This is a genomic window from Variovorax sp. GW821-FHT09D04 (assembly GCF_059416405.1).
In genome coordinates this window covers 113,563-167,726 of the sequence record NZ_JBWKPA010000008.1, presented here as the reverse complement: position 1 = coordinate 167,726, position 54,164 = coordinate 113,563, and the positions used below count along the sequence as shown (strand labels likewise).

Here is a 54,164-nt window from a genome sequence, read left to right as displayed (position 1 = left end):
CCCGCAAGCACGGCCGCGAGGCGCTCGTCGCGGCGCTGGTGGCGCGCGGCGCCCGCGCACCCCGTCCGCCGTTCTGGCGCCGCTGGCTGCCCTTCTGACATATCGATGCGCATCGCGCACCGCCCAGCAAAAAGCCCGCCGAAGCGGGCTTTTTCTTTGGAGCGATCAGCCGCAGGGCGGTGATCGCATCGGTGATCGCATCAGGCCGTGGCCAGCGCCGCCGGGCGCGCCAAGCGCAGTGCATGCATCCAGGCGCGGCGCAACACGGCGGGCGAACGCGATTCCTCGGGAATCAGCAGGAAGCCGCGGTCGCGCAGCGTGGTGCCCAGCGCGATCTGGCTGGTCAGCACGGTCAGCGGAATCGCCAGCAGCAGCGGCAGGCCGACGGGCATGAGCCAGATCAGCGCGCTCGGGTCGATCATGGCGACGCCGACGGCCAGCATGGCGATCACCAGCGTCATGGGGGCCAGCTGCGAGGCAGCGACCTTCCACGGCACGGCGTTGGCTTCACGCGGGGGCGACTTCCAGTCGAGCTTGATGCCGGTGAGGGCGACGAGCACGAACAGCGAGTGGGCCAGCATGCGCACCGGAGCCTGCACGATGGCCAGACCGGCTTCGAGCACCGAGCTCTTCACCAGGCCCCACACGCCGCCGTACTGGCGTTGTTCGCCGCGCATCAGCACGGCGGCGATGCCCAGCACGCGCGGCAGGAACAGCAGGCACAGGGTCCAGACCCACAGGCCGGCCAGCTCGGCGGGCAGCACGTTCCAGCTCGACACGAGGCTCGAGCCGCTCAGCCACAGGGCGGTGCCCAGCGTCAGGAAGGCGAGCCACAGCGGGGCCGAGACATACGCCATGGTGCCGGTCACGAACATCGCGCGGTGCACCGGGTGGATGCCGGGCTCGGCCATCAGGCGGGCGTTCTGCAGGTTGCCCTGGCACCAGCGGCGGTCGCGTTGCAGCTCGGCCAGCAGGTCCGGCGGTTGCTGTTCGTAGCTGCCGACCAGGTCGGAAACGAGCCACACGTGGTAGCCGGCGCGGCGCATCAGCGCGGCTTCGACGAAGTCGTGCGACATGATGCCGCCCGACATGCCGCCGGTGCCCTTGATCGGGGCCAGCGCGCAGTGCTTCATGAAGGCTTCGACGCGGATGATCGCGTTGTGGCCCCAGTAGTGCGACTCGCCGAGCTGCCAGAACTGCATGCCCAGCGTGAACAGGCGACCCGTCACGCGCGAAGCGAACTGCTGGGCGCGGGCGTGCAGCGTGACGTGGCCGATGGCCTGCGTCGCGGTCTGGATGATGCCGGCGGTGGGGTTGGCTTCCATCAGCTTGACCATCGAGGCCAGGCAGTCGCCGCTCATCACGGAGTCGGCGTCGAGCACGACCATGTAGCGGTAGTCCTTGCCCCAGCGGCGGCAGAAGTCGGCCACGTTGCCGGCCTTGCGGTGCGTGCGGCGGGTGCGCAGGCGGTAGTACACCTCGACCTGCGGCTGGTTCGGGCTCTCGGCCAGCGCGGCGCGCAGGTCTTCCCAGGCGGCGCGCTCGGCGGCGGCGGTCTCGGGGTTGTAGCTGTCGGACAGCACGAACACGTCGAACTGCTTGGCGTGGCCCGTGGAGGCAACCGATTCGCAGGTGGCGCGCAGGCCGGCGAACACGGTGGCCACGTCCTCGTTGCAGATCGGCATGATGATCGCGGTGCGTGCCTCGGGGTTCATCGGGTGGTGGGCCACCTGTTTCGCCGAGAGGGCGTGCTTGTCACCGCGCACGGAAACGTAGAAGCCCATGAGCGCGGTCACGAAACCGGTCACGACCCAGCCCGAGAGCAGGCCGTACAGGCCGATCTGGCCGTATTCGAGCCAGACGTTGTCGTAGTCGGGTTGCACGCTGGCGAACAGCGACGACGCGATCACGGTGCTCAGCAGCGTGAGCAGCATGAAGGCGAGGCGGCGCTGGCCGGCGGCGCGTTCCCAGGCCTGCGGGGCCGGGGCGGCCTGCTTGGCGGCGGGGGCGCTGTCGGCATTGCGGCCGGCGCCCAGGCGCACGAGCAGCGCGGTGCCGATGCTGTTCCAGAAACCACGCCAGGGGCGCGGGGCCATGGAACCGCGGTTGACCGGCGGTGCGGTCACGGCGTTGGGGTGGCGTTCCTCGCGCAGCGCGCTGCGGCGTGCGAAATCGGATTCGGCGAGGACGTTGAGGTGGGAGAAGTCGTTCGGCTTCATCGGTTCATTCACCAACGTTGCTTGTCGAGGGGGGTGTCGCCAATGGCCGGAAGGCGCTTGAAGACGCAGTCCGTGGCGGCGCCGCCGACGCCGGAGAGCGCGGTCAGCGAATGGCCCGCGGCACGGGGCCGCGAGGAGGAAAACTGCTTTTGACGCAGGCCGTCGCGCTGCGGACGCAGTGCGAAAGATGGGCTGGTAAGTGCTGTCATGCCAGTACAGGGGCAAACCCTGTGCCAGCCTGGAAAAACGCTTTCAAATCAACGACTTGGCGCGACTCGGAACCGTTTTCCGTGGGGGAGGGGCCCGCCGGGCCCCCGAAACCCCCGTTTTTGTCGCCGAATCCCGACAAGCCGGGGAGGCCCTCGGGAAACAGCCTTTCAAATCAACGACTTAGGCCTGTCGCTACTCGGCGACAGGGTCACCACCGGGAGCGACAACGTCGGCCTTGAAGTTGCCTGGCGTGAGCTCGTGCTTCTGCAGCAGGCGGTAGAACTCGGTGCGGTTGCGGTCGGCCAGGCGGGCCGCGTCGGCCACGTTGCCGTCGGTCAGCTTGAGCAGGCCGACGAGGTAGTCGCGCTCGAAACGCTGCTTGGCCTCGGCGTAGGTGAGCACCTCCACGCTCGGCACGCGCAGCGCGCGCTGTACCAGCGCCAGCGGGATCAGCGGCGAGCCTGACAGCGCGCAGACCTGCTCCACCACGTTGTAGAGCTGGCGCACGTTGCCCGGCCACGCGGCGGTGGTCAGCGCCTTCAGCGCCTCGGGCGCGAAGCCCGACAGCCGCTTGCCGTACTTGGTCGACAGCTTCTGCAGGAAGTGGTTGGCCAACAGCGGAATGTCCTCGCGCCGCGCTGACAGCGGCGGCAGCGTGAGCGTCACCACGTTCAGGCGGTAATAAAGGTCTTCGCGGAACTGGCCGGCTTCCATCGCGGCGTCGAGGTCGCGGTGGGTGGCCGAGACGATGCGCACGTCGACCTCGATCGACTGGCTCGCGCCCAACGGGCGCACCGCGCGCTCCTGCAGCACGCGCAGCAGCTTGACCTGCAGCGCGGGCGGCATGTCCCCGATTTCGTCGAGCAGCAGCGTGCCGCCGTCGGCCTGCTGGAACAGGCCCTTGTGGTTCGCGTGGGCGTCGGTGAAGGCGCCCTTCATGTGGCCGAACAGCTCGGACTCGAGCAGCGCCTCGGGAATGGCGCCGCAGTTGACCGCCACGAAGGGCTTGTCTGCGCGCGCGCTGGCCTTGTGGATGGCGCGCGCCAGCAGCTCCTTGCCGGCGCCGGAGTCACCGCGCAGCAGCACGGAGGCGTCCGACTTGGCGACCATGCGCGCCTCGGCCAGCAGCTCGGCCATGCGATTGCTGCGGCTCACGATTTCCGAACGCCAGCTGTCGTCGCCGGTCTTGCTCGGCGTGGTGGTCGGGGCACCGAGCGCCAGCGCCTGCGCGATCTTCTCGAGCAGTTCGCGCGCGTCGTAGGGCTTGGTGAGGTAGGTGAACACGCCGCGCGCCGTGGCCTCAACCGCGTCGGGAATGGTGCCGTGCGCGGTCAGCAGGATCACCGGCAGCGTCGGGTGGCGCTTGCGGATCTCGTCGAACAGCTGCAGGCCGTCGCGCCCGGGCAGGCGCACGTCGCTGAGCACCAGCTGCGGGTGCTCGATCTCGAGCTGGGTGAGCGCGGTCTCGGCCGAGGTGACGGCCGTGACCTGGTAGCCCGCCGACACCAGCCGCATCGAGAGCAGCCGCAGCATGTCCGGGTCGTCGTCGACCACGAGGAGGCGGGCACCAGCTGTACTCATGGGTTGGATCTGCTTCCGTTGGAGGGCGTGGGTGCCGGCGTGTTCGGCCGGGCGAAGCTGCGCTCGATGGCGCGCAGCGCCTCGATGCGCTCGTTGAGCTGGTCGATGCGGCGCTGGCTGTCGCGCAGCTGCTGCACCTGCTTGTCGCGGTCGTCCTCGACGCGGCGCTGCTCGACATAGCGCGCCGCCAGCGCCCGCGCGAGCGGATGCAGCGGTTGCGCCTCGGGCGCCGGGTTGGCGATCACGCGCTGCAGTAGGCCCAGCGCACGCGCCAGGTCGGCCGGCACGCGGGTCTGTGCGAGCAGGATCGCTAGCTGCATCTGCGCCGCGGGCGTCTCGCCCTGTTCGCCGACGCGGGCGATTTCCGCGCTCAGGTCGGCGCCGCCCAGCGGGCGCACCTTGTCGGCGTAGGCCAGCATGGTTGCGACGGGGCCTTGGGTGAGCTGCGTGAAGAGCGAGGCCGGCTGCGTGGCCGGCGCGCGGGGCTCAGCCTCGACCGGCACGACGCGCGGCGCGGCCACGGGCGGCGGCAGCGCGTCGGCTTCGGCCGGCGGCTTGGGCTGGGAGGCGCAGGCCGCCAGCAGCAGGGCACATGGCACGGCCATGGCCCCGGCGAAGGTGGATCTGCGGACGAACGAAAGGAACATGGGTCGAAAAAGGCGCGGGGCGGTGTGGGTGGGGTGTCCGGGGTCAGGTCGTGCGCGGCAGTTCGATGCGAAAGCGTGCACCGGGGCCGTCCGGCAGCAGGGCGATGCGGCCCCCATGGGCTGCAATGTACTCCTGCACGATGGAAAGTCCGATGCCGGTGCCTTTCACCGTGTGCTCTGGCTGGCGCTCGCCGCGGAAGAAGGGTTCGAAGATGCGGTCGCGGTCGCCCACGGCAATGCCGGGGCCGGCGTCGCACACGTCGATGTGCACCGCCTCGGGCGTGCCCGACACGGCCAGCGTGATCACGCCGCCCGCGGCCGAGAACCGGATCGCGTTCGACAGCAGGTTGGCGATGGCGGTGCCGAGCTTGGTGCGGTCGACCGTGAGGGCGATCGGCTCGCCCTCGGCGCGCACGCGCAGGCCGTGCGCCTGCCACTGCAGGCGCTGGGCCTCGATCTGCTCCTCGATCAGCGGCAGCAGCTCGGTGCGCTCGCGGCGCAGCTCGCGCGCCTCGAAGGCGGCGGCGTTGAAGCGCAGCAGCGCCTCGATCTGGTTCTGCAGCGACACGGTGTTCTGCTGCAGGATCTGCGCGACCTCGAGCTGGGCCGGGTTCAGCGGGCCGGTCACGCCGTCCTCGAGCAGCGACACGCCTTCGCGCAGCGCCGCCAGCGGCGTCTTCAGCTCGTGCGACACGTGGCGCAGAAAGCGCGCCTTGTCGGCGTCGAGTTCGGTCAGGCGCAAGCGCAGCCATTCGAGCTGCTGCGACACGCGCCGCACGTCGGCCGGGCCGCGGATGTCGATGGGTTCGTCGAGCCGGTTCTGGCCCAGGCCGACGATGGCGTTCTCGAGCCGCTTGAAGGGGCGCGCCAGCCAGATGCCGAAGGCCAGCGCCAGCGATACGGCCAGCACGCTGGCGGCGACCACTTCGCGCATCAGCCGGCGGCGCGCGTTCTCGATGCGCTTGGCCAGCGCGTCGTTCTGCGTTTCGATCAGGAACTGCGCCTGCTGGGCGATGTTGGTGTTCAGGGCGTCGAGTTCGCGGAACTGCATCGCCATCGTGCTCTCGCGCGCCAGGGCGCTGTCAGGGCTGCCGCCGAGCAGCCCTTCGATCACGCCGAGCTGGCTGCGCCACATGTCGATGCCGGCGGCCGGCAGGCCGTTGCGCTCCAGGCGCTCCAGCACCTGGTGGGCTTCGCGCGCCGCCTCGTCGAAGCGGCGGCGCAGCACGGCGTCGTTGAGCACCAGCGACTGGCGTCCCGCGCGTTCCATGGCCGCGCTGCGCTCGGCCAGCGACTGCGAGGCGCCCGACAGGCGCAGCGCGCGCGCGGCGGCGTCGCGGCTTTGCGTGACAAGCGCGTCGTACTGCAGCACCGAGCGCAGCGCCACGCCCACCAGCAGCGCGGTGATCAGCAGGAAGGCGAACAGCAGGAGCTGCTGGAACGAGCCCCGGACGGACGGACGTTTCGCCATCAGTGGGCGAGCGCCGTGCCGGCAGCAGCCAGGGCCGATTCGCGCGTGACCACCTCGCCGCGCAGCGTGTAGGCCAGCGAGCGGGTGATGCGCAGGTCGGCCATCTGGCCCACGAGGCGGGCGTCGCCTTCGAAGTTGACGACGCGGTTGCAGGCGGTGCGGCCCATGAGTTCGTTCGCGTCCTTGCGCGACGCGCCCTCGACCAGCACGCGCTGCGTGCTGCCCACCAGCGCATCGCCGAAGCGGCGCACGTTGCCGTCGATCACGCGCTGCAGCGTCTGCAGGCGCGCCAGCTTCACCTCGTGCGGCGTGTCGTCCTGCAGCGCGGCGGCGGGCGTGCCGGGGCGCGGGCTGAAGATGAAGCTGAAGCTGTTGTCGAACTGGCAGTCGTCGATGAGCTTCATCATCTTGTCGAAGTCGGCATCGGTCTCGCCGGGGAAGCCGACGATGAAGTCGCTGGAAAGCGCGAGCTCGGGGCGGATGGCGCGCAGCTTGCGCACCGTGCTCTTGTATTCCATGGCCGTGTAGCCGCGCTTCATGGCCATGAGGATGCGATCGCTGCCGTGCTGCACCGGCAGGTGCAAATGCGAGACGAGCTGCGGCACCTTGGCGTAGGCCTCGATGAGCCGGGGCGTGAACTCGTTCGGGTGGCTGGTGGTGTAGCGGATGCGCTCGATGCCGGGGATCTCGGCGACGTACTCGATGAGCAGCGCAAAGTCGGCGATCTCGGCCGTGTCGCCCATCTTGCCGCGGTAGGCGTTCACGTTCTGGCCCAGCAGCGTGATCTCGCGCACGCCCTGGTCGGCCAGGCCGGCAATTTCGACCAGCACGTCGTCGAGCGGGCGGTTCACTTCCTCGCCGCGGGTGTAGGGCACCACGCAGTAGCTGCAGTACTTGGAGCAGCCTTCCATGATCGACACGAAGGCCGTGGCGCCTTCGACGCGCGCGGGCGGCAGGTGGTCGAACTTCTCGATCTCGGGGAAGCTGATGTCCACCTGCGGGCGGTCCAGGCGCTCGCGGTCGTTCAGCATCTCGGGCAGGCGGTGCAGCGTCTGCGGGCCGAACACGATGTCGACGTAGGGTGCGCGCGCGATGATGGCCTGGCCTTCCTGGCTCGCCACGCAGCCGCCCACGCCGATCTTCACGCCCTTGGCCTTCAGGTGCTTCACGCGGCCGAGGTCGGAGAACACCTTCTCCTGCGCCTTCTCGCGCACCGAGCAGGTGTTGAACAGGATGAGATCGGCCTCGTCCACGTTCTGCGTGGGCTCGTAGCCCTGGGCGGCGTGGAGCACGTCGGCCATCTTGTCCGAGTCGTACTCGTTCATCTGGCAGCCGAAGGTCTTGATGAATACTTTTTTCATGGGGAGCTCTCTGTGCCCTTCGAAAGGAGGAAGGGCTGCGAGGCGCGCGTGGCGCCCGCGGATTTTTGCTTGCTTGCGGCCCGGCCGCGTTACTGCGTGTTCAGCGTGTCGTTCGAGACGAACGGCCAGATGTTCAGGAACGGCTTGTTCAGCGATTCGCGGCTGGCCAGGGCCTCGTCGGGCGTCAGGATCCAGACCTCGCGCAGCAGCCCGGCGGCGTCGCGCGTGTAGTTCACGAGGTACTTCTGGCCGATGATCGCGCCGGGCATCACCAGCATGTTCTGCGGGCTGCGGATGCGCGCGCCGGCGCCCAGTCGGTCGGCCCGGCCGTCGAGTTCGACGTCGGGGGCGCTGGTCACCATGAACTTGCCGCGCAGCGTGCCGATGGGGAAGTTGCGCCCGCCGTTGAGCGACTCGTTCTGCGTCTGCGGACGGGGCACCTCGTCCTGGGCGCTGGCCTGGAGGGAGAAAAGACCGGCGGCGCCGGCAAGGGCGGCGCAGAAGGCAAGGGAAGTGAGCGTTTTCGTGGGTGTCTTGCAGCGGTTCATGGGGTATATCCAGAGGCTGTGGACCGGCGATTTTAGCGAGGGGGTGTTTTCCCTCATACCGGGTGCAGCGGGTGGTGCGGAGGCTTTGCGTCGGCCTGCTTTACATTTCTTTACGGCGCCCGTGAACACCGTGCGTCGGCCACTGCTCCAATAGCTGCTGTCAGCCCAAAGTGCACAAGAACCCATGAAGAAATCTGCCGCCTTCGCCCTCGCGGGCGTGTTGATCGTAGCCGTCGCAGGCGGCTGGTGGCGCATGTCGGGCGATCGGCCGGCCGTGAAGGATGCCAAGTCCGCGAACGCCGGGCCTCCCGCCGCGCTGGTCACGCTGGCCACGGCCGAGAAGCAGGACGTGCCGGTGACGGTGCAGGTCAACGGCAGCGTGGTTTCGCTCAACAGCGTCGACCTGCGTCCGCAGGTCACCAACACCGTGAGCGCGGTGCACGTCAAGGAAGGCCAGTTCGTGAAAGCAGGGCAGCTGCTCTTCACGCTGGACGACCGCAACGACCAGGCCAACCTGGCCCGCGCCCGGGCCCAGCAGCAGAAGGACGAGGCCACCATGGCCGACCTGGAGCGCCAGTACAAGCGCAGCCAGGACCTGGTGGCACAGAACTTCATTGCCAAGAGCGCGGCCGATGCCACGCTGTCGCAGCTCCAGGCGCAGCGCGCCGCCGTGGCGGCCGACCGCGCGGCCGTGCAGTCGGCGCAGGTGGCGCTGGGCTACGCCACGCTGCGCGCGCCCATCGCGGGGCGCATTGGCGCCGTCAACATCTACCCGGGCACGCTGGTGCAGCCCACGCTGTCGCTGGTCACGATCACCCAGCTCGACCCCATCGCCGTGAGCTTCCCGGTGCCCGAGGGCAACCTGCAGGACCTGCTGGCCGCGGCGCGCACGCGCGCCAAGGTCGAGGCGCTGGTCACGGGCCGCCGCGAGCCGCTGTTCGGCACGCTCGACTTCGTCGACAACACGGTCGACCCGCAGATCGGCACCGTGCGCGCCAAGGCCGTGTTCGCCAACGCCGACCAGAGCCTGTGGCCCGGCCAGTTCGTCAACACGCGCATCACGGTGCGCATGCTCGACGGCGTCACCGTGGTGCCGGCCGCGGCGCTCATGATGCTGTCCGACGGCGCCACGCTGTACGTGGTCGATGCCGAGCGCAACGCGGCACGTCGCCAGGTCAAGGTGCTCCACACCTTCGGCACCAAGGTGGCCGTGAGCGGCGTGACGCCTGGCGAGCAGGTCGTGATCGAAGGCAGCCAGAACGTGCGCCCGGGCGGCAAGGTGCGCATCGACGTGAAGGCGCCGGCCGGACCGGGCGGTGCGCCCGCGAACGGCACCACGGGCGTCACGCCTGGTAGCGCCGCGTCGTCGGATGTTCAGCCGGCACGAGAACGCGCATGAACATTTCAGAGCTCTGCATCCGCCGTCCGGCGATGACGGTGCTGCTGTCGGCGGCCGTCGTGGTCATCGGCATCTTTGCGTACTTCAGCATTCCGGTCGCGGCGCTGCCGAGTTACAACACGCCCGTCATCAACGTCAACGCGCAGCTGCCGGGCGCCAGCCCCGACACCATGGCGAGTTCGGTCGCGCTGCCGCTCGAAAAGCAGTTCTCGACCATCCCCGGCCTGCAGACCATCAGCTCGGTGAACACCCAGGGCGTGACCTCGCTCACGCTCGAATTCGTCAGCAGCCGCGACATCGACGCCGCTGCGGTCGACGTGCAGGCCGCGCTGCTGCGCGCCCAGCGCCAGCTGCCGCAAGAACTCACGCAGCTGCCCTCGTACCGCAAGGTGAACCCGGCCGACGCGCCGGTGCTGTTCATTGCGCTTATCTCGCCGTCGATGAACCCGTCGGAGCTCAACGACTATGCCGAGAACCTCATTTCGCCCACGCTCTCGACCATCGACGGCGTGGCGCAGGTTGGCGTGTACGGGCGCAAGGCCTTCGCGGTGCGCATCAAGGCCAACGCCGACCTGCTCAACGCACGCAACATCACGCTCGACGAGCTGGCCAAGGCCGTGAACTCGGCCAACGCCAACACGCCGGTCGGCACGCTCGACGGCCCGCGCCAGACGCTCACCATCCAGGCCAACCGCCAGCTCATGAAGGCGGCCGACTTCGCCAAGCTGATCATCGCGCAGCGCACCGGCGCGCCGGTGCGGCTGGACGAAGTGGCCACGCTCGAAGACAGCTTCGAGTCGGTCAAGACCGCCAGCAGCTTCAACGGGCAAGACTCCATCTCGCTGGCCGTGCAGCGCCAGCCCAATGCCAACACCGTGCAGGTGGTGGACGCGGTGCGTGCGCTCATCCCGCGCTTCAAGGCCGAGCTGCCGCAGTCGGTCGAGATCCACATGGTCAACGACCGCTCGCTCTCGATCCGCGAGGCGGTGCACGACGTGCAGCTCACGCTGCTGGGCACCATCGCGCTGGTGGTGCTGGTGATCTTCCTGTTCCTGCACCGGCTGGTGGCCACGCTGATTCCGGCGGCCACCATCCCGATCTCGCTGATCGGCGCCGTGGCGCTGCTGTATGCCTTCGGCTACAGCCTGGACAACGTCTCGCTGCTGGGCATCACGCTGGCCGTGGGCCTGGTGGTGGACGACGCCATCGTGGTGCTCGAAAACATCATGCGCTACGTCGAGAAGGGCATGGAGCCGATGGCCGCCGCCCTGCGCGGCGCGCGCGAGGTGGGCTTCACCATCGTGTCGATCTCGATCTCGCTGGTGGCCGTGTTCATCCCGATCTTCTTCATGCCCGGCGTGATCGGCCTCTTGTTCCACGAGTTCGCCGTGGTGGTGGCGCTGGCGGTGCTGGTGTCGGCCGTGGTGTCGCTCACGCTCGTGCCCATGCTCGCGAGCCGGCTGCTCAAGCACGTGCCGCGCAAGGCCGGCGCGCTCGACCACGAGGAAGAGCACCCCGAGCCCGGCACGGCGATCGGCCGTGCCTTCGAGCGCGGCTACCGCGCCGTGCACGGCGGCTACATGCGCACGCTCGACTGGACGCTCGGGCACCGCGCGCTGATGCTGGTCATGGCGGGGCTGACCTTCGTGGTCACGGCCTGGCTCTTCGTCAGCATTCCCAAGGGCTTCTTCCCCGAGGAAGACATCGGCCAGATCCAGATCACCACCGAGGCGGCCGAAGACATTTCGTTCACCGCCATGAAGGCGCTGCAGGACCGCGTGGCCGCCGCGCTCAAGGCCGATCCGAGCGTGGACTACGTGAGTTCCTTCGTCGGCGTGGGCGGCCCGACGGCCACGCAGAACTCGGGCCGGTTGTTCGCGGTGCTCAAGCCGCGCAGCGAACGCCCCAAGATGGCCAAGGTGCTCGAATCGCTGCGCCAGCGCTTCCGCGAGATTCCGGGCATTGCCGTGTACATGCAGCCGGTGCAGAACCTGCGCCTGGGCGGGCGCCAGAGCAAGGCGCGCTTCCAGTACACGCTGCAGAGCGTCAATGCCGGCGAGATGGTGCCGTGGTCGACCAGGCTCATGGAGCGCATGCGCGCCGACCCCGACTTCCGCGACGTGACCAGCGACTCGCAGAACCGTGGCCTGCAGGCCACGCTGGAGATCGACCGCGACAAGGCCGGCGTGCTCGGCGTGGCCGTGGGCGACCTGCGCACCGCGCTGTACAACGCGTACGGCGATCGCCAGATCGGCAGCATCTACGGCGCCAGCAACACCTACCAGGTGATCCTGTCGGCGGCCGACAGCGACCGCCAGTTCGAGGAAGACGTGGCGCGCCTGTCGGTGCGCAGCACCACCGGCAAGCTGGTGCCGCTGTCGGCCTTCTCGACCGTCAAGCGCACCGTGGGGCCGACCTCGGTCAACCACCAGGGCCAGCTGCAGGCGGTGACGGTGTCGTTCAACCTCGGCCCCGACGTGCCGCTGGGCAACGCCACCGCGAAGATCGACCGCTTCAAGGACGAGCTGAAGATGCCGCAGTCGATCATCACGACCTACGGCGGCGACGCGGCGGTGTTCCAGAGCTCGCAGGGCAGCCAGGCCGTGCTGCTGGTGCTCGCGGTGCTGGTCATCTACGTGCTGCTGGGCGTGCTGTACGAGAGCTACATCCACCCTCTCACCATCCTGGCGGGCCTGCCCTCGGCGGCGGTGGGGGCGCTCATCTCGCTGAAGCTCTTCGGCTTCGACCTCACGCTGATCGCGACCATCGGCATCCTGCTGCTGATCGGCATCGTGAAGAAGAACGCGATCATGATGATCGACTTCGCCCTCGACGCGCAGCGCACCGAAGGCATGAAGCCGGTCGATGCGATCCGCGAGGCCTGCCGGCTGCGCTTCCGCCCGATCCTCATGACCACGCTGGCCGCGCTGATGGGTGCGCTGCCGCTCGCATTGGGCCTGGGCGCCGGCGCCGAGCTGCGCCAGCCGCTGGGCGTGGCGGTGGTGGGCGGGCTGATCTTCTCGCAGGTGATCACGCTGTACATCACGCCCGCGATCTACCTGGCGCTCGACCGCTACAGCGGCAGCGGGCCGATGGTCGAGCTGCCGGGCGAAGCGAAGGCCGAGGCTGCGGCGGGGCATGCGGCCTCGCACGCCTGACGGCGATTCAAGTCACACGCCTGACGGCGATTCAAAAGATGCCGGATGGCCATGAGCGTGAGCCACCCGGCCAGGAAGGACTTGTGCAGTCCCGCGTGACGCCACACCCGGACCATCGCCCATTGAAGGCGCTCCGGCCTCTCTCCTCAACGGCTCTCTCCATTCCCTCCGCCGCTGCTCTTCCCATGTGTGTGACGGGATGAATGATCGCGAGAGGGTGAGGGTGTCGACGGTATCCAGCGATACAGGAAGCGGGCTTTTTCCTTACGGTGTCGCGTCGCGGAAACGATGCAGGGCCGGCGCATTCGGGATGCTGACCTGCCGGGCCCGCGTTTCAATGAGCCCTTCTCTTGCCAGCGCATTCAACGTGCGCGTGACGGTGACACGGCTCAAGGCCGTCATGGCGCCGATCTGCTCGTGCGTCAGGTCCACGGTGAGTTGTTTCGGTGCCTGCGCCGATGGCGGGCGTGCCACCCGCAGCAGCAAGTCGATGACCCGCTCCTTCGGTGCCGCCGAGGCCACCCCGGCCAGCTTGGCGACGATCATGTGGTTCTTGAAGCCGAGCAGCTGGATCAACGAGGTCGCGAGCTCGGGCAACGCTGAAAACTGTTGCGCGACATCCGCGGGGCGGTAGCGGCTGAGAACGGCCGGCGCGACCGCCCGGGTCGTCGTCGGCCGGGGGCTGTCGGCAAACGCCGGGCCTTCGCCGAAGATCGCACCCGGCCCGAAGATCTCGAGCAGGAACTCCGAGCCGTTGCTTCGGTGGATCGTGGAATGCACGAAGCCCGATCGCAAGAGATAGAAGTAATCGTGCCGTTCGCCTTCGCGCGCAATGGTGTCGCCGGCCTCCAGGGTGACGAAGCTTCCCAGGTGCGTGGCGTCGATCCACGGCGCGGACAGCGACTGGGAGGCGTCCCAGCTGGCGTACGCCGAGGGCGTGGGGTTCGTTCTTTTCATGGGAGCGTCTTGCCCGGGGCGAAGAAAGGCAAGCGGCTCACCCCACTAGGTCGTGGTCTCGTCCAGCGGCGCGTCCGTCGCCAGGTGCGCGATGTCGCTCCAGCCGACGAGGCTGAAGCCCTCGGGCGTCCACAGCATGCGGTTGATGGCCGCGTTGCCGAGCTGCCAGGTACGCGGCGCCTGCAGCTCCTGGCGCGTGGCGGCGCGGTAGAGCACGTCCATCACGCCGCCGTGGGCCACCAGCACCACCAGCTGGCCCGGGTGGCGCGCGGCGATGGCCGAGGCGGTGCCGGTCACGCGGTCGCGAAAGGTCAGCAGACTTTCGCCGCCGCCTTCGGGCTCGAACTCGGGGTCGCGCTCGCGCCAGCGGCGCGCGTCCTCGGGCAGCGTGGCCTCGATTTCGGCGAAGCTCATGCCCTCGAAGCGGCCGAAGGCGCGCTCGCGCAGGCCCAGGTCGGGCTGCACCTCGAGGCCGTGGGGCTCGGCGATGGCCTGGGCGGTCTGCCAGGCACGCGAGAGGTCGCTGGCATAGACCGCCGCGATCGGCTCGTCGGCCAGCGCCTGTCCGGCGCGCTGCGCCTGCCAGAGGCCGGTGGCATTGAGGCCGATGTCGAGGTGGCCCTGGATGCGGGTGTCGACGTTCCAGGCGGTCTCGCCGTGGCGCACGGCGATCAGGCGGGTGAGATTGGCTTCCATCCGTCCGAATTCTAGAAGTGCGTCATTTCCTGGCGGCCGGTGTGAGCTCGATGTTCACGCGGCGCTCGCCCGGCGGCGGGTTCGGAAAGCCCTGCAGCGCGGCCTCGAACATCACCGGCAGGATCGCCGCGCTCGAGCTGTAGGGTCCGTCGTTGCGCGCGCGGGTCTCGTACACCACGCGGTGGCTGCCGCCCGCCTCGCGCAGCACGAGGCTGACCTCGCGCTGGTACCAGGGGTTGGCCGGCGGCGTGAACATCGGGCCGCCGTACCAGCCGCTGCCATACCAGCGGTGGCCGTAGTAGCCGCCGTAGCCGTAGCCCCAGGGGCCGGGCCCGTACAGCCACGGATCGGCCCAGGGCGACAGCGCCGCCGTGACGCGCGCGCCGATCTGCGCCGTGTACTGCGGCCTTGTGTCGTCGCGGCGCAGGCCGACCTTGTCGAGCGCGGCCGCGGCCATGGCCTCCAGGCCTTCCTGGCGCGCCGTGTCGGCCTGCTGCGAAGGCAGGCGCTCGAAGCGGTAGGTGGCGCCGGGTGGCACGGTCGTGCCCGGCGTGGCAAAGCTCTTGACGTTGCTGTCGACCACCCAGGAGGTGGCGCAGCCGCTCAGGGTTGCTACCAAAAATAGAGCTGAAAATGCACGATACATAAGGGTCTCCGGGCCAAGTGCCCTAAATTCCCCTGGGTTGCCCGAGTCAGCCCTGGACGATGCGCAGGGCGGAGGGTGCCTGGGAGAGCAGGTCGAAAGCGGGCGTGTCGAAGGCCTTGTCGCCGTTCTCGTCGGCCACGCCCGTCGCTTTCAGACCCTGGAAGTCGTGCAGCGTTCCGTCCAGCAGGTGCGAAGGCACGACGTTCTGCAGCGCGGTGAACATGTTTTCCACGCGGCCGGGGTACTTCTTGTCCCACTCGCGCAGCATCTCGCCGACCTGCTTGCGCTGCAGGTTTTCCTGGCTGCCGCACAGCGTGCAGGGAATGATCGGGAACTCGCGGTGCTGCGCCCAGCGCACCGTGTCTTTCTCGGCCACGTAGGCCAGCGGACGGATCACGATGTGCTTGCCGTCGTCGCTCACCAGCTTGGGCGGCATGCTCTTGAGCTTGCCGCCGAAGAACATGTTGAGGAAGAAGGTCTGCAGCATGTCGTCGCGGTGGTGGCCCAGCGCGACCTTGGTGGCGCCCAGCTCGTCGGCCACGCGGTACAGGATGCCGCGGCGCAGCCGGCTGCACAGGCCGCAGGTGGTCTTGCCCTCGGGGATCACGCGCTTGACGATGCTGTAGGTGTCCTGGTTCTCGATGTGGAAGGCCACGCCGAGCTCGCTCAGGTACTTGGGCAGCACCTCTTCGGGGAAGCCGGGCTGCTTCTGGTCGAGGTTGACCGCGACGATGTCGAAGTGGATGGGCGCGCGCGCCTTCATCTTGAGCAGGATGTCGAGCAGCGCGTAGCTGTCCTTGCCGCCCGAGACGCACACCATGACCTTGTCGCCCTCTTCGATCATGTTGTAGTCGACGATGGCCTGGCCGACCTGGCGGCACAGGCGCTTCTCGAGCTTGTGCGTCTCGCGTTCGATCTTCAGCGAGTTGGAGGGCGCACCGGCTTCGGGCGTATCGTCGATCCAGACGGCGTTCATTGGGGGGCTACTTCGGGCAAATCAGGGGAAAGACCCCCGATTTTGCCTTGGATCACCATTCCCCGGCTTCGATGCGGATGGCGACTTCGCAGTCGTCGAAGATTTCGAGCTTGGCGATCTTCACGCGCACGCCCCGCACGCCGGGCAGTTGCAGCAGGCGCTGCGCGAGCTTGCCGATCAGGCTTTCGAGCAGGTTGACGTGCTCGGCGGTGCACTCGTCGATGATGATGCGGCGCACCTTGCGGTAGTCCAGCACGTGGAAGATGTCGTCGTCCTGCGGCAGCAGCGGCTGCGGGCCGAGGTTGAGCTCGGCGTCCACCAGGATCGGCTGCGGCGCGGTCTTTTCCTGCTCGAGGATGCCCAGGTTGGCGTCGAAGCGCAGGCCCTGGAGGGTGAGTGTCTGGTGGCCGTGCGGTGTGTTCGTGGACATGGTGGTGGTGCTCGTCACATGAGCGAGAAGTCGCGCTCGAATTTCATGAGGTGCTGGCCGCCGTCGACGAGCAGCGTGGTGCCGGTGATCGAGCTGTTTTCCAGCGCGAACTTCACGGTGGCGGCCACGTCTTCCGATGTGGACGAGCGGCCCAGCGGCGACAGCTTGTGCAGCTGCGCGAACTTGTCGTCATCGAGCATGTGGCTCGCCAGCGTGAGGCCGGGCGCCACGCCCACCACGCGCACGCGCGGCGCCAGCGCCAGCGCGAGCATGGGGGTGGCGGCTTCGAGCGCGGCCTTGGAGAGCGTGTAGCTCAGGAAGTCGGGGTTCGGGTTCCACAGCTTCTGGTCGAGCAGGTGCACCACGGCGCCGCCGTGCGCGTCGCGCCGGGCCAGGTGGTCGTGCAGCGCTTGCGCCAGCAGGATGGCCGCGCCGGTGTTGCTGCGCGCGTGGCGCTCCATGAGCGCGTAGCTGAAGCTGGCGGCGTCGTCGTGTTCGAAGAGGGCGGCGCTGTGCACCACGGCATCCACGGCACGAAAGCGTGCCGCCACGCGCGGCAGCAGGGCGCGCGTGGCCTGCTCGTCGGCCAGGTCGGCCTCGAACAGCGCCGAGTCGCCCGAGCGCGCGGCGCAGTCGGCCACGGTCTGCTCGGCCTCGGCGCGCGAGCTGCGGTAGTGCACCGCCACCTGCCAGCCGCCCGCGGCGAGCGCCAGCGCGATCTCGCGACCCAGCCGGCGGCCCGCGCCCGTGACGAGGACGGTGCGGCGGCGATCGGGGGAGGAGGGTGGGATGGCGCTCATTCGGAGGAGGAGGACAGAAGACAGGAAGAGGACAATGGCGCCGTGACGACGCCAACGACAAACAGTTTACCCATCGCCCTCGACCATCTGATTGCCCGCTCCGTCGAGCGCGCGGGCGGATGGATCGGCTTCGACCGCTTCATGGCCCTGGCCCTGTATGCGCCGGGGCTCGGCTATTACGCCAACACCTCGGCCAAGTTCGGCCACATGCCCTCGTCCGGCAGCGACTTCGTGACCGCGCCCGAGCTGACGCCGATGTTCGGCCACACGCTCGCGGTGCAGGTGCTCGAGGCGCTGGAGAAGACCGGCACCGACACGGTGTGGGAGTTCGGCGCGGGCTCGGGGGCGCTGGCGGTGCAGCTGCTGCATGCGCTGGGCGAGATGGGGCGTAGCGACGTGCGCTACCGCATCGTCGATCTGTCGGGCACCTTGCGCGAGCGGCAGCAGCAGGCGCTGGCGGGGTATGCGGGGCGGGTCGAGTGGCTCGGGGAGCTGCCTGAGTCCATGGCGGGCGTGGTGGTCGGTAATGAGGTGCTCGACGCGATGCCGGTGCAGTTGCTGGCGCGGGTGAAGGGGGCCTGGTTCGAGCGGGGGGTGGTGCGGAATTTGGCGGGGGATGGGTGGACGTGGGCGGACCGGGCTACCGAGTTGCGGCCGCCGGTCGAGGTGCCTGGAGTGCACGACTACCTCACGGAGGTGCATCCGCAGGCGCAGGCGTTCATTGCGACGCTGGCGGATCGGCTCGGGAAGGGGGCGGCTTTTCTCATCGACTACGGGTTTCCCGAGGGCGAGTACTACCACCCGCAGCGGCACATGGGGACGGTGATGTGCCATCGGGGGCATCAGGCGGATGGCGATCCTCTGTCGGAGGTGGGGTACAAGGACATCACGGCGCATGTGGACTTCACGGGGATTGCTGTGGCGGGGCAGGAGGCGGGGCTTTCTGTGCTCGGCTACACGAGCCAGGCGCGGTTTCTTTTGAACTGCGGGATGTTGGGGTTGATGGAGCGAGGGACTGTGGCGCAGCGGGGGATGGCGGCTCGGTTGATTCATGAGCATGAGATGGGGGAGTTGTTCAAGGTGGTGGGGTTTGCTGTCGGTGAACCTTGGGACGCTGTCGGGTTCGCTGAGGGGGATCGGAGTCACACCCTCTGAGGGGTTGCTTCCCGGGGCCGGGAGTTCCGCCCGGCGGCGGACTCACTTTCTTTTGCTTCGCCAAAAGAAAGTAAGCAAAGAAAAGGCGACCCCACTGTCTGCGTCCCTCCGCTTCGCTGCGGGCAACCTGCGGTGCTCGCGTTTCGCGGGGTCTCGCCCAAACTCGCTTCGCTCAAACAAGGGCGAGCCCTGATCCGCGAAACGCTGCGCTCCTCGGCGCAGCCAGAGGGGCTTGGATGCCGGGCGGGCCGTCGCTGCGCTCGGCCACCACGGCGCCAAAGGCGCTGCGCGCTTTGGGCGCCTTGTGCTTGTGCTTTCAACGGGAAGAGTTGGTCATAAGCAAGCAACAAAGACTTCGTTGGGGAATGGAGGGCGCGCTTCTACATTCGCGGCATGACTGCCGTTCTTTCCCGCGCTACCCCCGCCGCAGAGGCGCCCGCGCAGCACTTCGAGGTGCGGCCTTTCGATGCGCCTGTCGGTGCGGAGATCGTCGGGCTCGACATCGCTGAGCCGATCAACGCCGCCGACTTCCAACGCATCCACCGCGCGCACCTGGACCACCACGTGCTGGTCTTTCGCGACCAGCGCATCACGCCCGCACAGCACATCGACTTCAGCCGCCGCTTCGGGCCGCTCGAGATCCACGTGCTGCACCAGTTCCAGCTGAAGAACCACCCCGAGATCCTGATCGTTTCGAACATCAAGGAGAACGGCGAGCCGATCGGTCTTGGCGACGCGGGGGTGTACTGGCACTCCGACATTTCGTACAAGCCCCATCCCAGCCTGGGTTCGCTGCTGCACGCGCAGGAGCTGCCGAGCGAAGGCGGCGACACGCTGTTCGCCGACCAGCACCTGGCATGGGAGGCGCTGCCTGCCGAGCTGCAACAGCGCATCCTGCCGCTGAAGGCGGAGCACAGCTACCTCGCGAAATACGAGGAGCTGCGTGCGAAGAATCCGTGGCGACCCAAGTTGTCTCAAGCGCAGATCGATCAGGTCGCACCCGCCGTGCAACCCGTGGTGCGCACGCACCCGGAGACGGGGCGCAAGGCGCTGTTCGTCAGCGAGCACTTCACGACGCGCATCGTCGGCCTGCCGCAAGGCGAGAGCGATGCACTGCTGGCCGAGCTGTTCGCGCACAGCGTGAAGCCCGAGTTCGTGTACCGCCACACGTGGGCACCGCACGACCTGGTGTTCTGGGACAACCGTTCGCTGATGCACCTCGCGGCAGGCACGCCCGACCACCTGCGCCGCCGGCTCAACCGCACCACCATCGTGGGCGACACGCCGTTCTGATTTCTTCTTTTCTCCTTCTCTTCCGGACTTTCCAATGAACCGCTTCACCCGCCGCGCCGCCGCGCTCGTCACCGGCCTCGGCCTTCTCGCTGGCAGCCTGGCCGCGCACGCCGAAGGGCAGATCCGCATCGCCGAGCAGTTCGGCATCGTCTACCTGCTGCTCAACGTGGCGCAGGAACAGAAGCTGATCGAGAAGCACGCGAAGGCCGCGGGGGTCGATGCGAAGGTGGAGTGGGTCAAGCTCTCGGGCGGCTCGGCGGTGAACGACGCGCTGCTGTCGGGCAACATCGAGATCGCGGGCGCCGGCGTGGGGCCGCTGCTCACGCTGTGGGACCGCACCAAGGGCAAGCAGAACGTGAAGGGCGTGGCCTCGTTGGGCAACTTTCCGTACTACCTGGTGAGCAACAACCCGAACGTGAAGTCGATCGCCGACTTCACGGACAAGGACCGCATCGCGCTGCCCGCCGTGGGCGTGTCGGTGCAGTCGCGGGTGCTGCAGATCGCGTCGGCCAAGCTGTGGGGCGACAAGGAGTTCAACAAGCTCGACAAGATCAGCGTGGCGCTGCCGCACCCCGATGCAGCCGCGGCGATCATCAAGGGCGGCACGGAGATCACGGGGCACTTCGGCAACCCGCCGTTCCAGGAGCAGGAGCTCGCGGGCAACCCGAACGCGCGCATCGTGCTGAACTCATACCAGGTGCTGGGCGGGCCGTCGTCGGCCACGGTGCTGTACGCGACCGAGAAATTTCGCAACGAGAACCCCAAGACCTACAAGGCGTTCGTCGACGCGCTCGACGAGGCGGCGAAGTTCGTCACGGCCAACCCCGAGAAGGCGGCCGACATCTACCTGAAGGTGAGCAACGCCAAGCTCGACCGCGAGCTGCTGCTCAAGATCATCAAGAACCCCGAGGTGCAGTTCAAGACCGCGCCGCAGAACACCTACGTGTTCGCGGAGTTCATGCACCGCGTGGGCGCGATCAAGAACAAGCCGGCGTCGGTGAAGGACTATTTCTTCGACGACGCGCACACGGCCTCGGGGAACTGACGCGATGCTGTCCCGGCTCGAGCGCCTGGCAGGGCCGCCCGCCGCGGCCTTCCTTGGCGGCACGGCGGCACCGCAGCGGTCGGCCCGACGGCGCGGCGTGGTGGCCACGGGCGACGCGGCACCGCCGTACGTGCACGAGGCGCTGCTGCAGGTCGAGGGCGTCAGCCTCGAGTACCGCACGCCCGAGCGCGTGGTGCGCGCCACGCACCGCGTGAGCTTCGACGTGCATGCCGCCGACCGCTTCGTGCTGCTCGGGCCCTCGGGTTGCGGCAAGTCCACGCTGCTCAAGGCCGTGGCCGGGTTCATCCCGCCGGTCGAGGGCGAGATCCGGCTCGAGGGCCGGCGCGTGTCGCAGCCGGGCCCCGACCGCATCGTCGTGTTCCAGGAGTTCGACCAGCTGCCGCCGTGGAAGACGGTCAAGCAGAACGTGATGTTCCCGCTGCTCGCCTCGCGCACGCTGGGGCGCAAGGAAGCGGCCGAGCGCGCGCGGCACTACCTGGACAAGGTGGGCCTTTCGAAATTCGCCGACGTGCACCCGCACCAGCTCTCGGGCGGCATGAAGCAGCGCGTGGCGATCGCGCGGGCGCTGGCGATGCAGCCGCGCGTGTTGCTGATGGACGAGCCCTTTGCCGCGCTCGACGCACTCACGCGCCGCCGCATGCAGCAGGAGCTGCTCGAGCTGTGGGACGAGGTGCGCTTCACGCTGCTGTTCGTCACGCACTCGATCGAGGAGGCGCTGGTGGTGGGCAACCGCGTGGCGCTGCTGTCGCCGCACCCGGGGCGCATGCGGGCCGAACTCAACAGCCACGGTTACTCGCTGGACAGCCTGGGCGGTGCGGACTTCCAGGCGACTGCGCGGCGCATCCACGACATGTTGTTCGAGGAAGAACCGCAACCTGCGGAAGGTGCGGAGGCATGAGCGCCGTTGTCCCACCCATCCGCCCCGAATACGAGCGCACGCTCGAGCCCTTCACCGAGCTGCCGATCGAACGCGCATTGCCGCTGGCCACGCGACTCGCCTCGCAGACCTGGTTGCGCAAGGGCCTGATCCTCACCGTCATCGCCGTGCTCTGGGAACTGGCGGCGCGCTGGCAGGACAACGACCTGCTGCTGCCCACCTTCACCGCCACCGCCCGTGCGCTCGTCGAAGGGCTGGCCAGCGGCGAGCTGGTCGAGAAGGTGCGCATCTCGCTGGCCGTGCTGCTGCAGGGCTACCTGGCGGGCGTGCTGCTGGCCTTCGGGCTCACGACGCTGGCGGTGTCCACGCGCATCGGGCGCGACCTGCTGGACACGCTGACCTCGATGTTCAACCCGCTGCCCGCGATCGCGCTGCTGCCGCTGGCGCTGCTGTGGTTCGGGCTGGGCCGCGGCAGCCTGGTGTTCGTGCTGATCCATTCGGTGCTGTGGCCGCTGGCACTCAACACCTACGCGGGCTTCCAGGGCGTGCCCGAGACGCTGCGCATGGCAGGGCGCAACTACGGGCTGAAGGGGCTGCGCTACGTGCTGCAGATCCTGGTGCCGGCCGCGCTGCCGTCGATCCTGTCGGGGCTGAAGATCGGCTGGGCCTTTGCGTGGCGCACGCTGATCGCGGCCGAGCTGGTGTTCGGTGCCTCGTCGGGCAAGGGCGGACTGGGCTGGTACATCTTCCAGAACCGCAACGAGCTCTACACCGACCGCGTGTTCGCCGGCCTCGCGCTGGTGGTGCTGATCGGCCTGCTGGTGGAAAGCCTGGGCTTTCGCACACTGGAGCGGCTCACGGTGCGGCGCTGGGGCCAGCAGCGGTAGCAAGCGGTTGGAAGGGGCGGGGCGGACGAATGCCCCGGCGATGGCGCAAGGGCTGCGGGCTCGGGTCTAATCGCAGCTTTTGGCACGCGTTCTCCTTCCCATGAGCTCTTCCGCCCCCGACCTTTCCGCGATCGCCGGTGCGCTGGCCGATGCGGCCGCCGCCCAGTCGATGCGCTACTTCCGCACGCCACTGGACATCATCACCAAGGCCGACGAAAGCCCGGTCACGCTGGCCGACCGCGCCGCCGAGACGGCGATGCGCGAGATCCTCGGCGCGCGTGTGCCCGCCGACGGCATCTTCGGCGAGGAGCACGGCCCCGAGCGGCTCGACGCCGACCGCATCTGGGTGCTCGACCCGATCGACGGCACGCGCAGCTTCATCACCGGCTCGCCGCTGTGGGGCACGCTCATCGGCGTGCTGCAGGGCAGTCGCGTGGTGCTCGGCATGGTCGACATGCCGGTGCTGAAAGAGCGATGGATCGGCGAGGCCGGCAAGGGCGCCACGCGCGACGGCCAGCCCGTGCGCGTGAGCAACTGCACCGAGATCGCCAAGGCCCGCATCGTGACCACCTCGCCCGACATCTTCTCGCCGGCCGACTGGAGCGCCTTCGACCGCCTGAGCCGCCAGTGCGCGATGCGCCGCTTCGGCGGCGACTGCTACGGCTACGCGCAGCTCGCGGGCGGCACCATCGACCTCGTGGTCGAGACCGGGCTGCAGCCCTACGACTTCCTGGGCCCGGCGGGCCTGATCGAGGCCGCGGGCGGCGTCGTCACCGACTGGGAGGGCCGGCCGCTGGGGCTGAATCCCGACCAGCGCGTGATCGCTGCAGCCACACCCGAACTTCACCGACAAGCCCTGGCTGTACTGGCCGCCTAGACTGTCTGCATGTTCCGCTGGCTGATCGTCGTCGTCCTGGCGCTGGTGCTCATGAGCGGCCTGACCGCCTGGCTGCGCCGCTTCGGCTTCGGACGGCTGCCCGGCGATTTCGAGTTTCGCGCCTTCGGCCGCGACTGGCAGCTGCCGATCGCGAGCACGGTGGTGCTCAGCATGATCGCGGCGCTGGTCGCGCGGCTGCTCTGAGCACGGCGCGGCGACGACTGAGAAAGAAGAGAACCCCGCAATGAGAGCCTGCGTAGACATCGGCGGCACCAAGGTCGCCGTGAGCCTTTCCGCTTCGAGCGACGCGCCGCTGATCGGCCGCCGCAGCGAGCCCACCGCCAAGACCGGCAGCAACGACGCCGTTGCCGTGCAGATCCTGCGGCTCATCGACGAGGTGTGCGCCGAGCAGGGCATCGACCCGGCGAGCATCGACCGCGTGGGCGTGTCGTCGACCGGGCCCTTCGAGCTGCACGACGGCATGGTCGAGCTGGCCACGCCCAACATCTGCGGCGGCATCGCCGGCCCCTCGCGCGGGCTGCCCAACGACTGGATGACGGCCATCGTCGAGGCGCCGCTGGCGCGCCGCTTCGCCCGCGTGCGCGTCGAGAACGATGCCGTGGCGGCGCTCGAAGCCGAGCGCCACTGGGGCGCGCTCAAGGGGCTCGACAACTGCGCCTATGCCACCTGGAGCACCGGCGTGGGCGTGGGCCTGTGCGTCGACGGCAAGGCGCTGCGCGGCAAGAACGGCAATGCCGGCCACGCGGGCCACAGCTTCGTGGTCGACGACGACAGCGGCGCGCTGTGCGGCTGCGGCAACCTGGGCGACGTGGAAGCGCTGGCGGGCGGCAATTCGATCGCGCACCGCTTCGGCCAACCCGCGGCCGATCTGTTCACGGCCGCCGCGGCCGGTGACGCCGCTGCCCTCGAAAAGGCCGATGCGCTGTGCCGCGTGATCGGCCGCATGCTCTACAACCTGGTCATCACGCTCGACCTGCAGCGCATCAGCCTGGGCGGCAGCGTGTTCTGGCACCACCGCGATTTCGTGCTGCCGCGGCTGCAGGCGCAGGTCGACGGCAAGCTGCCGCCGCTCACGCGCGGCGTGCTGCTGGTGCCCGCCGGGCTCGGCGACAAGGTGGGCGACTACGCGGCCCTGGCGCTGCTCGACTGAGCCGCGGCGCGCGGCGACCGCACCCCCGTCGCCGGCGGGTGCTTCTGCGCCGCGCAGCCTTCCTCGACGATCCGCCCGAGCCGCCGCAGCCCTGCATCGACCGCTTCGCTGAAGGGCCAGCCGCAGTTGATGCGCAGGTAGTGGTCGAAGCGCGAGGCGTTCGAGAACTGCGCGCCCGGCGCCACCAGCATGTGCTCGCGCAGGGCCGCCTCGAACACCGCCACCGACGACAGCCGCTCGGGCAGCTCCACCCACAGCTGGAAGCCGCCGCGCGGCAGGTTCAGCCGCGTGCCGGCCGGGAAGTAGCGGGCGATGGCGTCCGCCGTCTGGTCGCGCTGCGTGTGCAGGCGTTCGCGCAGCCGGCGCAGGTGGCGGTCGTAGCCGCCGCTGGCAATGATCTCGCCCGCGGCGATCTGCGCCAGCGCCTCGTTGTTGCGCGTCTGCGCGTACTTGAGCATCTCGACCTGCGCATGCCAGCGCCCGGCCGTGATCCAGCCCAGCCGCAGGCCCGGCGCCAGCACCTTGTGCAGCGAGGCGCAATACACCACGTTGCCCGTGCGGTCCCAGGACTTGATGGCGCGCAGCGGCACTTCGGTTTCCACCAGGTCGCTGTAGGTGTCGTCCTCGACCAGCGCGATGCCGTGGCTTTCGCACAGCTGCACCAGCCGCTGCTTGTGGGCGTCGGGCATCACGCTGCCGATGGGGTTCTGCAGGTGCGGCACCACCACCACGGCCTTGATGTCGTCGTAGGTGTGGATGGCCAGGTCGAGCGCCTCCAGCGAGATGCCAGTCTGCGGGCTGGTGGGAATCTCCAGCCCGCGCAGGCCCAGGCTTTCGAGCACCTGCAGCAGGCCGTAGAAGGTGGGCGATTCGACGGCCACGGTGTCGCCGGGCTTGGCGATGGCGCGCAGCGCGAGGTTCAGCGCCTCGATGCAGCCGTTGGTCACCAGCACGTCGTCGGGCGCCACGGTCATGCCCACGCGCAGGTTGCGCTGGGCCACCACCTGGCGGAACTGCTCGTGGCCTTTTTGCGAGGAGGCGGTGGTCAGCAGCTCGGGGCGCTGGCGCAGCGCGCGCGTCATGGCGTTGCGCAGCGCCTCGGCCGGGTAGAGCTCGGGGGCGGCGCGCGAGATCGCGAAGTTGAGCTTCACGTCGTTGAGGCGTCCGCGCGCCATGAAGTTGGCCATGCGCGTGCGCATGTTGACGAACTGCGCCGGGTCGGGCGGCAGGCCGGACACGGGTTCTTCCATCGCCGCGATGGCCAGGCGCTGCGGTCGGCGCACGAAGTAGCCGGAGCGGTCGCGTGCCTCGACCCAGCCTTCGCTTTCCATGGCGCGGCACACCTGCAGCGCGGTCGAGAGGCTGATGTCGTGCAGCCGCATCAGGCTGCGCAGCGAGGGGAGCTTGTCGCCGGCCTTGAGCGAACCGGCGTGGATCGCGTCGACGTAGTGCGCCGCGAGCTGGCGGTAGAGCGGTAGCGAGTCCATGGGTCGATGTTCCCCGCATCGGGCATCCAAAAACAGATGCAGTTGACTGGGAAAAAGACCATAACAGATGGCGTGGCGGCCCGGCTGTTCCGGTCGCAATAGCCATCGGGTGTGCCTGTTTTTCGGGCGGCGGAATTCCTACGATGAAGCCCACATCCACCCGAGGTCCGCCATGATCACCACCCTGTCCGAAGCCCCCGATTCCATCGTCCTCGAACCCGGCCAGTCGCTGCGCACCGCCGTCGATGCGGGCGCCTGGCTTCAGCTGGCCGAGGGCCGCGCCCGCGTGGTGTCGCCGCCGGGCTGGCTGGGAGAGACGGTGTTCATGACCGAGACGCTGCTCGGCGAGGGCGACATGCACTGCGTGCCGCAGGGCGGGTGGATCGAGGTGTCGGCGGTGACGGCGGTGCACCTGCGGGTGCATGCGCCCCAGCGCGCGGCCCGGGCCACGGCGCCGGTGGCGGCGCGGCCGGTGATGCGCTTCGTGCGTTTGCTGACGGGGTGGTGAGGTCCGGGGCAGGGCGCCTGCCCCGGACCAGAGCCCGAAGCCGCCGTCAGTTCTTCGGCAACTTCTGCGGCCGCTTCCAGTTCGCGAAGCTGACCTGCTTGCCCCGCGCCACGGTCAGCGCGCCGGGCTCGGTCGACTTGTTCACCGTCGAGCCGCCGCCGATGGTGCCGCCCGCGCCGATGGTCACGGGGGCCACGAGCACGCAGTTGCTGCCCACGTGCACGTCGGCCTCGATCACGGTGCGGTGCTTGTTGGCGCCGTCGTAGTTGGCCGTGATGCTGCCTGCGCCGTAGTTCACGCGCTCGCCCACCGTGGCGTCGCCCAGGTAGGCCAGGTGGTTGGCCTTGGCGCCCGCCGCCAGCGTGGAGTTCTTGACCTCGACGAAGTTGCCGATGTGCACCTCGGCGCCCAGCTGGGCACCGGGCCGCAGCCGCGCAAAGGGGCCGACCAGCGCGCCCGCGCCCACCGTCACGCCGGCCTTCTCGCCGTCGATGTGGGTGAAGGGGTGGATCACCGCGCCGGCCTCGATGCGCACGTTGGCAATGACGCAGTTCGCGCCGATGCGCACGCCTTCGCCCAGCGACACCGTGCCTTCGAACACGCAGTTGACGTCGATGTCCACGTCGGCGCCGCAGCTCAGCGTGCCGCGCAGGTCGAAGCGCGCCGGGTCGGCCAGGCGCACGCCCTGTTCCATCAGCGCGTGGGCCTGGCGCAACTGCCAGGCGCGCTCCAGCGCCGCGAGCTGGGCCGGGCTGTTGATGCCGGCCACCTGCAGCGCGTCGGTCGTGACATGCGCCACCACCGGCACGCGGTCGTCGGCCGCGAACTTCACGATGTCGGTCAGGTAGTACTCGCCCTGGGTGTTCTTGTTGTCCAGGCGCGCGAGCCAGCCTTTGAGCAGCCGCGCGGGTGCGGCCATCACGCCGCTGTTGATCTCGCGCACGGCGCGCTGCGCCTCGGTGGCGTCCTTGTGCTCGACGATGGCCGTCACCTCGCCGCCGGCACGGGTGCGGATGATGCGGCCGTAGCCCGTGGGGTCGTCGAGTTCGATGGTCAGCAGCGCGAGCCGCTCGCCGCCGCTGGCGGCGATGAGGGTGCGCAGCGTGTCCTCGGCGATGAGCGGCACGTCGCCCGACAGGATCACCACGGTGCCGTCGTCCGGCAGCTGCGGCGTGGCCTGCTGCACGGCATGGCCAGTGCCCAGCTGGGGCTCCTGGCGCGCGAAGCCGAGCGCGGCGGCGTTCACGGCCGTGGCCTTGATGGCGGTCTCGACCTGCTCGGCGCCGTGGCCCGTGACGACCACGACATGGCGCGCGCCGATGCGCGCGGCGGTGTCGGTCACGTGGGCCAGCAAGGCGCGGCCGGCCAAACGATGCAACACTTTGGGCAGCTTGCTCTTCATGCGCGTGCCCTTGCCGGCCGCCATGATGACGACGTCGACCGGTCCCTGGTTGCTCTGCTGCGGAGTCTGATTCATGCGCTTTTCTTCCCGGATTCGTTGTGCTGGACTGGCCCGAATTATCGGTGTGCTGCTGCTGGCCGCTGCCCTGGGGGCTTGCAGCGCGGTCAAGCTCGCCTACAACAACCTGCCCGAGCTCAGCTACTGGTGGCTCGACGGCTACTTCGACTTCGACGGCGCCCAGACCCCCAAGGTGCGCGACGAGCTCGCCCAGCTGCTGGCCTGGCACCGCCAGAACGAGCTGCCGCGCATCATCGGCCTGCTGCAGGAAGCCCAGGGCCTGGCGTCGGCCGAGGTGACGCCGGCCCAGGCCTGCCAGCTGGCCGATCGCGTGCGCGAGCGCCTGCTCGCCGTCACCGAGCGCGCCGAGGCCGCCAGCGCCGAACTCGCGCTGAGCCTGAGCGACGCGCAGCTGCAGCAGCTCGAACGCAAGTACGCGAAGAACAACACCGACTACCGCAAGGACTGGCTCGACCGCAGCCCCGCGCAGGTGCAAGAAAAGCGCTACGACCAGTTCCTCGAGCGCCAGGAAGACTTCTACGGCCGCCTCACGACCGAGCAGCGCGCGCTGCTGCGCCAGCAGGTGGCGCAGTCGGTGTTCAGCCCGCGGCTGGCCTACGAGGAGCGGCGCCAGCGCCAGCAGGAGGCGCTGGTGCTGCTGCGCGGCTTCGTGGGCGGCAACGGCGGCCCGCGCGCGTCGCCGGCCGAGGCCCGCGCCGCGCTGCATGCCTACATCCAGCGCATCGCCGATCCGCCGCCCGGCCCGTGGCGCGACCAGCAGCAGGCGCTGTTGCAGGAAGGTTGCCGCAACCTGGCGGCGCTGCACAACACCACCAGCGCCACGCAGCGCGAACAGGCGGTGCGGCGGCTGCAGGCCTACCAGGGCGACCTGCGACAGCTGGTGGCCGCGCGCTGAGGCGGCGTTTTCAGATCATCGGCACTGGCCGCAAGGGGCGCTCGAAGTAGTCGCCCAGCGTTTCGAGCGCATGCGGCTCCAGGATGCGCAGCCAGCCGCCGTCGAGCTTGTACAGGCCCAGGCGCTGCAGCCGCCGCATCGTCTTGTTGGTGTGCACCAGCGACAGCCCCAGCGCGTCGGCGATGTGCTGCTGGTTGAACGGAAACTCCACCCAGCCGTCGCGCACCATGCCCACGCGCTGGGCGCGGCGGTACAGGTGCATGAGCAGCATGGCCACGCGCTCGCCCGCGTTGCGGCGCCCGGCGGTGACGAGGTGGTCGTCCACCAGCTTTTCCTCGCGCGCGGCCAGCCAGGTGATGTCGTAGCCGAGCCGGGGCTGGGTCTGGAACAACGCCCACAGCCGCTCGCGGGCGAAGGCGCACAGCGTGGCGTCGGTCACGGCCTCGACGCCGTGGGTCTGGCCGTCGGCGAACTCGTCCTGCAGGCCGATGAAGTCGCCGGGCAGCAGAAAACCCAGGATCTGCCGCCGGCCGTCGCTCAGGGTCTTGTAGCGGAAGGCCCAGCCTGCGTAGAGCGTGAACAGCTGCGGACTGGCGCGGTGCTCGTCGACGATGGTGCCGCCCGCCTCGACACGCCGGGTGCCGGTGCGAAAGGACTGGATCGCCTCCAGCTGCTGCGCCGTCACCGGCAGAAAGGCCTCCAGGCGCCGCAGCGCGCAGTGTTCGCAGGGGTTCGCACCCTGCGGCGGGGAGGCGGCGACGGGGTAGTCCTCGAACTTCACGCCGCACTATAGGCTGGCGGGGCTATGTCTTTTGACATTTCGGGGTGCAGGATGGCCCCCTAGACTCGAAACGATGTCCCCTTTCTGCACCGCATGACACCAGAACAAGCCTCTGCAGAACTCCTGCACGAATTCCTCTATTGCAGCCTGCTCGCCCCCGACCTGCCGCCCGCCGCCGTGGGCGCGATCGTCACCCAGGCCCGCGCGCGCAACGCCGAGGACGGCATCTCCGGCCTGCTGGTGTTCGACGGCCAGTGCTTCTGCCAGCATTTCGAGGGGCCGCGCGAGGCGGTGCAGGCGCTGATGGCGCGGCTGCAGCGCGATCCGCGCCACGTGGCGCTCGTGGTGGTCCACGACGGCCCGCTGGCCGCCCGGCGCTACAGCGGGTTTGCGATGGGCCTGGCCGAATGCGAGGGCCCCGACCCGGTCTCGGGCCTGCGGGCCCTGCGCGGCGAGGCGGCGCTGGCGCATTTCCTGGCGCTGCGCGCCAGCTTCGACATCAGCACCTGACCGGCTGATTGACCGAAAGCTGAAAACGACGGGCAAAGAAAAAGGCGGCCGAAGCCGCCTTTGTTCAGAAGAGCCGGGAGTGCAGGCGGTCGGTCAGACCGGGTCCCACACGTAGGTGGCACCGTAGCCATCCCAGGCTTCCATGACGATGCGCTGGCCGGCGGCCACGGTGAGCGATTCGCCCGGGGCCAGCACGATGTCTTCGCTGGGGCCATGGGCGGTGGCGTCGGGCGTGACCCACACGCGGCCCTGCTTGACGCGCAGCACGCTCGCCGACCGCGCCTTCAGGCTCATCGCCTCGCCGGGCGCAATCTGCCAGGCGCCACGGCGCACGGCCGGCGGAATGGCCGCGGTGCGGGTGGAACGGGACAGGGAAGCGAGCGATTCGTTGGTGCAGACGGCGGTGGACATGATGAGGACTCCTTGGCTGATCCGAAGCGCCTTTGACAGACAGAGAGGTTGGCGCAGTTCGGGAATGAATGATCGTTTTTGCGGCCTTGGAGGTCCAATGAAAACGAGGTAGCCTACTGATGCGATTCCCGCATCAATCAACTGGGCGCCGGGAACGCACACCAAAGTCATACCCATGCAACATTCGCAAACCCACCTGCGCTCCCGCCCCATCTCCGCGGGGCACCTGCGGGCCTTCGAGGCGGTCGCGCGGCACCTCAATTTCCGCGCCGCGGCCGAGGAAATGGCGCTCACCCAGTCGGCCGTGAGCCGGCAGATCCAGTCGCTCGAGGAAGAGGTGGGCGTGTCGCTGTTCCTGCGCCACACGCGGGCGGTCGAGCTGACCAGCGCCGGGGCGCAGCTGCTGCTGTCGGTGCAGCAGGCGCTGCCGCGCATCGACATGGCGGTGCGGCAGATCCGCCAGAGCGCGGGGCGCAAGAGCGTGGCGCTCACCACCTTTGCCTCGTTCGCCTCCATGTGGCTGATCCCGCGGCTGGAGGCCTTCCAGCGCGACAACCCCGAGATCGACATCCGCATCGACGCCAGCGACATCGCGGTCGACCTCGACGTGGCCGACGTGGACATCGCGCTGCGCTACGGCCCACCCGAAGGCATGCCGCCCGGCGCGGTGCGGCTGTTCGGCGAAACGCTGACGCCCGTGGCGAGCCCGTGGCTCATCAAGAGCAACCCGCCGATCAAGACGCCGGCCGACATCGCCCGCTTCACGCTCATCGAGGCGGGCGACGCGCACCGCACCCACCTGGAATGGCTCACGTGGCGGCGCTGGTTCGAGGTCAATGGGCTGGAGCGCGCGCAGCCCAAGCGCTGGCTCTATTTCAACTATGCGTACCAGATGGTGCAGGCCGCGCTCACGGGCCAGGGCCTGGTGCTGGCGCGCAGCTCGCTCATTGCCGAAAGCCTGGCCAACGGCGACCTGATCGAGGTGCTGCCGCAGCACCGGCTGGATTCACCAATGGCCTACTGGCTCATCTCGGGGCCGCGCAATGCGCTGCGGCCCGAGATCAAGGCCTTTTCCGACTGGCTGGAGGCGCAGGCCGTGACCACGCGCCAGACCATCGGTGAGGTGCCCGACCCCGACACGGTGGACAACCTCGACTGAGCCGGCTCAGGAGGTCGGCCAGACCACGCCGTTGTCGTTGAGGATCGCGTCCAGGGGCAGGTCGTGCGCCTCGGGCTCGAAGTCTTCGAGGAAGCCGTTCGTGAAGCCCAGCCCCACCGTGAACGGCCGGGGCTCGAGCGCTGCCAGCGTGCGGTCGTAGAAGCCGCCGCCGTAGCCCAGCCGGTAGCCGCCGGCGCTGTAGCCCACGCAGGGCACGAACAGCAGGGTCGGCACGATCAGCTCGGTGTCCTTGGGCTTGGGAATGCCGTAAGCGTCTTCTTCCATCTGGCAGCCCGGGTACCAGGCATGGAAGGTGAGCGTCTTGTGAACTTTGTCGATCACCGGCAGTCCGATGCGGCGGCGCTGCGTTTCTTCCATGAGTTCGCCGTCTTCCTTCCAGCGATGCAGTGCGGGCAGCGGGTCGAACTCGCCCTTGATCGGCCAGTAGGCGCCGATCACGGTGTCGGGCCGGCCGACCAGCCAGATCCGCATCACCCGCTGCAACAGGTCGGCCCGCGCGAGGCGGTCGGGCAGCGCCAGACGCTGCTCGATGAGTGCCTTTCGCAGTTGACCCTTCAGAAAACTCGCCGTGGCCGAGGTGTCGGCATCCTTTGACTTGTCCATAATCCCCCGATGCAGTTCCCAAGCATTTTGGCATCCGCGCGCGCTCGTCAGCGTCGCGGCGCGCCCGCCCTGGTTTTTTCCGCCGTTCTCGCACTCGCCGCACTGCTGTCGCAACAGCCCGCCGCCGCGCAGAACAACACCAACGACGACGTGCTGGTCCAGATGAAGCAGGCCTTCCAGCGCGGCGACAAGGCCCGCCTCACGGCCCTGCTGCCGCAGGCCCGTGGCCACGCGCTCGAACCCTGGGCCGCCTACTGGGAGCTCAAGGCCCGCCTGCAGGAAGCCGCGCCCAACGAGGTGCAGGACTTCTACGCGCGCTACCCCAACACCTACCAGGAAGACCGCCTGCGCAACGACTGGCTGCTGCTGCTCGGCCAGCGCCGCGACTGGGACGGCTTTGCCGCCAACATCGCCGGCTTCCGCATGGGCGACGACGCCCAGGTGCGCTGCTACGCGGTGCTGGTCGACACGCTGCGCACCGGCACGGCCACGCAGGCGCAGGCCGACGAGGTGCGCCGCAACTGGTTCGCGCAGAAGGACAGCGACGACGGCTGCCTCACCGCCGCCGACCGCATGGTCGCGGCCCGCCTGATGACGACCAACGACGCCTGGAAGAAGGCGCGCCTGGCCATCGAGGCCAACCGGCCCGCGGCCGCGCGCGGCGCGGTCACCATCGCCGCGCCCGACGCGCTGCCGCTGTTCGAGGAGGTCAACGCCAGCGCCGCCAAGTTCCTCACGGGCCGCGCCTTCGTCGCCGCCAAGTCGCGCAAGGAACTGGTGGTGCTCGCGCTCATCAAGATCGCGGTGGCCGACCCCGACCAGGGCGCCGCGCAGCTCGACGGCAAGTGGGGCCCGATGCTCTCCGCCGAAGAGCGCAACTGGGTCTGGGGCACCATCGGCCGCGCGGCCGCGAACAAGCTCTCGCCGATGGCCGTGAGCTATTTCGGCAACGTCACGAAGAACAGCGACCTGTCCGACGACATGCTCGGCTGGCGCGCGCGCGCCGCACTGCGCGCCAGCCAGTGGAAGGACGTCGCACCCGCCATCAACGCCATGAGCGACGCCGCCCAGCAGGACCCCACCTGGGTCTACTGGAAGGCCCGTGCGCTGAGCAGCGCCGGCGGCGACGAGCGCCGCGCCCAGGCCCGCGAGCTGTACACCAGCATCGCCGGCACGCGCGGCTTCTATGAAATGCTGGCGCTCGAAGAACTCGGCCAGCGCGTCGTGGCCGCCACGCGGCCCGCGCCGCTCACGCCCGAGGAAAAGAACGCCGCGCGCACCAACCCGGGCCTGCAGCGCGGCCTGCAGGCCATCGGCATGGGCCTGCGTTCCGAAGGCACGCGCGAGTGGAACTACGCCACCAACCTGCACGACAAGGGCGGCATGGACGACCGCGCCCTGCTGGCCGCCGCCGACCTGGCCTGCCAGCGCGAGGTGTGGGACCGCTGCATCAACACCAGCGAGCGCACCAAGGGCGTGATCGACGTCGAGCAGCGCTTTCCCATGCCCTTTCACGACACGGTGCTGCGCAAGAGCCAGGACATCGGCCTGGACCCGGCCTACGTCTACGGCCTGATCCGCCAGGAAAGCCGCTTCATCATGGACGCGCGCTCGGGCGTCGGTGCCTCGGGCCTGATGCAGGTCATGCCCGCCACGGCGCGCTGGACCGCCCGCAAGATCGGCCTGACCGACTTCACGCCCGGCCAGATCAACGACCGCGAGACCAACATCACCATCGGCACCAACTACCTGAAGCTCGCACTCGACGACTTCGACGGTTCGATGGCGCTGGCCGCCGCGGCCTACAACGCCGGCCCCGGCCGGCCGCGCAACTGGCGCAACGGCCCGGTGATCGACGCGGCCATCTGGGCCGAGAACGTGCCCTTCAACGAGACGCGCGACTACGTGAAGAAGGTGCTGGCCAACACCACCAACTACGCCGCCATCATCAGCGGCAAGCCGCAGTCGCTGAAGGAGCGCCTGGGCCGCGTGGGCCCGCGCAACGCCAACGAGCCGGAACCTAACAAGGACCTCCCCTGATATGAGCTGGCGCGACGAGGTGCTAGACACCGTCGCGTCCGAATTCTCGGACGTGGGCGATGTCGCGCAACTCACGCGCATCTCGGTGCGGCTGCTGCTGGCGGCCGTGCTGGGTTTCCTGCTCGGCTTCGAGCGCGAGCAGCAGGGCAAGGCGGCCGGCGTGCGCACGCACATGCTGGTGGCCATCGGCTCGGCGCTCTTCGTGCTGATCCCGCAGCAGACCGGCATCGTGCCGGCCGACATGAGCCGCGTGATCCAGGGGCTGGTGGCCGGCGTGGGCTTCCTGTGCGCCGGCACCATCCTCAAGCAGGGCAAGGACGAATCCCACGTGCAGGGCCTCACCACCGCCGCGGGGCTGTGGATGACGGCCGCCATCGGCATGGCCTGCGGGCTCGGCCGCGAGGTCACGGCCGTGTTCAGCGCGCTGCTGGCGCTCGCGGTGCTGTCGCTGGTGCCGCGCCTCGTGGGCCTGATCGAGCGCGTCGTGAAGCCTGCCGCGAACACGGACGCCTCCGGCCCGCGCGTGATCGTCCCGCCCGAATCCCGCCAAGACGGCGACCGCTGAAGCGGCCCGCATCAATTCGCGCCGCCTTCGTCATCAATCGCAGCGCGCCGCCCGGCTAGCATCGACGGCTTTGCCCCGCATTCCCGCACTGACCCGGAGACCCAGATAGATGTCCAAGCTCTACATCGGCAACAAGAATTACTCGTCGTGGTCCATGCGCCCCTGGGTGCTCATGACCCAGGCCGGCATTCCCTTCGAAGAGGTGATGGTGCGCTTCGATTCGTTCGACGCCACCTCGCAGTTCAAGCACGTGATCGGCGCCATCAACCCCGTGGCCAAGGTGCCGGTGCTGGTCGACGGCGACCTGGCCATCTGGGACACGCTGGCCATCGCCGAGTACCTGGCCGAGCGCTTCCCCGAGAAGCAGCTGTGGCCCCAGGGCGTGGCCGAGCGGGCCCGCGCGCGCAGCATCTGCGCCGAGATGCACTCGGGCTTCACCAACCTGCGCGGCAACTGCCCGATGAACATCGAGGCCTCGCTGCCCGAGGTGGGCGCGCGGCTTTTGGCCGAACAGCCCGGCGTGCAGGAAGACCTCGACCGCATCGTGCAGATGTGGACCGAGCTGCTCGACACGCACGGCGGCCCGATGCTGTTCGGCGCCTTCACCATCGCCGACGCCTTCTTCGCGCCGGTGGGCATGCGCATCCGCGGCTACGGCCTGCCGGTGCCGCCGGCCATCGATGCGTACATCGCGCGCGTGGCGGCCCTGCCGGGCGTCGCCGCGTGGATCGCGGGCGCCCTGGCTGAAAAGACCTTTGTGGCTTTCGACGAGCCCTATCGCACTTCACGCGACTGAGGCCCGCCGGACCTCATCAGAACCGGTACGTCGCCGCCAGGTAGGTGACGATCGGGTTCAGCTTCAGGCTCGCCTCGCTGCGCGCCACCGGCAGGCCGGTGATGCTGGTCGTGGTGAGCTTGGCCTTGGTCTTCAGCGGGATGTAGGACACCGAGAACGACACGCCCCAGTGCTTGTCGAACTGGTAGGCCACGCCGGCGTTGAGCACGGGCGCGAACGAGCTGTCGAGCTTGGCCGTGGTGTTCACCGAAGACGGACGCACGTGGAACTGGCTGGCCAGCGCGCCTTGCAGGTTCGAGGTGAGCTTCACGTCGCTGTACCAGACGTAGGTGGCACCCAGGCCCACGAACGGACGGAAGGCGTCGTTGCCTTCGTTGAAGTAGTACTTGGCCAGCACGGTCGGGCTCCACTGGCGGGCCTGGCCGAGTTCGCCCACGCGCGCCAGCGTGCCGCTGCCGTTGAGCTTGAACTTGGGCGGCACGCCGAGCACGCCCTCGACGGCCCAGTGGGGGTCGATGAAGTACGCGACGTTCAGGCCCAGCGTGTCCGAGTTGGTGACGCTCGCGCCCGAGCCGGCCAGCACGCTGTGCACGGGCGAGGTCACGGTCAGCGGCTTGCTCGAATCCTGCGGCGACAGGTGGAACCAGCCGGTGCCGACGACCCAGTCGCCCGCGTTCTGCGCCAGGGCGCTGCCCGATGCCAGGACCCCGAGTGCCGCCAATGCCAACGATGCTGTTGTTGTGAGTTTCTTCATAGCTGTGAATGCTCCTTGGGTATTGAAAACAGCCCCGCGCACGGGGGCACCGGCCAGCGACCGGTGCTTCGCGCGACGCGAATTTACGAACGGTCGTTCGCATCGCTCGGCGATTATCGAACGACCGTTCTTTTTGTGCAGGGAGAGTATCCCTACACTGCACTCATGAACATTTTTCTCGTCGGCGGTGCACTGCGCGACCGGCTGCTGGGCCGCCCCGTTTCCGACCACGACTGGCTGGTGGTGGGCGCCACGCCCGAGGCCATGGTGGCGCGCGGCTACCTGCCCGTGGGGCGCGACTTCCCCGTGTTTTTGCATCCGCGCACGCGCGAGGAGTACGCGCTGGCCCGCACCGAGCGCAAGAGCGCGCCGGGTTACCGCGGCTTCGTCGTGCATGCGGCGCCCGACGTCACGCTGGAGCAGGACCTGGCCCGGCGCGACCTGACCGTCAACGCCATCGCGCTGCCCGCCGAGCACGTGGGCGCCGACGGCAGCTTCGACCCTCGCCCCGAAACCCTGGCCGACCCCTTCCACGGCCAGCGCGACCTGCGCGACAAGGTGCTGCGCCACGTCACCGACGCCTTCCGCGAAGACCCGGTGCGCATCCTGCGCGTGGCGCGCTTTGCCGCGCGCTTCGACGACTTCACCGTCGCGCCCGAAACCATGGCGCTCATGCGCGAGATGGTCGCGGCCGGCGAGGTCGATGCGCTGGTGCCCGAGCGCGTGTGGCAGGAGCTTGCGCGCGGCCTGATGGAAACGCGCCCCTCGCGCATGTTCGAGGTGCTGCGCGATTGCGGCGCGCTCGCCGTGCTGCTGCCCGAGGTCGACCGGCTGTGGGGCGTGCCGCAGCCGGCGCAGCACCACCCCGAGATCGACACCGGCGTGCACCTGATGATGGTGCTCGACACCAGCGCGCGGCTGGGCGCCACGCTGCCCGTGCGCTTCGCCTGCCTGATGCACGACCTCGGCAAGGGCACCACGCCCGCCGACATGCTGCCGCGCCACATCAACCACGAGCTGCGCAGCGTCGACCTGCTGCAGGCCGTGTGCGAACGCTGGCGCGTGCCGGTGGAGCTGCGCGAGCTGGCCGAGGTGGTGGCGCGCGAGCACGGCAACATCCACCGCAGCGGCGCGCTCGACGCGACGCCGCTGGTGCGCCTGCTGGAGCGCTGCGACGCCTTCCGCAAGCCGGCGCGCTTCGCCGAGGCGCTGCTGGCCTGCGAATGCGACGCGCGCGGCCGGCTTGGCTTCGAAGACACCGCCTACCCGCAGCGCCCACGCCTGCTCGCGGTGCTCGCGGCGGCCCAGGCCGTGGCCACCGACGTGGTGGCGCGCGAGGCGCAGCAGGCCGGCGCCACGGGGCCGCGCATCGGCGAGGCGATCCACCGTGCGCGCATCGCGGCGGTGAAGGCGTCCTTGCCGGCCACGGCCGACTGAATCCCCGCCATCGGCGCACGCCGGGACTTTGGCCGACACGCGCCGCGTGCGAGCCGTGCTATGGTTTTTCCCAATGCCAAAGTCCTCCAGCAGCAACGCCCAGTTGCCACCTCCGCCGGGCCGGGACGCCGCCCTTTTTCTCGACTTCGACGGCACGCTGGTCGGCCTCGCCGCCACGCCTGAAGCCATCGAGGTGCCGCCCGCCCTCGTGCCCCTGCTGAGCGACCTGCGCGACCTGCTCGGCGGCGCGCTCGCCGTGGTGTCAGGGCGCCAGATCGATGCCATCGACCGCTTTCTCGCGCCGCTGCGGCTGCCTGCGGCCGGCGAGCATGGCGTGCAGCGCCGCGATGCCAAAGGCGGCATGCAGGAGCAGCGCCCGCCCGACCTCGTCCCGATCCTGGACGTGGCCAACGAACTCGCGCGCATCCACGAAGGTCTGCTGGTGGAGCGCAAGCACGGCGCCATCGCGCTGCACTACCGGCTCGCGCCGCAGCTGGAGGCTGTGTGCCGCGACGCGATGGCGCGCGCCATCGAAGGCCGTCCGCAGCTCGAGCTCATGCACGGCAAGTTCGTGTTCGAGGTCAAGCCTTCGGGCGTGAACAAGGGCCTCGCCATCGAGGCCTTCATGAACGAAGCGCCGTTCGCGGGCCGCACGCCGGTCTTCGCGGGCGACGACACCACCGACGAGAGCGGCTTCGCCGTCGTGCAGCCGCGCGGCGGCGTCGCGATCAAGGTGGGCGCCGGGCCGAGCCTGGCGCTGCACCGGCTCGAATCGCCGCGCGCGGTCTACGAATGGCTGGTGCAGGCGCGCGACCTGCTGGCCGCGCCTGCCCCCCAGACACCATCACCGAGGAAGCCCGCATGAGCGAACAACAACTGCCGAAGGCTCCGGAGGACCGCGCGGGCGACGCCCTGGCCGGTGCGGCGGGCCCCGACGACCAGGCGCCCGTCGACGCCGCGAAGGTGGCTGCGGCCCCGCCGCGCGGCTTCGCGCCGCCGGCCGAGCCCTCGCTCAATGTCGGCGTGATCGGCAACTGCGCCTACAGCGCGCTCATCGATGCGCGCGCCCGCGCCGTCTGGTGCTGCCTGCCGCGCTTCGACGGCGACCCGGTCTTCAACGCGCTGCTGCACCCCGGCGAGGAGGCCGGCGCCTGGGCCATCGAGATCGAGGACTTCGCTTCCAGCAAGCAGTGGTACGAGCCCAACACCGCCGTGCTGCGCACGCAGCTGTTCGACAGCGCGGGGCAGGGCATCGAGATCACCGACTTCGCGCCGCGCTTTCACAGCCGCTCGCGCTACTTCCGCCCGCTGATGATGGTGCGCCGCGTGCGCCCGATTGCCGGCGCGCCGCGCATCCGCGTGGCGCTCGACCCGCGCTTCCAGTGGGGCGCCTCGGCGCCGACCGAGGTCACGCGCGGCAGCAACCACATCCGCTATGTCGGGCCTGACGTGACCTTGCGGCTGAACACCGACGCGTCGATCTCGCACATCCTGTCGCGCCAGCCCTTCGTGATCTCGCGCGAGTACAACTTCATGTTCGGCGTGGACGAGACGCTGCTCGAAGGCATCGCCGACACCGCGCGCAAGTTCGAGCAGGAAACCATCGCCTACTGGCGCACCTGGAGCAAGCGTCTGGCCATTCCCTTCGAGTACCAGGACGCGGTGATCCGCGCGGCCATCACGCTCAAGCTCTCGCTGTACGAGGACACCGGCGCCATCGTCGCCGCCATGACCACCAGCATCCCCGAGGCGCCGGGCAGTCAGCGCAACTGGGACTACCGCTACTGCTGGTTGCGCGACGCCTTCTTCGTGGTGCGCGCGCTCAACTCGCTGAGCGAGGTGGGCACGATGGAAGACTATCTGCGCTGGCTCGGCAACGTGGTGATCGGCTCGCACGGCGAGCACATCCAGCCGCTGTACGGCATCGGGCTGGAGCGTGAGCTGCCCGAGTCCTTCGTCGAGGGCCTGCCCGGCTACCGCGGCATGGGTCCGGTGCGCGTGGGCAACCAGGCGCAGGAGCACTTCCAGCACGACGTGTACGGCAACATCGTGCTCGGCGCGGCGCAGGCCTTCCACGACCACCGGCTGCTGAGCCGCGCGGGCGTGGCGGAGTTTCCGCACCTCGAAGCCGTGGGTGAGCAGGCGGTGCGCGTGTACGGCACGCCCGACGCCGGCATGTGGGAGCTGCGCACGCGCGCCCGCGTGCACACCAGCTCGGCGCTGATGAGCTGGGCCGCCTGCGACCGGCTCGCCAAGATCGCGCGCACGCTGGAGCTGCCCGAACGCGCGGCCTACTGGCACGGTCATGCGGCACGCATGAAGGAGGAGATTCTTGCCAAGTCGTGGTGCGAAGAGCGCCAGGCCTTTGCCGAAAGCTTCGGCGGGCACGAGCTCGACGCGAGCATCCTGCTGATGGTCGAGGTGGGCCTGATCGACGCGCGCGACCCGCGCTTCATCTCCACCGTCGACGCGATGGAAAAGTCGCTCTGCGACGGCCCCTACATGCGCCGCTACGAAGCGGCCGACGACTTCGGCAAGCCCGAAACCGCCTTCAACATCTGCACCTTCTGGCGCATCGACGCGCTGGCCAAGATCGGCCGCAAGGCCGAGGCGCGGCAGATCTTCGAGACCATGCTCGCCGCGCGCAACCCGCTGGGGCTGCTGTCGGAAGACACGCACCCGGTCACGGGCGAGATGTGGGGCAACTTTCCGCAGACCTATTCGATGGTCGGCATCATCAATGCGGCCGTGCGCCTGTCCGCTCCCTGGGATTCGTGCATATGAGTCGTCTCGTCGTTGTTTCGAACCGCGTGGCCGACCCGCGCAAGCCCGCCGCCGGCGGCCTGGCCGTGGCCCTGGGCGAGAGCCTGCAACAGAGCGGCGGCCTGTGGTTCGGTTGGAGCGGGCAGATCGTCGAGGGCGGGCCCACGGGCGAAGGCGAACTGCACAAGCAGCAGGCCGGCAAGGTGACGCTCGCCACGCTCGACCTGAGCCGCGACGACCACGACAGCTACTACCTGGGCTACAGCAACGACGTGCTGTGGCCGGTGTTCCACAACCGCCTGGACCTGGCGCATTTCGATGCCGGCTTCATCGGCGGCTACCGCCGCGTGAACCAGCTGTTCGCGCGCAAGCTGATGCCGCTGCTGAAGGACGACGACATCATCTGGATCCACGACTACCACCTGATGCCGCTGGCCGCCGAGCTGCGCGCCATGGGCTGCAAGCAGCGCATCGGCTTCTTCCTGCACATTCCGCTGCCGCCGCAGATCATCATCGCGGCCATTCCGCAGCACGAATGGCTGATGCGTTCGCTGTTCTCGTACGACCTGATCGGCTTCCAGGCGCAGCAGGACGTGCAGCACTTCGAGCACTACGTGCGCAACGAGGCCCACGGCGAATACCTGGGCAACGACATGTACCGCGCCTACGGGCAGACGGTGCGCTGCAACGCCTTCCCCATCGGCATCGACGTGGACGAGTTCGCGGCGCTCACGCACGCCAAGGAATCGCGCGACATGTACGAGACCATGAAGCGCGAGTACTCGAGCCGCCGGCTGCTGCTGGGCATCGACCGGCTCGACTATTCGAAGGGCATCCCCCAACGCGTGCGCTCATTCCGCGAGCTGTTGGCCAACTACCCCGAGAACCGGCGCAGCGCCACGCTGATCCAGATCGCCTCGCCCACGCGCGAGACCGTCGACGCCTACGCCGGCATCCGCAAGGAACTCGAATCGCTGTGCGGCGCCATCAACGGCGACTACGGCGAACTCGACTGGATGCCCGTGCGCTACATCCACCGCATGGTGGCGCGCCGCCGTGTGCCCGGCCTGTGCCGCGCGGCGGCCGTGGGGCTGGTGACACCGCTGCGTGACGGCATGAACCTCGTGGCCAAGGAGTACATCGCGGCGCAGGACCCGGCCGACCCCGGCGTGCTGGTGCTGTCGCGTTTCGCGGGCGCGGCCGAGCAGTTGAAGGAAGCGCTGCTGGTGAACCCGTACGACACGCACGGCACCGCGGAGACGGTGCAGCAGGCGCTGCAGATGCCGCTGGAAGAGCGACGCGAGCGGCACCAGAAACTGCTGTCGCGCATCCGGGCGCAGGACATCCATTGGTGGCGGCGCACCTTCCTCGAGGCGCTGCGCGAGGCGGCGAGCGAACGCTGATCGCGCACAGAACCAGCGTCAGCCCAGCGGCATGCGGGCCCCGAACTTCGCGCGCTTGAGGCTGAAGAACGCCTTCACGTTGCGCACGTTGGCGTCGGCCGTGAACAGCCGCTGCGTCAGCGCGCCGTAGCCGGGCATGTCGCGCGCCACCACCACCAGCACGAAATCGGGCCCCGGCGACACGCGCCAGCACTGCTGCACGGCGTCGTCCGCGATCACGCGGGCCTCGAAGGCGTCGAGCGCGGCGGCGTCCTGCCGGTCGAGCGAAATCTCCATCACCGCCTGCAGGCCGTGGCCCAGCACCGTGGCGAGGCGGTCGGGCGAGAGCAGGGCGACCTGGCGCTCGATGAGTCCTTCCTGGCGCAGGCGCTGCACGCGGCGCAGGCAGGTCGGCGGCGAGATGCCCACCTCGGCGGCCAGGCGCTGGTTGGTCTGCGAGGCGTCGTTCTGGAGCGCGTCGAGCAGCTTGAGGTCGATGGCGTCGAGAGAGATTGATTCCATATGAGTTGAAATTATGGAATAAAACTCTATCTACAGGTTTGAGTGAAATAAAACTCCAAAACTGTGGAAATTTAGACGCCATATTTCTCGAAGGGCTCCCTACCATCGAGCCCTTCTGTTCTTCAAGACAAGGTACACCCCATGTGCGGCATCGTCGGCGCAGCCTCCCATCGCGACATCGTTCCGGTCCTGGTCCAGGGCCTTCAGCGGCTCGAATACCGCGGCTATGACTCCTGCGGCGTCGCGGTGCATGCGGGCGGCCTGAGCCGTGCGCGCACCACCTCGCGCGTGGCCGACCTGCTGACGCAGGTGCGCGACGACAAGGTCGAAGGCCTCACCGGCATCGCCCACACGCGCTGGGCCACCCACGGCGCACCGGCCGTGCACAACGCGCACCCCCACTTCAGCCACGGCGTCGGCGCCGACGCGCCCGCCGCGCGCCCGGGCCGCATCGCGCTCGTGCACAACGGCATCATCGAGAACCACGAGCCGCTGCGCGCCGCGCTCGAGGCCAAGGGCTACGTGTTCGAGAGCCAGACCGACACCGAGGTCATCGCCCACCTCGTCGACAGCCTCTACAACGGCGACCTGTTCGAAGCCGTCAAGGCCGCCGTGCTGCAGCTGCACGGCGCCTACGCCATCGCCGTCATCTGCCGCGACGAACCGCAGCGCGTGATCGGCGCGCGCGCCGGCTCGCCGCTGATCCTGGGCGCCGGCAAGGACGGCACCGAGAACTTCCTGGCCAGCGACGCGATGGCACTGGCCGGCGTGACCGACCAGATCGTGTACCTCGAAGAAGGCGACGTGGTCGACCTGCAGCCGGGCAAGTACTGGATCGTCGACAAGAACCACAAGCCCGTCACGCGCACCGTGCGCACCGTGCACGCCCACAGCGGCGCGGCCGAGCTGGGCCCGTACCGCCACTACATGCAGAAGGAAATCTTCGAGCAGCCGCGCGCCATCGGCGACACGCTCGAAGGCGTGGAAGGCATCGTGCCCGAGCTGTTCGACGGCATCGGCCAGGACGGCGCCACGGGTGCGAGCGCGCACCGCGTGTTCCAGGACATCGACAAGATCCTCATCCTGGCCTGCGGCACCAGCTACTACAGCGGCTGCACCGCCAAGTACTGGCTCGAGAGCATCGCGAAGATCTCCACCCAGGTCGAGATCGCCAGCGAGTACCGCTACCGCGACTCCGTGCCCGACCCCAAGACGCTGGTCGTCACCATCAGCCAGTCGGGCGAAACCGCCGACACGCTGGCCGCGCTCAAGCACGCGCGCTCGCTGGGCATGGAGCAGACGCTGACCATCTGCAACGTCGCCACCAGCGCCATGGTGCGCGAGTGCAAGCTGGCCTACATCACGCGCGCCGGCGTCGAAATCGGCGTGGCCTCGACCAAGGCCTTCACCACCCAGCTCGCGGGCCTGTTTCTGCTCACGCTGGCCATCGCGCAGTCCAAGGACCGCCTGAGCGCGCTCGACGAAGCGCGCTACCTGAAGGAAATGCGCCACCTGCCCGTCGCGCTGCAGTCGGTGCTCGCGCTCGAGCCGCAGATCATCGGCTGGGCCGAAGACTTCGCGCGCAAGGACAACGCCCTGTTCCTGGGCCGCGGCCTGCACTACCCGATCGCGCTCGAAGGCGCGCTCAAGCTCAAGGAAGTGACCTACATCCACGCCGAGGCCTACGCCGCCGGCGAACTCAAGCACGGCCCGCTCGCGCTCGTCACCAGCGAGATGCCCGTGGTCGCCGTGGCGCCGAACGACGCGCTGCTCGAAAAGCTCAAGAGCAACCTGCAGGAAGTGCGCGCCCGCGGCGGCGTGCTCTACGTGCTGGCCGACGGCGACACGCAGATCGCGAGCGGCGAAGGCCTGCACGTGATCCGCATGCCCGAGCACTACGGCGCGCTGTCGCCGCTGCTGCACGTGGTGCCGCTGCAGCTGCTGGCGTATCACACGGCGTGTGCGCGCGGGACGGATGTGGACAAGCCGCGGAATCTGGCGAAGAGTGTGACGGTGGAGTGAGGGGCGAAAAAGGCTACTTCGCGTAGTCTTTCCCAGGCGTCGATGCCCGATTGATGTCGGCGTCCCGCAGCGTGAAGTTGCGTTGAACGATCTTCATGCCTTCTTCCCACTGCGAGGGCGCGTTCTGGGATGCGGCAGTGCATGCGAGCAGCTGCGCGCCGATCGACACGGGATGCAGGTCATCGATCTGCGCAGCGGCCAGATCGTGGGGGCGGCGGTCTGCCTTGCCGTGCTTGCCGCCGTCCTGCCCACGGTAGGTGTAGAAGCGCACGATGTCTCCCTTGTTCAGGACACCGGGTGTGCCGTCCTTGAACGGGTCGTTGGCCCGTTCCACGTGGCTTGACGAGTACGAGTCCTGCACGGTGTGAAACAACGCGCCCAGCGCGATCTGGCGCACGAGCTGCGGGTCGCCGTCGTCCAGGCCTGTGAACAACAGGGCGACGGTGCGTGGGCCGTCGCTACCGAATGCGAGACTGAAGTCGTGCTGCATCTGCGTGCTGAGCAGTGCGCGCACATCTTTCAGCTTTGTACCCGGCGGGATGGATCCGTCGGCCACCCGAAGGGCGAACTCAGCCCACATCAGGATGCGCTTGCGCGTCTCCCTCGCCGTCAGTGGCTTGGGATCGTTGCGGGCCGAAGGTGCCATGGCATGCAGGAACTGGTGCTCGTGGAAGTGGCTCGCATAGTTCGAGTTGTTGTATTCCATGTAGTTGTTCCCCGTCATCCAGAGAGCCCAGCTCACCCTGGACACGGCCTCGTGGGTCATGTGGCAAGGGTCGTCGTTCCAACGAACACCCGACTGCATCGGCTTGAGCACGTCGGCGAAGGCCTGGTTGCCTCCGAACATGCCTATCACCGAGCACGCTTTGGAAACTGCCCCCTTGTGGCAGCACAGGCCATGGCTGAGCCGGGGTTGCGCCGCTTGCCGGACGAAGGCCTCGACCTTCTCGCGACTGGTGGTGCATTGCATGCGGTCGGCGTTCGCTGCCGCCATCTCGATGGAGGCCTGGGTCATGTCCTCGTGGATGGGGTCGCCGAACTGGAGTTGGTGAGGCTCTTCGTCGAGCTTGGCGTTCAGGTTGCCCGGTGCCTTTGCGCGAAGCTCATCGAGCTGGCCCTGGAAGCCCATCTTGAATGCGTGCGCCTGCAAAGCGCAGAGCGCGAGGGTGCACGCGATCAGCGCACGCTCTGTCGTTCTTCCCATATGAACCTCCCTGTGTTGATGGAAGCTCAACATCGCAGACGGCTTTTGCGCCCGCAATCAGATAAACGTGTGACGCGACCGCGTTGCGCGGGTCCAGCGTTCGCAGAGCAGGACCGCGCGGCCTTCATGGACAAACGGTAATGAAGCGCAGGCTTTTCCCGCTTCCACCTGGGCTAGGATTCATGTCGCAGCCCCTGCATCCCAGGGGCACAACCTGAGTCCAAGCGCACCGCCATCCATGGGTATTTCTTGCCGTGGCCGCACCGACTGACGTGCTCGGCCCCACCGTCATCTGGAACTGCCTCATCGTCGAGGACGACGCCGACAACGCGCGCTACATCGCCGAAGGCTTCCGCTCGCTCGGCCATGTGGCGGTGATCAGCCGCGACGGCGCCGATGCGTTCGCGCGCGCCACGGGTGAGACGTGGGACCTCGTCATCCTCGACCGCATGCTGCCGAACGACGTGGACGGCCTGTCGATCCTCACCACGATGCGCGCCCTCGGCAAGAAGACGCCGGTGCTGGTGCTCAGCGCATTGAGCGCGCTCGACGAGCGCGTGCGTGGGCTCAAGGCCGGCGGCGACGACTACCTGGCCAAGCCCTTCGCCTTCTCCGAACTCGCGGCGCGCGCCGAGGCGCTGGTGCGCCGCTCGCGCAGCGGGCCCGAGATCCGCACGCTGCAGCTGGCCGACCTCACGCTCGACCTGGCGCGCCGCCACGTGGAGCGCGGCGGCCGGCCCATCGCGCTGCAGCCGCGCGAGTTCAGGCTGCTGGCCTATCTCATGATGCATCCGGGCCAGGTGGTCACGCGCACCATGCTGCTCGAGGCCGTGTGGGACTACCAGTTCGACCCGCAGACCAACGTGATCGACGTGCAGGTGAGCCGTCTGCGCGGCAAGCTCGATGCGGGCGGCGCGCCGACGCTGATCCACACCGTGCGCGGCGTGGGCTACACGCTGGCCGCGCCGCAATGACCCGGGCCCTGCGCCAGCTGTGGCGCTCGGTCGGCTTCCGGCTCGCCTTCTACTACGGACTGCTCGTCGCGATCACCATGCTGGCCGCGTTGGCCATCGTCTACATGCAGACCGTCGGCGTGCTGCAGCAACGCATGGTGCGGCAGGTGGCCGCCAGCATGCAGCAGCTGGTGGTGCGCTACGAAGCGCGCGGCGCCGAAGGCGTGGCGGGCGAGATCGCCCATGCGCTTTCCGACGGCCGCAACTCCGACAACGAGATCTACCTGCTCACCGACCGCGAAGGCCACAAGCGCGCGGGCAACCTCGACCAGATGCCCTCGCTGGCGCCCGACGCCGGCGACGGCGTGCACCGCCGTGTGGTGCGCGCGGGCCAGACCGTCATCGCCTACCTCGTGATGCGCCCGCTGCCCGACGGCGGCATGCTCGTGGTGGGGAACGACCTGCGCGACCAGGAGTCGATCGAATCGCTGGTGGCCAGCGCCAGCGCGGCGGCGGGCATCGTGGCGGTGCTGCTGCTCATCGGTGGCACCTTCGTCTTTCGCCAGGAGCTGGAGCGCAGCGTGGGCGCGGTGCGGCGCACGGCCGCGCGCATCGCGGCGGGCGAGTTGCAGGAGCGCGTGGCGCCCTCGGGCCAGGAAGACGAGTTCGCGCTGCTGGAAGGCGACATCAACGCGATGCTCGACCGCATCCAGTCGCTGATGGACGGCGTGCGCCATGTGTCCAACACCATCGCGCACGACCTGCGCACGCCGCTCACGCGCGTGCTGGTGCGCCTGCGTGCGGTAGAGGCGGGGCTCGGCGACGCCCACCATCCGCAGCGCGAGCCCGTGGCCACCGCCATCCGCGAGCTCGAGGAGCTGGCGGTGATGTTCGAGAAGCTGCTGCAGATCGCCGAGGTCGAGGCCGGCGCGCGGCGCCAGCAGTTCGCGCCGGTGGCGCTGCACGTCATCGCCGACGACGTGGCGGAGCTGTACGAGGCGGTGGCCGAGGTGCGGGGCATCGCGCTGCTGCGCGAGCCGGCCGACCGCGCCATCGCGCTCGGTGACCGCGACCTGCTCGCGGGCGCTGCGGTCAACCTGCTCGACAACGCGCTGAAGTACGGCGGGGCCGGCGCCACCGTGCGCATCGGCACGCACACGGTCGACGGGCGTGCGCAGCTGTTCGTGCAGGACGACGGCCCCGGCATTCCGAGCGCCGAGTACGAGCGCCTGGGCGTGCGCTTTCACCGGCTGGACCACAGCACGCCGGGCCACGGCCTGGGGCTCGCGAGCGTGCAGGCGGTGGTGGCGCTGCATGGCGGGCGCCTGCAGTTCGGCGATGCCCGCCCGGGCCTGCGCGCCTGCATCGACCTGCCGACGGCGGACGGCTGAGCGGCGCCTTCACCGTCTTCTTGCGCCTCGAACATTGCCGAATGGCAATGCTTTGTTCATACACACCGCCGCGCTGAATTCCTAGGATCGCTGACGCACATCCTGTGCCGATCAACGCAGTTCCAGGAGACATCAACGGTGAGAATCAAGAGTCAGAGAGACTTCTGCTCGGGCGTGCTTTTCAGCGCCTTCGGCGTGGCCTTCGCATGGGGCGCCACGACCTACAACGTGGGCACCGGCGCCCGCATGGGCCCCGGCTACTTTCCGCTCATCGTGGGCATCCTCATCGCGTGCATGGGCGTGCTGATCACGTTCAAGGCCCTCACGGTCGAGACCGGCGACGGCGAGCCCGTGGGCCGCATCGCATGGAAGCCGCTGCTGTTCATCATCGGCGCCAACCTGATCTTCGGCGTGCTGCTCGGCGGCCTGCCGAGCATTGGCCTGCCGTCGATGGGGCTCATCGTCGCGATCTACGCACTGACCTTCATCGCGAGCCTGGCGGGCGACAGCTTCGGCTGTAAGGGCGTGACCCTGCTGGCGACCGTGCTCGCGCTCGGCAGCTACCTGGCCTTCGTGGTGGCGCTGAAGCTGCAGTTCCAGGTGTGGCCCACCTTCATCGCCGGCTGACCCGCGCAGAACAACAAGAAATCCAAGAGAACAATGGACCTGATTACCAACCTCTCGATCGGCTTCGGCGTGGCCTTCACCGCGCAGAACCTTGTCTATGCCTTCGTCGGCTGCCTGCTGGGCACGCTGATCGGCGTGCTGCCGGGCATCGGCCCCGTGGCCACCATCGCGATGCTGCTGCCCGCCACCTACGCGCTGCCGCCCGTGTCGGCGCTGATCATGCTGGCCGGTATCTATTACGGCGCGCAATACGGCGGCTCGACCACCGCGATCCTGGTGAACCTGCCGGGCGAATCGTCGTCGGTGGTGACCGTGATCGACGGCTACCAGATGGCGCGCAAGGGCAGGGCCGGGCCGGCGCTCGCCGCGGCGGGCCTGGGCTCGTTCTTCGCGGGCTGCGTCGGCACCTTGATCCTTGCGGCCTTCGCGCCGCCGCTGACCGAGCTGGCCTTCAAGTTCGGCCCGGCCGAATACTTCTCGCTGATGATCCTGGGCCTGATCGGCGCGGTGGTGCTGGCCTCGGGCTCGCTGCTCAAGGCAATCACGATGATCCTGCTCGGACTGGCGCTGGGCCTCGTGGGCACCGACGTGAACTCGGGCGTGGCGCGCTACAGCTTCGACATTCCCGAGCTCACCGACGGCATCGGCTTCATCGCGATCGCGATGGGCGTGTTCGGCTACGGCGAGATCATCGCCAACCTGGCCGTGCCCGAGCATGAGCGCGAGGTGTTCACCGCCAAGGTCAAGGGCCTGTGGCCCACCAAGGAAGACTTCCGGCGCATGACGCCCGCCGTGCTGCGCGGCACCGCGCTGGGCTCTGCCCTGGGCATCCTGCCGGGCGGCGGCGCACTGCTGTCGGCCTTCGCGGCCTACACGATCGAGAAGCGCATCAAGCTCAAGCAGGGCGAGGTGCCCTTCGGCAAGGGCAACATCCGCGGCGTGGCGGGGCCGGAGTCGGCCAACAACGCCGGCGCGCAGACCTCGTTCATTCCGCTGCTGACGCTGGGCATTCCGCCCAACGCCGTGATGGCGCTGATGGTCGGTGCGATGACCATCCACAACATCCAGCCGGGCCCGCAGGTCATGACCAGCAACCCGGAACTCTTCTGGGGCCTGATCGCCTCGATGTGGATCGGCAACCTGATGCTCATCGTGCTGAACCTGCCGATGATCGGCATCTGGATCAAGCTGCTGACCATTCCCTACAAATGGCTCTTCCCGTCGATCGTGCTGTTCTGCGCGGTGGGCGTGTACTCCGAGAACAACAACACCTTCGACGTGTGGATGGTCGCGATCTTCGGCATCGTGGGCTACCTGTTCCTCAAGCTCAAGTGCGAGCCCGCGCCGCTGCTGCTGGGCTTCATCCTCGGGCCGATGATGGAAGAGAACCTGCGCCGCGCGCTGCTGCTGTCGCGCGGCGACTGGAGCGTGTTCGTCATGCGTCCGCTGTCGGCGGGGCTGCTGGCCGCGGCGGCGCTGCTGCTCATCGTGGTGCTGCTGCCTTCGGTGAAGGCCAAGCGCGAAGAGGCTTTCGTCGAGGAGTGACGCGGCGCGTCACCCGCCGAACAAGCGCCGCATCCAGCCCATCTTGACCTGCCCCGCGGCGCCGCCTTGCTGCACAGCCTTGCGCACCTGCGCGTGCACCAGCACTTCCGCCGACGAATCCGTGGTGTGCAGGTGCGCCTTCACGGTCGGCACGTACGCGCCGTCTTCATGGCGGATGTGGTTGAACAGCCAGCGCGAGAGCATGTCGTGCAGCTCGGCCAGCACCTCTTCGCCGTGCTCGAAGCGCGTGCGGAACTCGGTGACGCGGCGCACGAAGATCTCGTGCACCTTCCGGTGCGGGCCCGTGAAGGGGTAGCCCGCATCCTCGATCATGGCCTCCTCGAACGCGAAGTGCGAGGCGGTGTAGTCGATGGTCTCCTCGATGATCCGGCCCACGACCTGGCGGTCGTTCGTGCGGCGGGCGTCGTCCAGCGCATTGATGTACTGCACGATGCGCTGGTGCTGCGTGTCGATCTCATGGATCCCCGTATTGAGCTCGGTCTTCCATACAAGGTGGGCCATGGTCTTCAGAACTTTGCAGGTGGATGTAAAAGTCCAGTATCGGCAGCCGAAAGCGGCGCGCGGTTGATCTGAATCAAGCGCGTCGGTGCGGTGAAAGAGAAAGAAAGACAATCGGCCCGTGACGCCCGCCGAAGACCCCCAGAACCCGCCCGCTGCCGTGGAGCCCCGGCCGTTGCCGCTGCTCGTGCGTTGGCTGCTGATGGTCTTTGCCGCGCTGTGCCTCGTGCTGGCCGCCATCGGTGTGGTCGCACCGGGCATGCCGACCACGGTCTTCGTGCTGATGGCCGCATGGGCCGCGGCGCGCAGTTCGCCGCGGCTGCACCGCTGGTTGCTGAATCACCGGCTCTTCGGTCCGCTGCTGCGCAACTGGGAGAACGGCCGCACGGTGAGCCGGCGCGCCAAGTGGAGCGCCACCGCGGCGATGGCGTTTTGCGCGGTGGTGATCGTGTTGACGGCGCACAAGCCGTGGCTTGCGGGCGTCGCCATCGGCTCGATGGCGGTCGTGCTGGCGTGGCTGTGGCGGCGGCCGGAGCCGCCGCAGGGCGGCTGATCAGCCCTTGGCCAGCTCGGCGCAGATCGCCGGGTTCCAGTGGAAACTGCGCGCCTTGTAGGCCGTGTCGAAGATCACCTTGTAGCGGCAGCTCGTCGCACCGCCGCCCGAGCGGAAGTGAAAGACGTAGTCCCACTCGCGCACGGCCGCCATGCCTTCGTCGAAGTGCGGGCGGCCGATGAGCGCGTACAGCTGGTCCTTGGTGGCGCCGGGGCCGATGGCGCGCAGGTTCTCGCGGTTCGGAAAGCTGCCTTCGGTCTGCCAGGTCTGCTGCTGGTCGGCGCCGGGCCAGACGAGTTCGGTGGCCTTGCCGTCGCTGTCGAGGCCGCGGCTCACGTACGAGGTGCAGCCGGCGAGCGTGAGCAGGGCCAGCAGCGCGGCGGTGGGCAGAAAAGAGGTGCGTGTCATGAAGGAAGAATGCGTGGGGCCTGGAGCGATGGCGGTTCTGGGGTTCATGCGGCTCACCACTGGTAGCCCGCGCCGGCCGAGACGCCGACGTTGCCGCGCGAGTTGGCCGAGCCGGTGAACTTCATCACCCACTTGCCGTTGTCCGAGATGCTCGAGAAGCCGACCGCGAGCGCGCTCTGCCCCTCGTAGCCGGCGATGCCGGCCGCGATCATGTTCTTGCCCGGCATGTAGGCCTGCGGCATGCCCGCCATGGCCATCGCACCGGCGGTGCCGGCGTTGGCGTCGCGCTGGTTCACGCGGATGGCGTCGCGCCACTGCGCACTCTGTGCGTTCAGCTGGTTGACGTTCACGGCGTCGGTGCCGGCCACGCCGGGCGCCACGTTGGACACGGTGGTGCCGTTGGGTGCCTGTCCGTTGCCCAGCACGATCTGGTTGTGGTTCACGCTGCCGTCCACGTTGGTCACGTAGTTGACCGCGCCGGCCTGCACGGCCTGCAGCTGGCGCACGTTGACCGCGTCGGTCGCCTGCGTGCCGCCCGCCACGTTCGTGATCTGCCGCTCGCCGCCCGCGCTGCCGACCGAGACCGCACCCTGCGTGGAGCCCACGGCGACGTTCGAGAAGCGCTCTTGCTGGCCATTCATGCCCGCGCGGTCGGCGGTGGCGCCAGCGCCCAACGCCACGCCATTGACGGCGCTCGCTGTCGCGCCGGTGCCGATGGCCACGGCGGACGCGGCCGATGCGGTGCTCTGGCGGCCCACGGCCACGGCCGACTCGGCGCCCGCGGTGGCGCGGTCGCCCACGGCCACGGCGCTGTCGGCCAGCGCCTGCGTGTTCGCGCCCAGCGCGGCGGCGTTGATGCCGTCGGCGATCGCCTTGTCGCCGGCCGCCAGGCTGCTCTTCTTGCGCGCCTGCGTGTTGGCGCCGAGCGCGGTCGAATTGATGTCGCTCGCGGTGGCGCGGTCGCCCACTGCGACGCTGCTGGTGGCCACGGCCGTGCTGTTGGCGCCGATGGCGGTGGCGTTGGTGCCGAAGGCCTGGGCCACGTTGCCCACGGCCGTGCTGCTGACGCCCGCGGCCACGGTGGTGGAGCCGATGGCGGTGGCGTAGGTTTCGGTGGCGCGCGCGTCGGAGCCCGCCGCCACGCTGCCGAAGCCGGTGGCCTTGGCGGCCGTGCCGCCGAGCAGCAGCGCGTCGCCGCCGAGGTTGCCGCTCACCATCCCTTGCAAGGCCGCGGCATCGGGGCCGCCGTTCACGGGGTCGGTCGGCACGCCGGTGATGAGCGCGAAGCCGCCGCTGCCGTTGGGCACCTGGCAGGCCCACGTGGGACCGGCGCCGCCCGAACTGCAGACCGCGCCCGAGCCGGTGGTGTAGCTGGTGCCGCCCAGGCTCACATCGGCCCAGGCCGACGGGCCGGCGAGGCCGGCGGCCAGTGCGAGCACGGCGCCCGCGATGCCTCGGGTTTTCTTCTTGCAGACGAATGCGGCGCGCGCACCGCCCCCCACGTGCTGTGTGACGTGTTCCATGGTTCTCTCTTCTCCCTGAGATGGCGCCTGATGGCGCGCTTGATGTGTGACGCTTCGACTGTATGAACCGGAGGGCGCGTGAACCTAGGACCTAATTCACAATAAATGTGAAGGTACCGAAAGCAAATGTTGCTTTCCATCGCGCATTCACACTTCAGGAGATCGCATGAAACCCCAGCCCATCGAGCACGCCGCCGCTTCCGACGAGGTCCGCGCGGTGTTCGACGACATCAAGGCGTCGCGCAACGTGCCCGACGTCAACAATTTCTGGAAGTACCTGGCCAACGACCCGGCCACGCTGAAGCGCACCTGGGCCAGCCTCAAGGAGGTGATGGCGCCGGGCGCGCTCGACCCGGTGGTCAAGGAAATGATCTATCTGGCGGTGAGCGTCACCAACAACTGCGGCTACTGCATCGCGAGCCACCACGCGGGCGCGGAGAAGGCCGGCATGACGCCGGCCATGTTCGCCGAGCTGATGGCCGTGGTCGGCATGGCGAACGAGACGAACCGGCTGGTCAACGGCTACCGCGTGCCGATCGATCCAGCCTTCGATCGCTAAACCGGCTCAGCCGATCGTCATCAGGCTCGCATTGCCGCCGGCCGCGGCCGTGTTGACGCTCAGCGCGCGCTCCAGCACCAGGCTTTCGAGCGGAATGTCCGTATCGCCGGGCGCGAAGCCGCGCACGCCGACGATGGGGCCGGGCCGCGCCGCCACCTGCTGCAGCACGCCGGCAAGGTGGCCGGCGTCGCCGTGGTGCAGCACGGCATCGAAGACCACGGTGGGTGCGCGCCAGTCGTTGGCGAGCACGACCGCGTGGCGCGCTTCGTCGGGCAGCGCGGCCAGCAGCGCGTGCGCGCCGGGCGCATCGGCCGGCCAGAT

General features: G+C 68.9%; 54 protein-coding genes (2 of these 54 only partly in view). 29 read left to right on the top strand and 25 right to left on the bottom strand.

Features of this window, described 5'->3' with window-relative positions; all coding sequences use genetic code 11:
- Positions 1-98, top strand: partial view of an ankyrin repeat domain-containing protein gene (locus tag AC07O4_RS23330; RefSeq protein WP_495305794.1) — the end only. Its footprint begins 238 nt before the window's first position; only the last 98 of its 336 coding nucleotides appear in the window; the start codon falls outside the window, past its left edge; its stop codon occupies positions 96-98.
- Between the two features lie 102 nt (positions 99-200).
- Here the strand turns inward: AC07O4_RS23330 and mdoH are convergent, their stop codons facing one another.
- The 7 genes from mdoH to AC07O4_RS23295 form a co-directional block, all read right to left on the bottom strand.
- The gene (gene mdoH / locus AC07O4_RS23325; protein ID WP_159278539.1) at positions 201-2,219 is read right to left on the bottom strand and encodes a glucans biosynthesis glucosyltransferase MdoH; all 2,019 of its coding nucleotides are present in this window, start codon (positions 2,217-2,219) and stop codon (positions 201-203) included.
- Between the two features lie 8 nt (positions 2,220-2,227).
- Positions 2,228-2,428, bottom strand: coding sequence for a hypothetical protein (locus AC07O4_RS23320; protein WP_082818265.1), 201 nt, complete (start codon positions 2,426-2,428; stop codon positions 2,228-2,230).
- Between the two features lie 193 nt (positions 2,429-2,621).
- Positions 2,622-4,010 carry a sigma 54-interacting transcriptional regulator gene (locus AC07O4_RS23315; RefSeq protein WP_070060101.1) on the bottom strand — a complete coding sequence of 463 codons (1,389 nt, stop codon included), beginning with the start codon at positions 4,008-4,010 and terminating at the stop codon, positions 2,622-2,624.
- Complete coding sequence (locus AC07O4_RS23310) at positions 4,007-4,657, bottom strand: hypothetical protein (protein ID WP_095743631.1); 651 nt, start codon at positions 4,655-4,657, stop codon at positions 4,007-4,009. Before AC07O4_RS23310 ends, AC07O4_RS23315 begins: the two co-directional genes overlap by 4 nt.
- A 43-nt stretch (positions 4,658-4,700) precedes the next feature.
- Positions 4,701-6,128, bottom strand: coding sequence for a sensor histidine kinase (locus AC07O4_RS23305; protein ID WP_062477875.1), 1,428 nt, complete (start codon positions 6,126-6,128; stop codon positions 4,701-4,703).
- Positions 6,128-7,489 carry a tRNA (N6-isopentenyl adenosine(37)-C2)-methylthiotransferase MiaB gene (gene miaB, locus AC07O4_RS23300; RefSeq protein ID WP_070060098.1) on the bottom strand — a complete coding sequence of 454 codons (1,362 nt, stop codon included), beginning with the start codon at positions 7,487-7,489 and terminating at the stop codon, positions 6,128-6,130. The genes AC07O4_RS23305 and miaB overlap by 1 nt, the downstream gene beginning before the upstream one ends.
- 89 nt (positions 7,490-7,578) lie before the next feature.
- Positions 7,579-8,037: a hypothetical protein gene (locus AC07O4_RS23295; RefSeq protein ID WP_495305793.1), complete on the bottom strand. Its 459-nt coding sequence runs from the start codon at positions 8,035-8,037 to the stop codon at positions 7,579-7,581.
- A 253-nt stretch (positions 8,038-8,290) separates the two neighbouring features.
- Between AC07O4_RS23295 and AC07O4_RS23290 the strand changes: the two genes are divergently transcribed.
- The gene (locus AC07O4_RS23290) at positions 8,291-9,436 is read left to right on the top strand and encodes an efflux RND transporter periplasmic adaptor subunit (protein ID WP_495305847.1); all 1,146 of its coding nucleotides are present in this window, start codon (positions 8,291-8,293) and stop codon (positions 9,434-9,436) included.
- The gene (locus AC07O4_RS23285; protein WP_495305792.1) at positions 9,433-12,594 is read left to right on the top strand and encodes an efflux RND transporter permease subunit; all 3,162 of its coding nucleotides are present in this window, start codon (positions 9,433-9,435) and stop codon (positions 12,592-12,594) included. Before AC07O4_RS23290 ends, AC07O4_RS23285 begins: the two co-directional genes overlap by 4 nt.
- A 264-nt stretch (positions 12,595-12,858) precedes the next feature.
- Here the strand turns inward: AC07O4_RS23285 and AC07O4_RS23280 are convergent, their stop codons facing one another.
- From AC07O4_RS23280 to AC07O4_RS23255, 6 genes are all read right to left on the bottom strand, one after another.
- On the bottom strand, positions 12,859-13,551 hold the full coding sequence (locus tag AC07O4_RS23280) for a Crp/Fnr family transcriptional regulator (protein WP_495305791.1): 693 nt from the start codon (positions 13,549-13,551) through the stop codon (positions 12,859-12,861).
- A gap of 45 nt (positions 13,552-13,596) precedes the next feature.
- Positions 13,597-14,247, bottom strand: a complete 651-nt coding sequence (locus tag AC07O4_RS23275) for a histidine phosphatase family protein (RefSeq protein ID WP_070060094.1) — start codon at positions 14,245-14,247, stop codon at positions 13,597-13,599.
- Between the two features lie 22 nt (positions 14,248-14,269).
- Positions 14,270-14,866, bottom strand: a complete 597-nt coding sequence (locus tag AC07O4_RS23270) for a DUF4136 domain-containing protein (protein ID WP_373866841.1) — start codon at positions 14,864-14,866, stop codon at positions 14,270-14,272.
- A gap of 73 nt (positions 14,867-14,939) precedes the next feature.
- On the bottom strand, positions 14,940-15,869 hold the full coding sequence (gene ttcA, locus AC07O4_RS23265; RefSeq protein WP_062477895.1) for a tRNA 2-thiocytidine(32) synthetase TtcA: 930 nt from the start codon (positions 15,867-15,869) through the stop codon (positions 14,940-14,942).
- Positions 15,870-15,921: 52 nt separating this feature from the next.
- Positions 15,922-16,299: a dihydroneopterin aldolase gene (locus AC07O4_RS23260; protein WP_056576172.1), complete on the bottom strand. Its 378-nt coding sequence runs from the start codon at positions 16,297-16,299 to the stop codon at positions 15,922-15,924.
- A gap of 14 nt (positions 16,300-16,313) precedes the next feature.
- Positions 16,314-17,099: an SDR family oxidoreductase gene (locus AC07O4_RS23255; RefSeq protein ID WP_062477898.1), complete on the bottom strand. Its 786-nt coding sequence runs from the start codon at positions 17,097-17,099 to the stop codon at positions 16,314-16,316.
- Between the two features lie 42 nt (positions 17,100-17,141).
- Here AC07O4_RS23255 and AC07O4_RS23250 point away from each other — a divergent pair, with 42 nt between their 5' ends.
- From AC07O4_RS23250 to AC07O4_RS23215, 8 genes are all read left to right on the top strand, one after another.
- Positions 17,142-18,254: a class I SAM-dependent methyltransferase gene (locus tag AC07O4_RS23250; RefSeq protein WP_492744395.1), complete on the top strand. Its 1,113-nt coding sequence runs from the start codon at positions 17,142-17,144 to the stop codon at positions 18,252-18,254.
- Positions 18,255-18,647: 393 nt separating this feature from the next.
- Entirely contained in the window at positions 18,648-19,547 is a 900-nt protein-coding gene (locus AC07O4_RS23245) for a TauD/TfdA dioxygenase family protein (RefSeq protein WP_492744923.1), read from the top strand.
- A 34-nt stretch (positions 19,548-19,581) separates the two neighbouring features.
- Positions 19,582-20,592: an ABC transporter substrate-binding protein gene (locus AC07O4_RS23240; protein ID WP_070060080.1), complete on the top strand. Its 1,011-nt coding sequence runs from the start codon at positions 19,582-19,584 to the stop codon at positions 20,590-20,592.
- A 4-nt stretch (positions 20,593-20,596) separates the two neighbouring features.
- Complete coding sequence (locus AC07O4_RS23235; protein ID WP_495305790.1) at positions 20,597-21,511, top strand: ABC transporter ATP-binding protein; 915 nt, start codon at positions 20,597-20,599, stop codon at positions 21,509-21,511.
- Positions 21,508-22,377 carry an ABC transporter permease gene (locus AC07O4_RS23230; RefSeq protein WP_495305789.1) on the top strand — a complete coding sequence of 290 codons (870 nt, stop codon included), beginning with the start codon at positions 21,508-21,510 and terminating at the stop codon, positions 22,375-22,377. Before AC07O4_RS23235 ends, AC07O4_RS23230 begins: the two co-directional genes overlap by 4 nt.
- A gap of 100 nt (positions 22,378-22,477) precedes the next feature.
- Positions 22,478-23,254: a histidinol-phosphatase gene (gene hisN, locus AC07O4_RS23225; RefSeq protein WP_070060078.1), complete on the top strand. Its 777-nt coding sequence runs from the start codon at positions 22,478-22,480 to the stop codon at positions 23,252-23,254.
- Positions 23,255-23,263: 9 nt separating this feature from the next.
- Entirely contained in the window at positions 23,264-23,458 is a 195-nt protein-coding gene (locus tag AC07O4_RS23220; protein WP_056575522.1) for a DUF2905 domain-containing protein, read from the top strand.
- Positions 23,459-23,498: 40 nt separating this feature from the next.
- A complete protein-coding gene (locus AC07O4_RS23215) occupies positions 23,499-24,425 on the top strand; it encodes an ROK family protein (RefSeq protein ID WP_495305788.1) in 927 nt (308 codons plus the stop codon).
- Here the strand turns inward: AC07O4_RS23215 and AC07O4_RS23210 are convergent.
- Entirely contained in the window at positions 24,398-25,912 is a 1,515-nt protein-coding gene (locus AC07O4_RS23210) for an aminotransferase-like domain-containing protein (protein WP_495305787.1), read from the bottom strand. The genes AC07O4_RS23215 and AC07O4_RS23210 overlap by 28 nt on opposite strands.
- Positions 25,913-26,084: 172 nt before the next feature.
- Here AC07O4_RS23210 and AC07O4_RS23205 point away from each other — a divergent pair, with 172 nt between their 5' ends.
- Complete coding sequence (locus tag AC07O4_RS23205; protein WP_062477921.1) at positions 26,085-26,420, top strand: hypothetical protein; 336 nt, start codon at positions 26,085-26,087, stop codon at positions 26,418-26,420.
- Positions 26,421-26,466: 46 nt separating this feature from the next.
- Here AC07O4_RS23205 and glmU read toward each other — a convergent pair whose 3' ends face one another.
- Positions 26,467-27,897 carry a bifunctional UDP-N-acetylglucosamine diphosphorylase/glucosamine-1-phosphate N-acetyltransferase GlmU gene (gene glmU, locus AC07O4_RS23200; RefSeq protein ID WP_495305786.1) on the bottom strand — a complete coding sequence of 477 codons (1,431 nt, stop codon included), beginning with the start codon at positions 27,895-27,897 and terminating at the stop codon, positions 26,467-26,469.
- Positions 27,898-27,946: 49 nt separating this feature from the next.
- Between glmU and AC07O4_RS23195 the strand changes: the two genes are divergently transcribed.
- A complete protein-coding gene (locus AC07O4_RS23195; RefSeq protein ID WP_495305785.1) occupies positions 27,947-28,795 on the top strand; it encodes a DUF6279 family lipoprotein in 849 nt (282 codons plus the stop codon).
- Positions 28,796-28,805: 10 nt separating this feature from the next.
- Here AC07O4_RS23195 and AC07O4_RS23190 read toward each other — a convergent pair whose 3' ends face one another.
- Positions 28,806-29,576, bottom strand: a complete 771-nt coding sequence (locus tag AC07O4_RS23190) for a Crp/Fnr family transcriptional regulator (RefSeq protein ID WP_174254419.1) — start codon at positions 29,574-29,576, stop codon at positions 28,806-28,808.
- 93 nt (positions 29,577-29,669) lie between these two features.
- Here AC07O4_RS23190 and AC07O4_RS23185 point away from each other — a divergent pair, with 93 nt between their 5' ends.
- On the top strand, positions 29,670-30,086 hold the full coding sequence (locus tag AC07O4_RS23185) for a BLUF domain-containing protein (RefSeq protein ID WP_495305784.1): 417 nt from the start codon (positions 29,670-29,672) through the stop codon (positions 30,084-30,086).
- Positions 30,087-30,179: 93 nt separating this feature from the next.
- Here AC07O4_RS23185 and AC07O4_RS23180 read toward each other — a convergent pair whose 3' ends face one another.
- Positions 30,180-30,497 carry a DUF2917 domain-containing protein gene (locus AC07O4_RS23180; protein ID WP_062477930.1) on the bottom strand — a complete coding sequence of 106 codons (318 nt, stop codon included), beginning with the start codon at positions 30,495-30,497 and terminating at the stop codon, positions 30,180-30,182.
- A 175-nt stretch (positions 30,498-30,672) separates the two neighbouring features.
- Here AC07O4_RS23180 and AC07O4_RS23175 point away from each other — a divergent pair, with 175 nt between their 5' ends.
- Positions 30,673-31,656, top strand: coding sequence for a LysR substrate-binding domain-containing protein (locus AC07O4_RS23175; protein ID WP_062477933.1), 984 nt, complete (start codon positions 30,673-30,675; stop codon positions 31,654-31,656).
- Between the two features lie 6 nt (positions 31,657-31,662).
- Here the strand turns inward: AC07O4_RS23175 and AC07O4_RS23170 are convergent, their stop codons facing one another.
- On the bottom strand, positions 31,663-32,280 hold the full coding sequence (locus AC07O4_RS23170) for a 5-formyltetrahydrofolate cyclo-ligase (RefSeq protein ID WP_095743648.1): 618 nt from the start codon (positions 32,278-32,280) through the stop codon (positions 31,663-31,665).
- 9 nt (positions 32,281-32,289) lie between these two features.
- Between AC07O4_RS23170 and AC07O4_RS23165 the strand changes: the two genes are divergently transcribed.
- The 3 genes from AC07O4_RS23165 to AC07O4_RS23155 all read left to right on the top strand — a co-directional run bounded on the left by AC07O4_RS23165 (position 32,290) and on the right by AC07O4_RS23155 (position 35,681).
- A complete protein-coding gene (locus tag AC07O4_RS23165) occupies positions 32,290-34,320 on the top strand; it encodes a lytic transglycosylase domain-containing protein (RefSeq protein ID WP_492744905.1) in 2,031 nt (676 codons plus the stop codon).
- Position 34,321: 1 nt separating this feature from the next.
- Positions 34,322-34,885: an MgtC/SapB family protein gene (locus AC07O4_RS23160; protein WP_492744903.1), complete on the top strand. Its 564-nt coding sequence runs from the start codon at positions 34,322-34,324 to the stop codon at positions 34,883-34,885.
- Between the two features lie 109 nt (positions 34,886-34,994).
- A complete protein-coding gene (locus AC07O4_RS23155) occupies positions 34,995-35,681 on the top strand; it encodes a glutathione S-transferase family protein (protein ID WP_492744901.1) in 687 nt (228 codons plus the stop codon).
- Positions 35,682-35,697: 16 nt separating this feature from the next.
- Here the strand turns inward: AC07O4_RS23155 and AC07O4_RS23150 are convergent, their stop codons facing one another.
- Complete coding sequence (locus tag AC07O4_RS23150; RefSeq protein ID WP_062477953.1) at positions 35,698-36,435, bottom strand: OmpW/AlkL family protein; 738 nt, start codon at positions 36,433-36,435, stop codon at positions 35,698-35,700.
- A 165-nt stretch (positions 36,436-36,600) separates the two neighbouring features.
- Here AC07O4_RS23150 and AC07O4_RS23145 point away from each other — a divergent pair, with 165 nt between their 5' ends.
- The 4 genes from AC07O4_RS23145 to otsA all read left to right on the top strand — a co-directional run bounded on the left by AC07O4_RS23145 (position 36,601) and on the right by otsA (position 42,038).
- Positions 36,601-37,872, top strand: coding sequence for a multifunctional CCA addition/repair protein (locus AC07O4_RS23145; protein WP_062477956.1), 1,272 nt, complete (start codon positions 36,601-36,603; stop codon positions 37,870-37,872).
- 73 nt (positions 37,873-37,945) lie between these two features.
- Complete coding sequence (gene otsB, locus AC07O4_RS23140; protein WP_095948226.1) at positions 37,946-38,737, top strand: trehalose-phosphatase; 792 nt, start codon at positions 37,946-37,948, stop codon at positions 38,735-38,737.
- Positions 38,734-40,656, top strand: a complete 1,923-nt coding sequence (locus AC07O4_RS23135) for a glycoside hydrolase family 15 protein (RefSeq protein ID WP_492732225.1) — start codon at positions 38,734-38,736, stop codon at positions 40,654-40,656. The genes otsB and AC07O4_RS23135 overlap by 4 nt, the downstream gene beginning before the upstream one ends.
- Positions 40,653-42,038 carry an alpha,alpha-trehalose-phosphate synthase (UDP-forming) gene (otsA, locus tag AC07O4_RS23130; RefSeq protein WP_495305783.1) on the top strand — a complete coding sequence of 462 codons (1,386 nt, stop codon included), beginning with the start codon at positions 40,653-40,655 and terminating at the stop codon, positions 42,036-42,038. The genes AC07O4_RS23135 and otsA overlap by 4 nt, the downstream gene beginning before the upstream one ends.
- A gap of 18 nt (positions 42,039-42,056) precedes the next feature.
- Here otsA and AC07O4_RS23125 read toward each other — a convergent pair whose 3' ends face one another.
- The gene (locus AC07O4_RS23125; protein ID WP_495305782.1) at positions 42,057-42,539 is read right to left on the bottom strand and encodes an Lrp/AsnC family transcriptional regulator; all 483 of its coding nucleotides are present in this window, start codon (positions 42,537-42,539) and stop codon (positions 42,057-42,059) included.
- Positions 42,540-42,680: 141 nt separating this feature from the next.
- Between AC07O4_RS23125 and glmS the strand changes: the two genes are divergently transcribed.
- Positions 42,681-44,561, top strand: coding sequence for a glutamine--fructose-6-phosphate transaminase (isomerizing) (glmS, locus tag AC07O4_RS23120; protein ID WP_070060065.1), 1,881 nt, complete (start codon positions 42,681-42,683; stop codon positions 44,559-44,561).
- Between the two features lie 13 nt (positions 44,562-44,574).
- On the opposite strand, the gene AC07O4_RS23115 is transcribed toward glmS, so the two are convergent.
- A complete protein-coding gene (locus tag AC07O4_RS23115; protein ID WP_495305781.1) occupies positions 44,575-45,765 on the bottom strand; it encodes a hypothetical protein in 1,191 nt (396 codons plus the stop codon).
- 290 nt (positions 45,766-46,055) lie between these two features.
- Here AC07O4_RS23115 and AC07O4_RS23110 point away from each other — a divergent pair, with 290 nt between their 5' ends.
- The 4 genes from AC07O4_RS23110 (at position 46,056) to AC07O4_RS23095 (ending at position 50,281) form a co-directional block, all read left to right on the top strand.
- The gene (locus AC07O4_RS23110; protein ID WP_159274070.1) at positions 46,056-46,739 is read left to right on the top strand and encodes a response regulator transcription factor; all 684 of its coding nucleotides are present in this window, start codon (positions 46,056-46,058) and stop codon (positions 46,737-46,739) included.
- A complete protein-coding gene (locus tag AC07O4_RS23105) occupies positions 46,736-48,109 on the top strand; it encodes a sensor histidine kinase (RefSeq protein ID WP_495305780.1) in 1,374 nt (457 codons plus the stop codon). The genes AC07O4_RS23110 and AC07O4_RS23105 overlap by 4 nt, the downstream gene beginning before the upstream one ends.
- Positions 48,110-48,247: 138 nt before the next feature.
- Positions 48,248-48,736: a tripartite tricarboxylate transporter TctB family protein gene (locus tag AC07O4_RS23100; RefSeq protein ID WP_495305779.1), complete on the top strand. Its 489-nt coding sequence runs from the start codon at positions 48,248-48,250 to the stop codon at positions 48,734-48,736.
- A gap of 33 nt (positions 48,737-48,769) precedes the next feature.
- A complete protein-coding gene (locus tag AC07O4_RS23095; RefSeq protein WP_070060062.1) occupies positions 48,770-50,281 on the top strand; it encodes a tripartite tricarboxylate transporter permease in 1,512 nt (503 codons plus the stop codon).
- Positions 50,282-50,290: 9 nt separating this feature from the next.
- Here AC07O4_RS23095 and AC07O4_RS23090 read toward each other — a convergent pair whose 3' ends face one another.
- Positions 50,291-50,803, bottom strand: a complete 513-nt coding sequence (locus AC07O4_RS23090) for a bacteriohemerythrin (RefSeq protein WP_095743662.1) — start codon at positions 50,801-50,803, stop codon at positions 50,291-50,293.
- A gap of 118 nt (positions 50,804-50,921) precedes the next feature.
- Between AC07O4_RS23090 and AC07O4_RS23085 the strand changes: the two genes are divergently transcribed.
- Positions 50,922-51,353, top strand: coding sequence for a YbaN family protein (locus AC07O4_RS23085; RefSeq protein WP_495268876.1), 432 nt, complete (start codon positions 50,922-50,924; stop codon positions 51,351-51,353).
- Here AC07O4_RS23085 and AC07O4_RS23080 read toward each other — a convergent pair whose 3' ends face one another.
- Both AC07O4_RS23080 and AC07O4_RS23075 read right to left on the bottom strand, forming a co-directional pair.
- On the bottom strand, positions 51,354-51,761 hold the full coding sequence (locus AC07O4_RS23080) for an outer membrane protein assembly factor BamE (RefSeq protein ID WP_495305778.1): 408 nt from the start codon (positions 51,759-51,761) through the stop codon (positions 51,354-51,356).
- 53 nt (positions 51,762-51,814) lie between these two features.
- Positions 51,815-53,284, bottom strand: a complete 1,470-nt coding sequence (locus AC07O4_RS23075) for a YadA family autotransporter adhesin (RefSeq protein ID WP_495305777.1) — start codon at positions 53,282-53,284, stop codon at positions 51,815-51,817.
- A gap of 166 nt (positions 53,285-53,450) precedes the next feature.
- On the opposite strand from AC07O4_RS23075, the gene AC07O4_RS23070 reads away from it, so the two are divergent.
- Positions 53,451-53,843 (top strand): carboxymuconolactone decarboxylase family protein, encoded by a 393-nt coding sequence (locus AC07O4_RS23070; RefSeq protein WP_159273919.1) that lies wholly within the window; start codon positions 53,451-53,453, stop codon positions 53,841-53,843.
- A gap of 6 nt (positions 53,844-53,849) precedes the next feature.
- Here AC07O4_RS23070 and putA read toward each other — a convergent pair whose 3' ends face one another.
- Positions 53,850-54,164, bottom strand: partial view of a trifunctional transcriptional regulator/proline dehydrogenase/L-glutamate gamma-semialdehyde dehydrogenase gene (gene putA / locus AC07O4_RS23065; protein ID WP_495305776.1) — the final stretch only. Its footprint extends 3,426 nt past the window's final position; only the last 315 of its 3,741 coding nucleotides appear in the window; its start codon lies beyond the right edge, outside the window — the gene reads right to left on this strand; the stop codon is at positions 53,850-53,852.

What these genes read in the sequence shown, in the direction of transcription:
- mdoH (WP_159278539.1), bottom strand. Translation starts at nt 2,219, where the DNA reads ATGAAGCCGAACGACTTCTCCCACCTCAACGTCCTCGCCGAATCCGAT.
- AC07O4_RS23320 (WP_082818265.1), bottom strand. Translation starts at nt 2,428, where the DNA reads ATGACAGCACTTACCAGCCCATCTTTCGCACTGCGTCCGCAGCGCGAC.
- AC07O4_RS23315 (WP_070060101.1), bottom strand. Translation starts at nt 4,010, where the DNA reads ATGAGTACAGCTGGTGCCCGCCTCCTCGTGGTCGACGACGACCCGGAC.
- AC07O4_RS23310 (WP_095743631.1), bottom strand. Translation starts at nt 4,657, where the DNA reads ATGTTCCTTTCGTTCGTCCGCAGATCCACCTTCGCCGGGGCCATGGCC.
- AC07O4_RS23305 (WP_062477875.1), bottom strand. Translation starts at nt 6,128, where the DNA reads ATGGCGAAACGTCCGTCCGTCCGGGGCTCGTTCCAGCAGCTCCTGCTG.
- miaB (WP_070060098.1), bottom strand. Translation starts at nt 7,489, where the DNA reads ATGAAAAAAGTATTCATCAAGACCTTCGGCTGCCAGATGAACGAGTAC.
- AC07O4_RS23295 (WP_495305793.1), bottom strand. Translation starts at nt 8,037, where the DNA reads ATGAACCGCTGCAAGACACCCACGAAAACGCTCACTTCCCTTGCCTTC.
- AC07O4_RS23290 (WP_495305847.1), top strand. Translation starts at nt 8,291, where the DNA reads ATGTCGGGCGATCGGCCGGCCGTGAAGGATGCCAAGTCCGCGAACGCC.
- AC07O4_RS23285 (WP_495305792.1), top strand. Translation starts at nt 9,433, where the DNA reads ATGAACATTTCAGAGCTCTGCATCCGCCGTCCGGCGATGACGGTGCTG.
- AC07O4_RS23280 (WP_495305791.1), bottom strand. Translation starts at nt 13,551, where the DNA reads ATGAAAAGAACGAACCCCACGCCCTCGGCGTACGCCAGCTGGGACGCC.
- AC07O4_RS23275 (WP_070060094.1), bottom strand. Translation starts at nt 14,247, where the DNA reads ATGGAAGCCAATCTCACCCGCCTGATCGCCGTGCGCCACGGCGAGACC.
- ttcA (WP_062477895.1), bottom strand. Translation starts at nt 15,869, where the DNA reads ATGAACGCCGTCTGGATCGACGATACGCCCGAAGCCGGTGCGCCCTCC.
- AC07O4_RS23260 (WP_056576172.1), bottom strand. Translation starts at nt 16,299, where the DNA reads ATGTCCACGAACACACCGCACGGCCACCAGACACTCACCCTCCAGGGC.
- AC07O4_RS23255 (WP_062477898.1), bottom strand. Translation starts at nt 17,099, where the DNA reads ATGAGCGCCATCCCACCCTCCTCCCCCGATCGCCGCCGCACCGTCCTC.
- AC07O4_RS23245 (WP_492744923.1), top strand. Translation starts at nt 18,648, where the DNA reads ATGACTGCCGTTCTTTCCCGCGCTACCCCCGCCGCAGAGGCGCCCGCG.
- AC07O4_RS23240 (WP_070060080.1), top strand. Translation starts at nt 19,582, where the DNA reads ATGAACCGCTTCACCCGCCGCGCCGCCGCGCTCGTCACCGGCCTCGGC.
- AC07O4_RS23235 (WP_495305790.1), top strand. Translation starts at nt 20,597, where the DNA reads ATGCTGTCCCGGCTCGAGCGCCTGGCAGGGCCGCCCGCCGCGGCCTTC.
- AC07O4_RS23230 (WP_495305789.1), top strand. Translation starts at nt 21,508, where the DNA reads ATGAGCGCCGTTGTCCCACCCATCCGCCCCGAATACGAGCGCACGCTC.
- hisN (WP_070060078.1), top strand. Translation starts at nt 22,478, where the DNA reads ATGAGCTCTTCCGCCCCCGACCTTTCCGCGATCGCCGGTGCGCTGGCC.
- AC07O4_RS23220 (WP_056575522.1), top strand. Translation starts at nt 23,264, where the DNA reads ATGTTCCGCTGGCTGATCGTCGTCGTCCTGGCGCTGGTGCTCATGAGC.
- AC07O4_RS23215 (WP_495305788.1), top strand. Translation starts at nt 23,499, where the DNA reads ATGAGAGCCTGCGTAGACATCGGCGGCACCAAGGTCGCCGTGAGCCTT.
- AC07O4_RS23210 (WP_495305787.1), bottom strand. Translation starts at nt 25,912, where the DNA reads ATGGACTCGCTACCGCTCTACCGCCAGCTCGCGGCGCACTACGTCGAC.
- AC07O4_RS23205 (WP_062477921.1), top strand. Translation starts at nt 26,085, where the DNA reads ATGATCACCACCCTGTCCGAAGCCCCCGATTCCATCGTCCTCGAACCC.
- glmU (WP_495305786.1), bottom strand. Translation starts at nt 27,897, where the DNA reads ATGAATCAGACTCCGCAGCAGAGCAACCAGGGACCGGTCGACGTCGTC.
- AC07O4_RS23185 (WP_495305784.1), top strand. Translation starts at nt 29,670, where the DNA reads ATGACACCAGAACAAGCCTCTGCAGAACTCCTGCACGAATTCCTCTAT.
- AC07O4_RS23180 (WP_062477930.1), bottom strand. Translation starts at nt 30,497, where the DNA reads ATGTCCACCGCCGTCTGCACCAACGAATCGCTCGCTTCCCTGTCCCGT.
- AC07O4_RS23175 (WP_062477933.1), top strand. Translation starts at nt 30,673, where the DNA reads ATGCAACATTCGCAAACCCACCTGCGCTCCCGCCCCATCTCCGCGGGG.
- AC07O4_RS23170 (WP_095743648.1), bottom strand. Translation starts at nt 32,280, where the DNA reads ATGGACAAGTCAAAGGATGCCGACACCTCGGCCACGGCGAGTTTTCTG.
- AC07O4_RS23165 (WP_492744905.1), top strand. Translation starts at nt 32,290, where the DNA reads ATGCAGTTCCCAAGCATTTTGGCATCCGCGCGCGCTCGTCAGCGTCGC.
- AC07O4_RS23160 (WP_492744903.1), top strand. Translation starts at nt 34,322, where the DNA reads ATGAGCTGGCGCGACGAGGTGCTAGACACCGTCGCGTCCGAATTCTCG.
- AC07O4_RS23155 (WP_492744901.1), top strand. Translation starts at nt 34,995, where the DNA reads ATGTCCAAGCTCTACATCGGCAACAAGAATTACTCGTCGTGGTCCATG.
- AC07O4_RS23150 (WP_062477953.1), bottom strand. Translation starts at nt 36,435, where the DNA reads ATGAAGAAACTCACAACAACAGCATCGTTGGCATTGGCGGCACTCGGG.
- AC07O4_RS23145 (WP_062477956.1), top strand. Translation starts at nt 36,601, where the DNA reads ATGAACATTTTTCTCGTCGGCGGTGCACTGCGCGACCGGCTGCTGGGC.
- otsB (WP_095948226.1), top strand. Translation starts at nt 37,946, where the DNA reads ATGCCAAAGTCCTCCAGCAGCAACGCCCAGTTGCCACCTCCGCCGGGC.
- AC07O4_RS23135 (WP_492732225.1), top strand. Translation starts at nt 38,734, where the DNA reads ATGAGCGAACAACAACTGCCGAAGGCTCCGGAGGACCGCGCGGGCGAC.
- otsA (WP_495305783.1), top strand. Translation starts at nt 40,653, where the DNA reads ATGAGTCGTCTCGTCGTTGTTTCGAACCGCGTGGCCGACCCGCGCAAG.
- AC07O4_RS23125 (WP_495305782.1), bottom strand. Translation starts at nt 42,539, where the DNA reads ATGGAATCAATCTCTCTCGACGCCATCGACCTCAAGCTGCTCGACGCG.
- glmS (WP_070060065.1), top strand. Translation starts at nt 42,681, where the DNA reads ATGTGCGGCATCGTCGGCGCAGCCTCCCATCGCGACATCGTTCCGGTC.
- AC07O4_RS23115 (WP_495305781.1), bottom strand. Translation starts at nt 45,765, where the DNA reads ATGGGAAGAACGACAGAGCGTGCGCTGATCGCGTGCACCCTCGCGCTC.
- AC07O4_RS23105 (WP_495305780.1), top strand. Translation starts at nt 46,736, where the DNA reads ATGACCCGGGCCCTGCGCCAGCTGTGGCGCTCGGTCGGCTTCCGGCTC.
- AC07O4_RS23095 (WP_070060062.1), top strand. Translation starts at nt 48,770, where the DNA reads ATGGACCTGATTACCAACCTCTCGATCGGCTTCGGCGTGGCCTTCACC.
- AC07O4_RS23090 (WP_095743662.1), bottom strand. Translation starts at nt 50,803, where the DNA reads ATGGCCCACCTTGTATGGAAGACCGAGCTCAATACGGGGATCCATGAG.
- AC07O4_RS23080 (WP_495305778.1), bottom strand. Translation starts at nt 51,761, where the DNA reads ATGACACGCACCTCTTTTCTGCCCACCGCCGCGCTGCTGGCCCTGCTC.
- AC07O4_RS23075 (WP_495305777.1), bottom strand. Translation starts at nt 53,284, where the DNA reads ATGGAACACGTCACACAGCACGTGGGGGGCGGTGCGCGCGCCGCATTC.
- AC07O4_RS23070 (WP_159273919.1), top strand. Translation starts at nt 53,451, where the DNA reads ATGAAACCCCAGCCCATCGAGCACGCCGCCGCTTCCGACGAGGTCCGC.